66 protein-coding genes and 1 riboswitch (2 of these 67 only partly in view) are annotated in these 57,410 nt (G+C 38.4%); of the genes, 19 read left to right on the forward strand and 47 right to left on the reverse strand.

The features are described from left to right. The 16 genes from A3GM_RS0108515 to A3GM_RS0108590 all read left to right on the forward strand — a co-directional run. Positions 1-1,215, forward strand: the 3' portion of a protein-coding gene (locus A3GM_RS0108515; protein WP_018362962.1) for a 4-alpha-glucanotransferase. 1,491 nt of this gene lie to the left of the window's left edge; 1,215 of the gene's 2,706 nt are visible here — the last part of the coding sequence; the start codon falls outside the window, past its left edge; its stop codon occupies positions 1,213-1,215. A gap of 94 nt (positions 1,216-1,309) precedes the next feature. After that, on the forward strand, positions 1,310-2,638 hold the full coding sequence (locus A3GM_RS0108520; RefSeq protein WP_018362963.1) for a UDP-N-acetylmuramoyl-tripeptide--D-alanyl-D-alanine ligase: 1,329 nt from the start codon (positions 1,310-1,312) through the stop codon (positions 2,636-2,638). Positions 2,639-3,118: 480 nt separating this feature from the next. Continuing rightward, on the forward strand, positions 3,119-3,340 hold the full coding sequence (locus A3GM_RS0108525) for a hypothetical protein (protein ID WP_018362964.1): 222 nt from the start codon (positions 3,119-3,121) through the stop codon (positions 3,338-3,340). 65 nt (positions 3,341-3,405) lie between these two features. Next, on the forward strand, positions 3,406-5,016 hold the full coding sequence (locus tag A3GM_RS0108530) for a hypothetical protein (RefSeq protein WP_018362965.1): 1,611 nt from the start codon (positions 3,406-3,408) through the stop codon (positions 5,014-5,016). Positions 5,017-5,462: 446 nt separating this feature from the next. After that, positions 5,463-7,043, forward strand: a complete 1,581-nt coding sequence (locus A3GM_RS0108535) for an endonuclease (RefSeq protein ID WP_018362966.1) — start codon at positions 5,463-5,465, stop codon at positions 7,041-7,043. Between the two features lie 265 nt (positions 7,044-7,308). Then, the gene (gene murG, locus A3GM_RS0108540) at positions 7,309-8,418 is read left to right on the forward strand and encodes an undecaprenyldiphospho-muramoylpentapeptide beta-N-acetylglucosaminyltransferase (protein WP_018362967.1); all 1,110 of its coding nucleotides are present in this window, start codon (positions 7,309-7,311) and stop codon (positions 8,416-8,418) included. Next, on the forward strand, positions 8,418-9,797 hold the full coding sequence (gene murC / locus A3GM_RS0108545; protein ID WP_018362968.1) for a UDP-N-acetylmuramate--L-alanine ligase: 1,380 nt from the start codon (positions 8,418-8,420) through the stop codon (positions 9,795-9,797). The genes murG and murC overlap by 1 nt, the downstream gene beginning before the upstream one ends. A 42-nt stretch (positions 9,798-9,839) precedes the next feature. After that, the gene (locus tag A3GM_RS0108550) at positions 9,840-10,628 is read left to right on the forward strand and encodes a cell division protein FtsQ/DivIB (RefSeq protein ID WP_018362969.1); all 789 of its coding nucleotides are present in this window, start codon (positions 9,840-9,842) and stop codon (positions 10,626-10,628) included. A gap of 21 nt (positions 10,629-10,649) precedes the next feature. Further along, positions 10,650-12,104 (forward strand): cell division protein FtsA, encoded by a 1,455-nt coding sequence (gene ftsA, locus A3GM_RS0108555; protein ID WP_018362970.1) that lies wholly within the window; start codon positions 10,650-10,652, stop codon positions 12,102-12,104. 39 nt (positions 12,105-12,143) lie between these two features. Then, positions 12,144-13,478, forward strand: coding sequence for a cell division protein FtsZ (ftsZ, locus tag A3GM_RS0108560; protein ID WP_018362971.1), 1,335 nt, complete (start codon positions 12,144-12,146; stop codon positions 13,476-13,478). Between the two features lie 30 nt (positions 13,479-13,508). Continuing rightward, a complete protein-coding gene (locus A3GM_RS0108565) occupies positions 13,509-13,958 on the forward strand; it encodes a GatB/YqeY domain-containing protein (RefSeq protein WP_018362972.1) in 450 nt (149 codons plus the stop codon). 399 nt (positions 13,959-14,357) lie between these two features. Further along, on the forward strand, positions 14,358-15,017 hold the full coding sequence (locus A3GM_RS0108570) for a PASTA domain-containing protein (protein WP_018362973.1): 660 nt from the start codon (positions 14,358-14,360) through the stop codon (positions 15,015-15,017). 47 nt (positions 15,018-15,064) lie between these two features. After that, complete coding sequence (locus A3GM_RS0108575; protein WP_018362974.1) at positions 15,065-16,141, forward strand: RluA family pseudouridine synthase; 1,077 nt, start codon at positions 15,065-15,067, stop codon at positions 16,139-16,141. Between the two features lie 20 nt (positions 16,142-16,161). Further along, positions 16,162-17,160 carry a D-alanine--D-alanine ligase gene (locus A3GM_RS0108580; RefSeq protein ID WP_018362975.1) on the forward strand — a complete coding sequence of 333 codons (999 nt, stop codon included), beginning with the start codon at positions 16,162-16,164 and terminating at the stop codon, positions 17,158-17,160. 41 nt (positions 17,161-17,201) lie between these two features. After that, positions 17,202-18,350, forward strand: a complete 1,149-nt coding sequence (locus tag A3GM_RS0108585; RefSeq protein ID WP_025829960.1) for a 1-acyl-sn-glycerol-3-phosphate acyltransferase — start codon at positions 17,202-17,204, stop codon at positions 18,348-18,350. Further along, entirely contained in the window at positions 18,347-19,003 is a 657-nt protein-coding gene (locus A3GM_RS0108590; protein ID WP_018362977.1) for a hypothetical protein, read from the forward strand. Before A3GM_RS0108585 ends, A3GM_RS0108590 begins: the two co-directional genes overlap by 4 nt. A gap of 35 nt (positions 19,004-19,038) precedes the next feature. Here A3GM_RS0108590 and A3GM_RS0108595 read toward each other — a convergent pair whose 3' ends face one another. From A3GM_RS0108595 to A3GM_RS11900, 46 genes are all read right to left on the reverse strand, one after another. After that, the gene (locus A3GM_RS0108595; protein WP_018362978.1) at positions 19,039-20,283 is read right to left on the reverse strand and encodes a M16 family metallopeptidase; all 1,245 of its coding nucleotides are present in this window, start codon (positions 20,281-20,283) and stop codon (positions 19,039-19,041) included. 194 nt (positions 20,284-20,477) lie between these two features. After that, positions 20,478-23,099: a DNA mismatch repair protein MutS gene (gene mutS / locus A3GM_RS0108600; RefSeq protein WP_018362979.1), complete on the reverse strand. Its 2,622-nt coding sequence runs from the start codon at positions 23,097-23,099 to the stop codon at positions 20,478-20,480. 131 nt (positions 23,100-23,230) lie between these two features. Next, a complete protein-coding gene (locus A3GM_RS0108605; protein WP_018362980.1) occupies positions 23,231-23,647 on the reverse strand; it encodes a hypothetical protein in 417 nt (138 codons plus the stop codon). A gap of 267 nt (positions 23,648-23,914) precedes the next feature. Further along, positions 23,915-24,343: a hypothetical protein gene (locus tag A3GM_RS0108610; protein ID WP_018362981.1), complete on the reverse strand. Its 429-nt coding sequence runs from the start codon at positions 24,341-24,343 to the stop codon at positions 23,915-23,917. A gap of 435 nt (positions 24,344-24,778) precedes the next feature. Beyond that, entirely contained in the window at positions 24,779-25,261 is a 483-nt protein-coding gene (gene rplQ, locus A3GM_RS0108620) for a 50S ribosomal protein L17 (protein WP_018362983.1), read from the reverse strand. Between the two features lie 95 nt (positions 25,262-25,356). Beyond that, on the reverse strand, positions 25,357-26,349 hold the full coding sequence (locus A3GM_RS0108625) for a DNA-directed RNA polymerase subunit alpha (protein ID WP_009228693.1): 993 nt from the start codon (positions 26,347-26,349) through the stop codon (positions 25,357-25,359). Between the two features lie 12 nt (positions 26,350-26,361). Beyond that, a complete protein-coding gene (rpsD, locus tag A3GM_RS0108630) occupies positions 26,362-26,967 on the reverse strand; it encodes a 30S ribosomal protein S4 (RefSeq protein ID WP_009228692.1) in 606 nt (201 codons plus the stop codon). Between the two features lie 57 nt (positions 26,968-27,024). Beyond that, positions 27,025-27,414: a 30S ribosomal protein S11 gene (gene rpsK, locus A3GM_RS0108635; RefSeq protein WP_009228691.1), complete on the reverse strand. Its 390-nt coding sequence runs from the start codon at positions 27,412-27,414 to the stop codon at positions 27,025-27,027. A gap of 82 nt (positions 27,415-27,496) precedes the next feature. Next, entirely contained in the window at positions 27,497-27,877 is a 381-nt protein-coding gene (gene rpsM, locus A3GM_RS0108640; RefSeq protein ID WP_009228690.1) for a 30S ribosomal protein S13, read from the reverse strand. A gap of 114 nt (positions 27,878-27,991) precedes the next feature. Next, positions 27,992-28,108, reverse strand: a complete 117-nt coding sequence (gene ykgO, locus A3GM_RS0108645) for a type B 50S ribosomal protein L36 (RefSeq protein WP_009228689.1) — start codon at positions 28,106-28,108, stop codon at positions 27,992-27,994. A gap of 9 nt (positions 28,109-28,117) precedes the next feature. Further along, the gene (gene infA / locus A3GM_RS0108650) at positions 28,118-28,336 is read right to left on the reverse strand and encodes a translation initiation factor IF-1 (RefSeq protein WP_009160996.1); all 219 of its coding nucleotides are present in this window, start codon (positions 28,334-28,336) and stop codon (positions 28,118-28,120) included. Positions 28,337-28,338: 2 nt separating this feature from the next. Next, a complete protein-coding gene (gene map, locus A3GM_RS0108655) occupies positions 28,339-29,139 on the reverse strand; it encodes a type I methionyl aminopeptidase (protein ID WP_018362984.1) in 801 nt (266 codons plus the stop codon). A 14-nt stretch (positions 29,140-29,153) separates the two neighbouring features. Then, a complete protein-coding gene (gene secY / locus A3GM_RS0108660) occupies positions 29,154-30,491 on the reverse strand; it encodes a preprotein translocase subunit SecY (RefSeq protein WP_018362985.1) in 1,338 nt (445 codons plus the stop codon). Between the two features lie 3 nt (positions 30,492-30,494). Continuing rightward, entirely contained in the window at positions 30,495-30,941 is a 447-nt protein-coding gene (gene rplO, locus A3GM_RS0108665) for a 50S ribosomal protein L15 (RefSeq protein ID WP_018362986.1), read from the reverse strand. Between the two features lie 21 nt (positions 30,942-30,962). After that, entirely contained in the window at positions 30,963-31,139 is a 177-nt protein-coding gene (gene rpmD, locus A3GM_RS0108670; RefSeq protein WP_009228685.1) for a 50S ribosomal protein L30, read from the reverse strand. A gap of 11 nt (positions 31,140-31,150) precedes the next feature. After that, positions 31,151-31,663, reverse strand: a complete 513-nt coding sequence (rpsE, locus tag A3GM_RS0108675; protein ID WP_009228684.1) for a 30S ribosomal protein S5 — start codon at positions 31,661-31,663, stop codon at positions 31,151-31,153. A 6-nt stretch (positions 31,664-31,669) separates the two neighbouring features. Next, on the reverse strand, positions 31,670-32,014 hold the full coding sequence (rplR, locus tag A3GM_RS0108680; RefSeq protein WP_009228683.1) for a 50S ribosomal protein L18: 345 nt from the start codon (positions 32,012-32,014) through the stop codon (positions 31,670-31,672). A 17-nt stretch (positions 32,015-32,031) separates the two neighbouring features. After that, positions 32,032-32,598, reverse strand: a complete 567-nt coding sequence (rplF, locus tag A3GM_RS0108685; protein ID WP_025829965.1) for a 50S ribosomal protein L6 — start codon at positions 32,596-32,598, stop codon at positions 32,032-32,034. A 12-nt stretch (positions 32,599-32,610) separates the two neighbouring features. Then, positions 32,611-33,006: a 30S ribosomal protein S8 gene (rpsH, locus tag A3GM_RS0108690; RefSeq protein WP_009228681.1), complete on the reverse strand. Its 396-nt coding sequence runs from the start codon at positions 33,004-33,006 to the stop codon at positions 32,611-32,613. A gap of 60 nt (positions 33,007-33,066) precedes the next feature. Continuing rightward, positions 33,067-33,369: a 30S ribosomal protein S14 gene (rpsN, locus tag A3GM_RS0108695; protein WP_009228680.1), complete on the reverse strand. Its 303-nt coding sequence runs from the start codon at positions 33,367-33,369 to the stop codon at positions 33,067-33,069. Positions 33,370-33,374: 5 nt separating this feature from the next. Continuing rightward, positions 33,375-33,929 carry a 50S ribosomal protein L5 gene (gene rplE, locus A3GM_RS0108700; RefSeq protein WP_018362989.1) on the reverse strand — a complete coding sequence of 185 codons (555 nt, stop codon included), beginning with the start codon at positions 33,927-33,929 and terminating at the stop codon, positions 33,375-33,377. Beyond that, entirely contained in the window at positions 33,929-34,249 is a 321-nt protein-coding gene (gene rplX / locus A3GM_RS0108705) for a 50S ribosomal protein L24 (RefSeq protein WP_018362990.1), read from the reverse strand. Before rplX ends, rplE begins: the two co-directional genes overlap by 1 nt. 20 nt (positions 34,250-34,269) lie before the next feature. Further along, positions 34,270-34,635 (reverse strand): 50S ribosomal protein L14, encoded by a 366-nt coding sequence (gene rplN / locus A3GM_RS0108710; RefSeq protein ID WP_009228677.1) that lies wholly within the window; start codon positions 34,633-34,635, stop codon positions 34,270-34,272. A gap of 2 nt (positions 34,636-34,637) precedes the next feature. Beyond that, positions 34,638-34,895: a 30S ribosomal protein S17 gene (gene rpsQ / locus A3GM_RS0108715; RefSeq protein ID WP_018362991.1), complete on the reverse strand. Its 258-nt coding sequence runs from the start codon at positions 34,893-34,895 to the stop codon at positions 34,638-34,640. Between the two features lie 12 nt (positions 34,896-34,907). Continuing rightward, complete coding sequence (gene rpmC, locus A3GM_RS0108720) at positions 34,908-35,102, reverse strand: 50S ribosomal protein L29 (RefSeq protein WP_018362992.1); 195 nt, start codon at positions 35,100-35,102, stop codon at positions 34,908-34,910. 3 nt (positions 35,103-35,105) lie between these two features. Further along, a complete protein-coding gene (rplP, locus tag A3GM_RS0108725; RefSeq protein ID WP_009228674.1) occupies positions 35,106-35,534 on the reverse strand; it encodes a 50S ribosomal protein L16 in 429 nt (142 codons plus the stop codon). 14 nt (positions 35,535-35,548) lie between these two features. Further along, positions 35,549-36,280, reverse strand: coding sequence for a 30S ribosomal protein S3 (gene rpsC, locus A3GM_RS0108730; protein WP_018362993.1), 732 nt, complete (start codon positions 36,278-36,280; stop codon positions 35,549-35,551). Between the two features lie 9 nt (positions 36,281-36,289). Further along, positions 36,290-36,694, reverse strand: coding sequence for a 50S ribosomal protein L22 (gene rplV / locus A3GM_RS0108735; protein ID WP_009228672.1), 405 nt, complete (start codon positions 36,692-36,694; stop codon positions 36,290-36,292). A 35-nt stretch (positions 36,695-36,729) separates the two neighbouring features. After that, entirely contained in the window at positions 36,730-36,996 is a 267-nt protein-coding gene (gene rpsS / locus A3GM_RS0108740) for a 30S ribosomal protein S19 (RefSeq protein ID WP_009228671.1), read from the reverse strand. A 20-nt stretch (positions 36,997-37,016) separates the two neighbouring features. Beyond that, positions 37,017-37,841 carry a 50S ribosomal protein L2 gene (gene rplB / locus A3GM_RS0108745; protein WP_018362994.1) on the reverse strand — a complete coding sequence of 275 codons (825 nt, stop codon included), beginning with the start codon at positions 37,839-37,841 and terminating at the stop codon, positions 37,017-37,019. A gap of 8 nt (positions 37,842-37,849) precedes the next feature. After that, a complete protein-coding gene (gene rplW / locus A3GM_RS0108750; RefSeq protein ID WP_018362995.1) occupies positions 37,850-38,143 on the reverse strand; it encodes a 50S ribosomal protein L23 in 294 nt (97 codons plus the stop codon). Positions 38,144-38,163: 20 nt separating this feature from the next. Then, positions 38,164-38,793, reverse strand: coding sequence for a 50S ribosomal protein L4 (rplD, locus tag A3GM_RS0108755; RefSeq protein ID WP_018362996.1), 630 nt, complete (start codon positions 38,791-38,793; stop codon positions 38,164-38,166). Then, positions 38,793-39,407, reverse strand: coding sequence for a 50S ribosomal protein L3 (gene rplC, locus A3GM_RS0108760; RefSeq protein WP_009228667.1), 615 nt, complete (start codon positions 39,405-39,407; stop codon positions 38,793-38,795). Before rplC ends, rplD begins: the two co-directional genes overlap by 1 nt. Positions 39,408-39,437: 30 nt before the next feature. Beyond that, positions 39,438-39,743 carry a 30S ribosomal protein S10 gene (rpsJ, locus tag A3GM_RS0108765; protein ID WP_009228666.1) on the reverse strand — a complete coding sequence of 102 codons (306 nt, stop codon included), beginning with the start codon at positions 39,741-39,743 and terminating at the stop codon, positions 39,438-39,440. A gap of 92 nt (positions 39,744-39,835) precedes the next feature. Then, positions 39,836-41,950: an elongation factor G gene (fusA, locus tag A3GM_RS0108770; protein WP_018362997.1), complete on the reverse strand. Its 2,115-nt coding sequence runs from the start codon at positions 41,948-41,950 to the stop codon at positions 39,836-39,838. A gap of 23 nt (positions 41,951-41,973) precedes the next feature. Beyond that, entirely contained in the window at positions 41,974-42,450 is a 477-nt protein-coding gene (gene rpsG / locus A3GM_RS0108775) for a 30S ribosomal protein S7 (RefSeq protein ID WP_018362998.1), read from the reverse strand. A gap of 211 nt (positions 42,451-42,661) precedes the next feature. Next, a complete protein-coding gene (rpsL, locus tag A3GM_RS0108785) occupies positions 42,662-43,045 on the reverse strand; it encodes a 30S ribosomal protein S12 (RefSeq protein ID WP_009228663.1) in 384 nt (127 codons plus the stop codon). Positions 43,046-43,472: 427 nt separating this feature from the next. After that, a complete protein-coding gene (locus A3GM_RS0108790; RefSeq protein ID WP_018363000.1) occupies positions 43,473-43,796 on the reverse strand; it encodes a DUF3467 domain-containing protein in 324 nt (107 codons plus the stop codon). Between the two features lie 302 nt (positions 43,797-44,098). Then, positions 44,099-46,609, reverse strand: coding sequence for a zinc-dependent metalloprotease (locus tag A3GM_RS0108795; RefSeq protein WP_018363001.1), 2,511 nt, complete (start codon positions 46,607-46,609; stop codon positions 44,099-44,101). A gap of 389 nt (positions 46,610-46,998) precedes the next feature. Then, complete coding sequence (locus A3GM_RS0108800) at positions 46,999-47,583, reverse strand: hypothetical protein (protein WP_018363002.1); 585 nt, start codon at positions 47,581-47,583, stop codon at positions 46,999-47,001. A gap of 241 nt (positions 47,584-47,824) precedes the next feature. Continuing rightward, positions 47,825-48,397 (reverse strand): hypothetical protein, encoded by a 573-nt coding sequence (locus tag A3GM_RS0108805; protein ID WP_018363003.1) that lies wholly within the window; start codon positions 48,395-48,397, stop codon positions 47,825-47,827. A 222-nt stretch (positions 48,398-48,619) separates the two neighbouring features. Further along, positions 48,620-49,210 carry a hypothetical protein gene (locus tag A3GM_RS0108810; RefSeq protein ID WP_018363004.1) on the reverse strand — a complete coding sequence of 197 codons (591 nt, stop codon included), beginning with the start codon at positions 49,208-49,210 and terminating at the stop codon, positions 48,620-48,622. Positions 49,211-49,577: 367 nt separating this feature from the next. After that, positions 49,578-50,660: a hypothetical protein gene (locus A3GM_RS11170; RefSeq protein WP_018363005.1), complete on the reverse strand. Its 1,083-nt coding sequence runs from the start codon at positions 50,658-50,660 to the stop codon at positions 49,578-49,580. Between the two features lie 218 nt (positions 50,661-50,878). Further along, positions 50,879-51,127, reverse strand: a complete 249-nt coding sequence (locus tag A3GM_RS0108820) for a hypothetical protein (protein ID WP_018363006.1) — start codon at positions 51,125-51,127, stop codon at positions 50,879-50,881. 358 nt (positions 51,128-51,485) lie between these two features. Next, positions 51,486-52,193, reverse strand: coding sequence for an MIP/aquaporin family protein (locus A3GM_RS0108825; protein WP_018363007.1), 708 nt, complete (start codon positions 52,191-52,193; stop codon positions 51,486-51,488). A gap of 309 nt (positions 52,194-52,502) precedes the next feature. Beyond that, positions 52,503-52,775: a DUF2752 domain-containing protein gene (locus A3GM_RS11900; RefSeq protein ID WP_422723607.1), complete on the reverse strand. Its 273-nt coding sequence runs from the start codon at positions 52,773-52,775 to the stop codon at positions 52,503-52,505. On the opposite strand from A3GM_RS11900, the gene A3GM_RS11790 reads away from it, so the two are divergent. Next, on the forward strand, positions 52,687-52,968 hold the full coding sequence (locus tag A3GM_RS11790) for a hypothetical protein (protein ID WP_018363009.1): 282 nt from the start codon (positions 52,687-52,689) through the stop codon (positions 52,966-52,968). The genes A3GM_RS11900 and A3GM_RS11790 overlap by 89 nt on opposite strands. A 36-nt stretch (positions 52,969-53,004) precedes the next feature. Here A3GM_RS11790 and A3GM_RS0108835 read toward each other — a convergent pair whose 3' ends face one another. Further along, positions 53,005-53,337 carry a TM2 domain-containing protein gene (locus A3GM_RS0108835; RefSeq protein ID WP_018363010.1) on the reverse strand — a complete coding sequence of 111 codons (333 nt, stop codon included), beginning with the start codon at positions 53,335-53,337 and terminating at the stop codon, positions 53,005-53,007. 560 nt (positions 53,338-53,897) lie between these two features. On the opposite strand from A3GM_RS0108835, the gene A3GM_RS0108840 reads away from it, so the two are divergent. Next, on the forward strand, positions 53,898-54,722 hold the full coding sequence (locus A3GM_RS0108840) for a Cof-type HAD-IIB family hydrolase (RefSeq protein WP_025829972.1): 825 nt from the start codon (positions 53,898-53,900) through the stop codon (positions 54,720-54,722). Between the two features lie 474 nt (positions 54,723-55,196). Continuing rightward, a riboswitch (TPP riboswitch) is annotated at positions 55,197-55,291 on the forward strand. A 36-nt stretch (positions 55,292-55,327) separates the two neighbouring features. Further along, a protein-coding gene (locus A3GM_RS0108850) for a TonB-dependent receptor (protein ID WP_018363013.1) crosses the window boundary here: on the forward strand, positions 55,328-57,410 show its 5' portion. 206 nt of this gene lie beyond the right edge of the window; the window shows 2,083 of its 2,289 coding nt (coding positions 1-2,083); it begins with the start codon at positions 55,328-55,330; its stop codon lies off the right edge, out of view.

A 57,410-nucleotide genomic window follows, 5' to 3' on the forward strand; every position in this document is an offset into this window, starting at 1 on the left:
GCTTTCTCTGCAAATGGGCAGAATTGGGGCTTCCCTACCTATAATTGGAGCGAGATGTTGAAAGACAATTGTGCATGGTGGACGAAGCGATTCCAACACATGTCGCAGTTTTTTGATGCCTATCGCATCGACCATGTCTTAGGTTTCTTCAGAATATGGAGCATTCCTTATCATTCAATTCACGGTCTCTTGGGGCAGTTTGAGCCTGCTTTAGGCTTGTCAAAAGACGAGATTGAGGCTTATGGTTTGCGCTTTCAAGAGAAGCTATTCACCACTCCTTTCATTGCAGAATGGGTGATTGAGCGTGTATTTAAGGAACATTCTGAGGAAGTAAAAGAAAAGTATTTAGAATTAGATCACGACGATATCTACCGCATAAAGCCTGCTTTCAACACACAAAGGAAGATTGCTGAGGCCTTTATAGGAAAGCATTCGGACAAAGATAACTGGTTGCGTGAAGGGCTATTTACATTGGTTAGTAATGTACTCTTTATTCGAGACAACCACAATCCCAATCTTTTCCACCCACGAATAACGGCTCAACAGAACCACATGTATGAGGCTTTGTGGCAACACGACAAAGATTCTTTCAATCGTTTGTATGAAGATTATTATTATAAACGAAACAATCAATATTGGTATTGCGAAGCAATGAAGAAGCTTCCAACATTGGTTCAGGCTACAAAGATGTTGGTTTGTGCTGAAGATTTGGGCATGGTTCCCACCTGTGTGCAATGGGTTATGAAAGAGTTACGCATCTTTAGTCTTGAAATTCAATCGATGCCTAAAGACTTCAACGTGCGATTTGGACACCTCAACCGCAACCCTTATCGCAGTGTTGCAACCATAAGTACTCACGATATGCCTACTCTTCGCTTGTGGTGGGACGAAAATGAAGAGCAAACGCAAGACTATTACAACAACATGCTTTATCATTCGGGTAAAGCACCGCACCCTCTTACAGGTCAATTGGCGCAAGAAATTATCGAAAAGCATTTGCAATCGCCTTCTGCTCTGTGCGTTATCAGCTTGCAAGACTGGCTTTCTATGAACGAAAAGATACGTTTGTCTGATCCTCAAAGCGAAAGAATCAACATTCCATCTAACCCCAATCACTATTGGAAATACCGCATGCACATCACCATCGAAGACCTTATTGCGAACCACGAACTGGTGAATGGCATTGCAGAAATGATTCGTTTAAGTGGAAGATAGAATGCAATTGGTTTGCGAAACATTATCGATAAAATAATAAGTGTAATATAAGTTTTTAGTACTTTTGCAACTAAAACAAAGAAACAACAAAAGAATGACACTAATAGAAAAGCTTTATCAGCTATTTTTAGAATGCAAAGAAATAACCACCGACACACGAGATTGCCCCAAAGGCAGTATTTTCTTTGCTTTAAAGGGCGCAAACTTCAATGGCAATAGCTTTGCTCACAAAGCATTAGAGCAAGGTTGTGCTTATGCTGTTGTAGACGAATCTACTCCCGACATGATCGACAATGAGCAATATATCGTTGTAGATAATGTTCTAACCACATTGCAACAGCTTGCCAATCACCACCGAAGAGCACTCAACACCACTATTATCGGTATTACAGGAACGAACGGAAAGACCACAACAAAAGAGCTTTTGGCTACTGTTTTGGCACAAAAATACAACGTACTATACACTCTTGGCAACCTTAACAACGACATTGGCGTGCCTAAAACATTGTTACGCCTCAACAAAGAGCACAACATGGCGGTGATAGAGATGGGCGCAAGTCACCCAGGCGACATCAAAACGCTCGTGGATATCGTTGAACCTAACTACGCATTGATCACTAATGTGGGTAGAGCTCATCTGCAAGGATTCGGCAGTTTCGATGGAGTTAAACGCACAAAGGCTGAATTATACGACTTTATGGAGGCGCACAACCGTGCCAACAACATCTTTATTAATGCCGAATCTGCCGACCTTTTAGAGATGTTTAGCACGCATTGCAAGGGCGAAAGCTATATTGCTTATTCGCCTACTAACAGCGTTAAGGCTCCTTTCGTAGCTGAAATAACTGCCAATAATCCTTTTGTTAGTTTCAGATGGAAAGAAACTGATAACGAATCGAACGCTTGGCACAACGTAAGTACGCATCTCATCGGAGCTTATAACATTGCCAATATGCTGGCAGCAGTGAGCATTGGCAGAACAATGGGCGTGGAAAGCGAAGACATTTGCAAGGCTCTCGAGAACTACATACCCAGCAACAATCGCTCACAACTCATCAAAACGGCGCATAACACCATTATCATGGACGCCTATAATGCCAACCCCACGAGCATGAAAGCGGCACTTGAGAATTTTATGAAGATGGACGTTGAGCACAAAATGGTGATTCTTGGCGACATGAGAGAATTGGGTGAGGTGAGCAATAGCGAGCATCAAAAGATATGCGACCTATTGAAGTTGGCTCACTTCGACTGCGTTTGGCTTGTCGGTAAGGAGTTTATGGCTACTCAAAACGAATTTAAGTCGTTCGAGAATGTTGAGCAGGTCATTGCCGAACTACAACAAACAGCTGTACAAAATTTCTGCATCTTGGTAAAAGGTAGCAACGGAATTGGCTTGGCTTGCTTAAAAGATGTCTTATAATATCCCCCGTACGACGGGGAGCGAAGTTCTTTTTAGGGTCCAAAACCATTCAACTCAAAGCAAATAACTTCCTCCGTACGACGGAGAGCGGGGTTCTTTTAGGGTGCAAAGCCATTCTATTCAAAGTAAATATATTTATTCTTAGAAGAAAATAGCTTCTCGTATATCGGGAAGCTATTTTCTTTTGCATCACAACTTGACCTTAATCAGAAAAAGTATTTTTATTTTCACCAAATAAACTCAATGCAATTAGGGTGCAAAAGCAATGAGTTTAGAGGCTAAAAGCAATGCTTTTGAACTACAATAACACTGCTTTTAGAATATAAGAAATATAGGAAACTTTATAAATTTATTGCGTTTTATTTTGCTTATATTATTTCTTTTTATAACTTTGCACCAGATTTTTATAATCTTTGGGATAATTATTTATTAGAATTTTTCATTTTTCTATATAATAAATTCAATTAAAACTTAGTCAAAATGACAACTTTTAAAAACTGCAATTCATTGATAATCAATGAATTGAAGGCCACTACCCCCCCCCTATTTGGTAAGCGTCCTTACACAAGTCCTACTTCAAAAGTAATGCGTTTCGATGCCATAACAATGGCAAGTGCAACCGTTCAGGTTCAAACTAACACATCTTCGGAGGAAGATTGGAATACAGAAACTACCGTAACAGGTGGAGAGATGGAGCTATAATTAAGTTTAACTAATGGCTATCTCTCTACACCAAGCAGAAGAATAGCCTAAAAGAAAACAACAAAATGAAACATTTATTTTTTTACATTGCAGCCTTTTTAGGTATGCTTTCGTTGGGTTCATGTAGCAACAACAGCGATATTACCAACGACACAGCAACAACTGGTGTTGATGTTACATTGAATTTTGAAGATTATAACACCACCAACACAACAAGAAGTTTTATTAATAACGTTCAAAAAGAGGTGGTTGATCTTGGCGATGGTTTAACAGCTGAGGTGTCAATAAGCAACGATAACAAAGAAGTTAAGCCTGCAACACGTGCCACTTTACAAGGAGGAACCTACTATTTATATATCTTAGACAATGCAGGTGCATTGCTACACAAATACACTGGTACTCTTTCAGGAAACAAAATAACTTGGACCAGTCCTAAATCAAAGATATCTTTAACAAACGGAACTTATACTTTTGTTTGCACAAACGATGTTGTAACCAACGCAAACAATGCTCTTCAAGTTATTGCACGCACCAATAATCCATTGATAGGTGTAACAACTAAGACCATAAGTGATACAGATGCAAAGGTCACTTTATCTATGAAACACCAAAGTGCACGTGTTCGTTACAACATTGTTTCATACACAAACGAAGGCAGTGGCATAACAGCTGATATCGTTGCAGATGCTTCTCAGCCTCAAACCAATGGCTTTTCTATCAACGGAACAGCTAATACTGCACAAGACATCAATGCTTCAACAACTGCAAGCACAACCATTCCAACAAGTGGTACCGTTACATATTCACCTTACATAAAAGCATATAATAATGTAAGCGCATACGAATATTTCTTGCCAGGCACAACTGGTAGTGGCTTAAAATTCAATTTTACAGCTGGAACTATTTATGGAAAATCCCTTGCAGGCAAATCTATTACATTATCAGGATTAGGCTCTTTGGTTCGAAATGGATCATATACTGTAGATATTGTGCTAAATACTAAAGGTATGTATCTATTTGATAATGGTACTGTTGGAACGTTAGCAGACAAAGGAACTCGTATTCCTATTGGACTAGTTATTGAAGAAAAGACAACAACTAAGCAAGGACTTGCAGTAGCATTACATTATGCACAGAATGCAACCCGTTTTCCTTGGGGAGGAAACGAAGATGTTTCTAGCACACAGACATTTGAATGGGACGATGCATTAAATGACTTTGATGGCTACGGATGGACTTGGGATGGAAGTAAAACTGTTGGTGGTTACATTAAAGCTAACGAGCAAACAATGTTCCCTGCCTTTTATGCTGCAGGCCATTATGGTGATGAATTGACTGCAAAAGGAATTAATGTAACAGGAAGTAACGTATCTAAATGGTTCCTACCATCAGTTGGTGAGTACGTTTCTTTCTGCAAAAAGTACTTAAATCACACTCCAACTTTCTATGGAGACACTAGTCTTCCAAATGATGTTTTAAACAAAATATCAAAAATATTTACCGATGCTGGAGGAGATAACTTATCTAATTACTTCCCAACCTGTATTCTGAGCACACAGAAATCTACAACTTCTGGATATGGAAAGACCTACTATGGGCTTCCAATAGCTCAATCAATTCATCAAGCACACGCAATAACACCAAATGTACGCGTGCTTCCTTTCGTACATTTCTAATCATACTTCTACATAAAATTCCCACTCTCTTTTCCCCTGATGTTGTGAAACATTGGGGAAAGGAGAGTCTTTTTATTTATATCAAAGTCACTTTTGAAAGGAAACGAAACTACTTATACCATCTAATGATTGAACAACTCACAAACAACAATATTTTTAGAATGAAACAAACTCAATGCAATTAGGGCGCAAAAGCAGTGAGTTTACAGGCTAAAAGCAATGCTATTACGAGCAAAAAGCAGTGCTTTTATAAAGTGCTTAGTATGACATACTAATCGACAAGTAAAAAAATTATGCCATAAAAACATTAAAACAAACAATAGTTCGCTAAAAAGTATTAACTTTGTAGCATATAAATATCTTCCAAAATATATCGCCTTGTTCAACAAGTGCAACCAAAATCAACTCATTGATATTCAAAAAGTTTCACAAAACATAAAAACATCATGAAGAAAAATTTACTTTTTGCATCAATCATCGCATTGTTATCGATGTGGAGCATTAACACTTTTGCTGCAGACCGAGCAACAATTGCGAAGTATTATTCATCGCTACAAGGCTTGAAAAAAGAAGAATTAAAGAAGGCTTTAGGCTCTCTTCTTCGCAACCACAAGGTCTTAGGCTATGGAAAAGGAAAGGGACACACATGGGATGCCTTTTATTCTACCGACCGAATGGACAACAACGAGGTACTAAACAGATATAGTCCAGAGAAATTTACCTTCCCTTCACCTTACAACTATCACGCAATTGCAGGAATGAACATCGAACACTCGTTCCCAAAGAGCTGGTGGGGAGGTACACAAAACGATGCTTATAAAGACATTCACCACCTTTATCCAAGTTCTTCTAAAGACAATTCGCAAAAAGGAAACTTCCCTATGGCGACTGTAACTAACATGAAACACGATAGTGGTGCAGGCTATGACAAAGTGGGTTCTACCACTATTGAGGGACGAACACAAAACTGCTGGGAACCAGGAGATACATGGAAGGGCGATTTTTCACGTTCTTATATGTACATGGCAACCACCTATTCGAACTTAACTTGGGTGAATGTGGGACTTATTACCAACATCACAGGTGAATATCCAACATTGAAAAACTGGGCAAGCACATTGTATCGCCAATGGAGCAAGAACGACAAAGTGAGCGAGATTGAAACAAAACGCAACGATGCTGTATATCAAATACAAAAGAACCGCAACCCATTTATCGACTATCCATTTATCTCTGAATACATTTGGGGCGATAGTGTGAACGTTGCATTCAATCCTTTAACTGCTATAACCACTGCAAGTGACGACTCAAGATATGGTAGTTACACTGTAACTCCTGCTCCATCTGAAGACGAAAGCACTCCTACAACACCAGAGGCTACACAAGATGAGAATGTTATTTATAACTTAGACATCGACAATGGTTGGAATACTTTAGAGAAAAACAACATCACTCTCCCAACTGGTTCAACCTATGTGTGGACTCATGACAAAACTCATAAAGTGTTTAAAGCATCTGCTTTCGTGAAGAAACATAAGCTTGCGAGTGAAGCTTTGTTAATTACTCCAGAGATAGACTTAACAAATTACAAAGACATTACACTCGATTTAGAGCACGCTTTGAACTTTGGTAATCACGATGACCTAAGCGTTGAGGTGGTAGTTGACGGCACAACAGAAGTACTTAACATTCCTGTTTGGGGCGATGGAAAGAGTTATAAGACTGTGACAGCAACTGGTGTTTCACTTGAGAAATATGCAGGTAAGAAGGTTAAGTTGCAATTCCGCTACAAATCAACAACAACTAACTGCCCAACATGGCAAATAAAATCGATGAGTGTTAAAGGAACTAAAGTAACAACAGGTATCAACAGCACCACAAACGATGCTTTTGCACAACCTAACTTTGATGAGCCTTACGAACTATTCACTATCGATGGCATGAAATTAGATAGCAATAACAGCAACTACAGAGGTATTGTTATTCTAAAACAAGGCAACAAAACTTGGAAAATTTATAAGAGATAATCTCTTAATCAGTCCATAACCAGAGGGCGCATCTACACGATGCGCCCTTTTATTTTATCCCTTTTCAACAACTCTTTCTCTCCTATCAAAACACAGAAGCTTTGCTATTATTTCATAACTCATCATTAACCCGTTAGGAGTTGAAGCTACTTAAAAACATAAAAAACACCTACACAATACTTATTTTATCGCAAAATCTATCTAAAAAACACCCCTAAATACATTTTTTTTGATTATTTTTGCAAGGATATATCACATTATTAGAATGGAACGAAACTTGAGAATAATTATCAGTGGCGGTGGAACTGGTGGGCACATCTTCCCTGCTATCTCGATTGCTAACGCCATAAAGCAGTTAGAACCCACAGCAAATATATTGTTTGTAGGTGCTTTAGGGCGTATGGAAATGCAACGAGTGCCCGACGCTGGTTATGACATTAAAGGCCTACCTGTATGCGGTTTCGATAGAAAACACCTATGGAAAAACATTAAAGTGCTTTATAAGCTTTGGCAAAGTCGCCGTTTAGCAAAAGCAATTATCAAAGAGTTTAAGCCCAATGCGGCTGTTGGTGTTGGCGGTTATGCCAGCGGTCCAACGCTCAATCAATGCGCTTCACTTGGCGTTCCCTATCTTATTCAAGAGCAAAACTCTTACGCTGGCGTAACAAACAAGCTGTTAGCAAAGCGTGCAAGCAAAATATGTGTAGCGTATGAAGGTATGGATCGTTTCTTTCCAAGCGACAAAATAATACTTACAGGCAATCCTGTTCGCCAGAATATCTTGCAAAACAACATCTCAAAGGCAGACGCTCGCAAGGCATTTCAGTTAGATTCTGAAAAGAAAACCATTCTTATTATCGGCGGAAGTCTTGGTGCTCGCACCATTAACGAGAGTATTTTGCAACATCTTAGCGACATTAGAAACAGCGATGTGCAATTTATTTGGCAAACAGGAAAGGTGTATAAAGAAGCAATAGCAAAACGCTTGGAAGGCGAAGAGCCTCTTGCAAATCTTCATGTCACCGACTTTATTAGCGATATGGCCTCTGCTTATGCCGCAGCCGACATGGTTATTAGTCGTGCAGGCGCAAGTTCTATCAGCGAATTCTGCCTTTTAGGTATGCCAGTGATATTGGTTCCAAGTCCTAATGTGGCTGAAGACCATCAAACAAAGAATGCTCTTGCCCTTGTAAACAAGCAGGCTGCAGTGTATGTTAAGGATGCAGAAGCACCCGAAAAGCTTATCAAAACAGCATTATCAATCGTCAACGACGAGAGCAAACTAAACGAATTACATCAAAATATCTTAGGAATGGCACTCAAAAACTCGGCTGAACGCATTGCCGAAGAGGTGCTAAAAATAGCAAAACAATAATGGAATTAAACGAAATAAAAGCAGTATACTTCATCGGTGCGGGTGGAATTGGAATGAGTGCAATAGCTCGTTACTTCCTTGCAAAAGGACTTGTTGTTGCAGGTTACGATAAAACTCCAACCGACCTAACACGTAACTTAGAGAAAGAGGGCATGCTTCTTCACTACGAAGAGAATGTAGACGAAATACCACATGCCTGCAAAAATCCTCTAAACACATTGGTAGTATACACGCCAGCCATTCCTTCTACACATAAAGAACTTGTCTTCTTCCGTGAAAACAACTTCGATATTCAAAAGAGAGCACAAGTGTTAGGAACCCTAACTCGCACTCATAAGGGCATTTGCGTTGCGGGAACACATGGCAAAACATCTACTTCTACGATGTGTGCACACATCCTTCACCAGAGTAATGTAGACTGTAACGCCTTTCTTGGAGGCATTTCGAAAGATTATGGCACCAACTATATCTTATCAAAAGATAGCGAATACGTTGTAATCGAAGCCGATGAATTCGACAGAAGCTTTCATTGGTTGCATCCATATGCCACAGTTATCACCTCAACAGATCCCGATCACTTAGATATTTACGGAACTAAAGAGGCTTATTTGGAAAGCTTTCAACACTATACAACACTCATTCAACCAGGCGGTGCCTTAATTATTAAGAAGGGATTGGAGATGACTCCTGCTGTAGTTGAAGGCGTTAAGGTGTATGAATATAGCGAGAATGAGGGTGATTTCCATGCTGAAAACATCAAAATAGAGAATGGAGAGATCACATTCGACTTCATTTCGCCCATCGAAAACGTGCCTAATATAAGATTAGGACAACCTGTTCCTATCAATATTGAGAATGGTGTGGCTGCAATGGCATTGGCTCAAATATGCGGTTGCACTGCAGATGAATTGCGATATGGTATGAGTTCGTATCACGGAGTGGTGAGACGATTCGACTTTAAGATAAAGAACGATAAGCATGTGCTGCTCTCTGACTACGCACATCACCCCAAAGAGATATACCAAAGCGCAAAAAGCTTAAAACAACTTTATAGCAATCGCAAAATAACTGCTATCTTCCAACCTCACCTTTACAGCAGAACTAAGGACTTTTATAAGGACTTTGCAGATGCTCTTAGCTTGTTGGACGAAGTCATTTTATGCGATATCTACCCTGCAAGGGAGCTTCCTATCGAAGGAGTTACAAGTAAGTTGATTTACGACTGCTTGAAAGATGGAGTTCAAAAGCAAATGATTCACAAAGAAGAGCTGCTCGACTTGGCTCGTGAACGTGACTTCGATGTGCTCGTAATATTAGGTGCTGGCGACATAGAAAGCTACATGCCACAGCTCACTAAAATAATAGAATCAAAAGAATAAACCACATTATATAAATAAGGCATCAACCTCTTTTCGGTCAATATGCGAATAAATGTAAAGAAAATAGTAACCATTTTGCTCGATGTTGCATTGGCAGTGTATCTTGTTTTTGCGTTCACATCGTTCAATAAGCCCTACTCTACAACCACGACTTGCAATAAAGTGCAGATCAATGTTGCAGATGGTGCTACCAATGGGTTTATAGATGCCAAGGAAATAAAAGCGAGATTGCAAAAGAAAAAGCTTTTCCCGCTTGAACAACCAATGCGTTATATCGATACAAGACGCATTGAAGAGATGCTTACAAAGAGCCCTTTCGTGAGTACAGCAGAATGTTATAAGACTCAAGAGGGACACGTAAACATCACCATTACACAACGAATGCCAGTGGTAAGAATAAAGGCTCAGAACGGAGATGACTATTATGTGGACGACAAAGACTGCATAATGCCCAACTCACATTACACCTCTGACCTGATCATTGCAACGGGACCAATCACTCGTTCGTTTGCTCAAAGATACATTTCGCCTATGAGCCGCACTATCATTAGTAACGAACTATGGCAGAATCTCGTTGAGCAAATCAATGTATTACCCAACAATGGCATCGAAATCATACCAAGAATAGGCGACCACATCATCTATCTTGGTCAGATTCCAGAAAGTAGAAGTCGTGAAAAACGAGAACTATTGATAAAGAATTTTATTGATAAAAAGCTGTCAAGACTAGAGAAATTCTATAAATATGGATTGTCTCAAGCAGGCTGGAACAAATATTCTTATATCAATTTAGAGTTTGACAACCAAATTATTTGTAAGAAACGAATTTAGAAAATACAACGAAATACAGTTATGGCAAAGGAATTTATTGTAGCAATAGAATTAGGGTCAACCAATATTATTGGTGTTGCTGGCAAGAAAAACATAGATGGAAGCATCTCAATTCTTTCAGTAATCAAAGAAGACTCCACCTCATGTATCAACAAAGGAGTGGTGTATAACATTGACAAAACCGTGCAATGTTTAACCAATATTATCAAGCGTTTAGAGACATCTTTAAAGGCTAAGGTGGCTCAAGTGTATGTTGGTGTAGGCGGACAAAGCATTAGAAGTGTCAAGAACACATTGATTAAAGAACTTCCTTTAGATACTGTTGTAACCTTAGACATGGTAAATGAGCTAATGGATGAAAACAGAAACATGACTTATCCCGCACAAGAAGTCCTCGATGCGATAACTCAAGAATATAAAGTTGATGCACAATATCAGCTCGACCCCGTTGGTATTCAGTGCACAAGACTCGAAGCAAACCTATTAAATATATTGTGGAAGAAATCTTTTTACCGCAATCTTAATAAGTGTTTCGATAATGCAGGTATCGCAATTGCAGAGATGTACCTTGCTCCTTTGGCTCTTGCCGACAGCGTTTTAACCGACGTAGAGAAGCGAGTTGGCTGTGTTTTAGTTGACTTAGGTGCTGAAACTACAACCGTTTCAGTGTACTATCGCAACATACTTCGCCATTTAGCTGTTATCCCATTGGGTGGAAATAACATCACAATAGACATCGCATCACTTCAGATGGACGATGAAAATGCAGAGAAGATGAAGCGCAAATATGCTTCGGCTTACACTGATAGTAAAGACATAGACGAGAACTTAAAGTATTCAATTGATGAAGACAGACAAGTTGATAGCAAGACATTCATCGAGATTGTAGAAGCTCGTTTAGAAGAAATTATAAAGAATGTGTGGTACCAAGTGCCTAGCGAATACACCGATAAGCTATTAGGTGGATTCATAATTACAGGTGGAGTATCTAACATGAAGAACATAGAAAAGGCGTTTAAGCAACACACTGGAGTTGATAAGATAAGAATTGCCAACTTTGTTCAAGAGACAATTAACTCAAATATTCCTGAAATCACAGCACACGACGCAACAATGAACACCGTATTAGGATTGATTGCTAAAGGCGATATGAATTGTGCTGGCGACGAACTAACAAGCGATTTATTCGCAAAAGAAAATAACACAGAAACCACTTCTACTGTTGTTGAGGCACCAAAGGCACCTCGTTCAATAACTGAAACACAGGGAAGAGGTGTTGTTCCTACTGAAGCTGAGAAACAAAAGGCTGAAGAAGAGGCAAGAAGAAAGCGTGAAGAAGAAGAAGCTGAACAAAGAGCTAGAGAGGAAGAAGAACGCAGATTAGAAGAAGAAAAGCGTAAGAATAGTCCTTTAAACAAGCTATTCAGAAAGACAAAGAGTTTCTTCGATCAGATAATGAAAGAAGAAGGAGAGTAAGAGAACAAGCAGATTTAACGTTTTTAATGCACAAAGAATATGGCAGATAACGCATTTAACGACAGCGGAAGAGTAGAATTTATATCAGCTAAGAAGGCTAAAAGTATAATAAAAGTAATTGGTGTTGGAGGTGGAGGCGGTAACGCTGTAAACCACATGTATAGAGAAGGAATCCACGATGTAACCTTCTTGGTTTGCAACACCGACCGACAAGCACTCGAAGACTCACCCATTCCAGACAGACTTCAATTGGGAGACGAAGGTTTGGGAGCAGGAACTAATCCTATAAAGGGTCGTACCGAGGCTGAAAACAGCATCGAACAAATCCGTGCAAAGCTAAGCGATGGCACCAAGATGGTATTTATCACCGCCGGAATGGGTGGTGGAACTGGTACAGGTGCTGGTCCTATCGTAGCGAAAGTAAGTAAGGAAATGGACATTCTTACAGTGGGAATCGTCACCATTCCATTTATTTTCGAGGGTGCAAAGAAAATCGATCAAGCTTTAGATGGTGTGGAAGAGATGGCTAAAAACGTTGATGCTCTTTTGGTTATCAACAACGAACGCCTCAGAGAAATATACCCTTCGCTTGGTGTTTTAGATGCTTTTGGAAAGGCAGACGACACTCTTAGCATCGCAGCACGAAGCATTGCAGAGATAATCACAGAACATGGTATTATCAATGTCGACTTCCAAGACGTTAAAAACGTATTGAGAGAAGGCGGAGTAGCTATCATGAGTACTGGTTATGGCGAAGGTGAAGGCAGATTAAGAAAGGCTATTGAAGATGCACTTAACTCGCCTCTACTCAACGATAACGACATCTATAACTCAAAGAAAATCCTTTTAAGCATCAAGATTAGTGACGACAAGGACGAAAAGACCAAATTCACTATGGAAGAGATGAACGAGGTTCACGAGTTTATGGGTAAGATTACAGGCGACTATGAGTCGAAGTTTGGATTGTCTGTAGATCCTGAATTGGGCGAAAAAGTAAAGGTTACCATTCTTGCAACGGGCTTCGGTATGAAAGATATCGATGTTGTTGAGAACCATATGAACAAGAAAGAAGCTCAAGAAGAGGCTATCAACAACGCCAAAAAGCAACAAGAAGTGGCTCAAAAGATGATGCTCAGAGGTAAGTATTACGGCGGAGATGTGGCGCACAGAAATGCAAAACGCAATTTCAACGTGTTCCTATTCGATTCTGAAGACTTATCAAATGAAGAGATTATCCTTGAAGTAGAGAAGATACCAACCTACAAACGTAGTATCAAAGCACTCGAAGACATTCGTCGTAAGCTAAAAAAAGAGCCTACAAACGATAACAACGATGGCCAAGAACCTATACAAGGGCTCATCACATTTGCATAAATAAGAACGTAAAATATCAATTATAGAGATATGGAACTATTCGAACAAATCAGCAATGACATTAAAGACGCAATGAAAGCACGTGACAAAGTGCGCTTAGAAACATTGCGTAACATTAAGAAAGTGTTCCTTGAAGCAAAGACAGCACCTGGTGCAAACGATCAATTAAGCGATGCAGATGCTCTTAAAATACTTCAGAAACTTGCTAAACAAGGCAAAGAATCTGCCGCAACTTTCACTCAGTCGGGTCGTGAAGACTTAGCTGCTCACGAAATAGAACAGGTGAAAGTGATCGAAGCATACTTGCCTAAGCCTCTTTCTAACGAAGAGATTGAGAAGATAGTAGCTAACATTATCAGCGAAACAGGGGCACAAGGTATGAAAGATATGGGCAAAGTGATGGGACAAGCAAGCAAACAAATGGCTGGAAAAGCAGAGGGTGGAACCATCTCTACCATCGTTAAGAAGTTGCTTTCTTAATCGTTTCGAAGCACAATAACGCCTCAGCAACAATGTTTGCAGGCACATAATATCATTAAACTCCAATGCACTCCGTGTGTTGGAGTTTCTTTTTATCCCTCAAAAAGCAGTGCTTTTACGGTTCAATTGCATTGCTTTTTGCACCCAATATCAATGCTTTTCCAAGCCAATAACATCGCTTTTACTTTCAACCTGCATAAGTCTTTGACTTACATAACAAGAAAATGAATTGCAAAGCGATGAGTTATGTAATGTTTTTTTTGTACTTTTGCAAAGAAGAGGCGCCACCTATTTATATAATAGCACGCACCCTTGCAGTTCACTCGTTATGAGATACCTCACTATAAACAAAACCATCTGAAACGTGTGGACATCATTTTGCAAACGAAAAAGAAACAAATGAAATCGTCAGAATTTATAGGTAAGTTTAAAAGTAGATATCTTTGGCTCAACATTCTCGGTATGATAGCCGTGGTATTGATTTGCATTTTTGGCTTGAAATATGGCTTATCGATCTACACTCATCATGGAGAAGCCATCACAGTGCCTCATCTTAAGTTTAAATCTTATCAAGAAGCAGAAGCTCAACTCAAGCGTTTAGGACTTGAATTGCAGGTAGTAGACACTGGTTATATCAAAACCTTGCCTGCTGATTGTATCCTCGAACAAATCCCCAAGGGTGGCGAAAGGGTCAAATCAGGTCGCATCATCTACCTCACCATCAACTCTTCTAAATCACCAACAATCACTCTTCCCGACGTAATCGACAACAGTTCGCTCCGTGAAGCAATGGCCAAATTGCAGTCAATGGGCTTTAAGCTCACTGCACCTAAGCAGGTTCCCGGTGAGAAAGACTGGGTCTATGGCATCATGGTAGGCGACAAAAGCGTTGTAGCAGGCGAGAAAATTCCTGTAGATAAACCGCTAACTATTATGGTTGGGAATGGTATGCGCAGTGCAAGTGATAGTGTAAGCTATGTTGAACCCATATATCGTAACAACAATTCAGGCAGTAATGACGTCGATGATTTCGAAGAAGTGTCTGTCCCTGGCGAGTAATTTGCCAAAGAGAAGTTGCGATATCATCAAACAAAAACATTTTATTTGTGATTAAAGACGAAAATATTTCAATAGATAACGACGAGCTATTAGAAGACGAAGATCAACAACTTTACGAACATTTTCGCATCGTTGCCGACGAAGGTCAGAAGCCTTTGCGAGTGGATAAGTTTATGTTCGAAAAGCTTCAACATAGTAGTCGAAACAGAATTCAAAAGGCTGCAGAGGCTGGTTTCGTGCATGTGAACGACCAACCAGTGAAGAGTAACTATAAAATTCGTCCCAACGACGTGGTTACTTTGATGCTCGATCGCCCCCGACACGATAACACTATCGAGGCAGAGGACATTCCTTTGGATATTGTTTACGAAGATACTGAATTGCTTGTAGTGAACAAACCTGCTGGACTTGTGGTGCACCCAGGTGTGGGAAACTTTCATGGTACGCTGATAAATGCCGTTGCATGGCACATGAAAGACGATAAAAACTTCGACGCAAACAGTCCTGAAGTGGGCTTGGTGCATCGCATCGACAAGGATACAAGTGGTTTATTGGTGGTGGCAAAGACTCCTAATGCCAAAACAAAGTTAGGTGTTCAGTTCTTTAATAAAACCACTACACGAAGCTATAAGGCTCTTGTTTGGGGACATATCGCTGAAGATGAGGGCAGAATTGAAGGCAACATCGGTCGTGATCCCAAAGATCGTCAACGCATGACTGTATTCTCTCCCGACTCAGGAATAGGCAAACCGGCCGTTACTCACTATAAAGTTCTCGAGCGTTTTGGCTACACTACGCTCATTGAGTGTATCTTAGAGACTGGAAGAACGCACCAAATACGTGCTCATATGAAGCATATCGGTCACCCATTGTTTGGAGATGAACGCTATGGAGGTAAGGAAATACTTCGTGGTAACAGAAGTTCAAGCTACAAATCGTTTGTTCAAAACTGCTTTAATATATGCAATAGACAAGCACTTCACGCACAAACACTGGGTTTTGTGCACCCTTCTACTCAAAAAGAATGTTACTTTACATCGCCATTGCCTGAAGATTTAGACACAATGTTAAACAAATGGCGTGTGTATATAGAAGGAACTAATAACGATACTTTCAATAATTGAAAAACAAAGAATAAGCAAAAATGACTCAAAAAAGAAATATTGCCATTGTATGTGGTGGCTACTCATCAGAACACGAGGTATCTTTACGCTCGGCACAAGGTATTTATTCGTTCTTCGATAAAGAGCGTTACAACGTTTATATCGTTGAAATCAGTAAAGAAGCATGGTGGGTGAACGTTGAAGAAAACCAACAACTGCCAATTGATAAGAACGACTTCTCGTTTGAGTTAAATGGCAATAAGGTGGCATTCGATTATGCTTACATCACGATTCACGGCACTCCTGGTGAGAATGGACTACTTCAAGGCTACTTTGATATGATTCAATTGCCCTACTCTACCTCTGGTGTTTTGGTGGAAGCAATGACCTTTAACAAGTTTGTTTTGAACAATTACCTTCGTGGTTTTGGCTATAATGTGGCTAAAAGTATGGTAGTTTACAAAGACGAAGCACACAAAATAAACGCAGAAAAGATTGAGAGTGAACTCGGAATGCCTTGCTTTATTAAGCCAGCAGCCGACGGTTCGAGCTTTGGAGTATCGAAAGTGAAGACCAAAAGCGATATTCCTGCTGCCTTAGAGCTTGCCTTTAACGAAAGCAATGAGGTGATGATTGAAAGCTTTTTACAAGGAACTGAAATCTCAATAGGCTGCTATGCCACTAAAGAAGGATTGGTTTCGCTTCCTGCAACCGAAGTAGTTACAGAGAATGAGTTCTTCGATTACAACGCAAAATACAACGGACAGGTGCAAGAAATCACCCCTGCTCGCCTTCAACCAGACACTGCAGAGCGTGTAGCTAACCAAGTAAAGGAAATCTATTCGCTATTACGTTGCAACGGAATTATACGTATTGACTACATCATTAGCAAGGATTCAGAAGGCAATGACGTTCTCAATCTATTGGAAATCAACACCACTCCTGGTATGACTGCAACAAGTTTCATTCCTCAACAGGTGCGTGCTGCAGGCTTAAACATGACTGATGTGCTTACAAACATCGTAGAACGTCAATTCTAAAACATAACATTTTCATCTTAAACATCAAATACTTTAAAGATATGATGATACCTGAAGAGTTTAAAGACATACGCCCTTTCGAGCCAGAAGAATTGCCCGAGGCGATTGATAGGATATTTAGTAGCGAGCAATTCCGCTCTGTTTTGCCTTATTTCTTCCCTGAAATACCCGTTGAAACGCTTCATCAAAAGATGAAAGAGGCAAAGAACAGCATGGAATTTCAACGTGCTTTTAGTTATCATTTCGTGTATCGGGTGCTCAATAATACATCTAAATCGGTTTCATTTAACAGCGATGCGATAGACAAAAGCAAGCATTTCACGTTCTTAAGTAACCACCGTGACATTGTATTAGACTCAGCAATTCTCGACGTATTACTAATAGATGCAGGCTTTGACACCTCTTGTGAGATTGCAATTGGCGACAACTTGCTATCTCTTCCATGGGTAAAAGACCTTGTAAGAGTGAACAAATCGTTCATTGTTGAACGTGGTTTGTCCCCTCGTCAGATGCTCATTGCCAGCAAACGCCTATCTAACTACATGCATTTTGTGATGACCAACAAAAGCGAAAACATTTGGATTGCGCAACGAGAAGGCAGAGCAAAGGATTCAAACGACCGCACTCAAGAGGCTCTTTTGAAGATGCTTACCATCGGAGGAGAAGGCTCTTTGGCAGATAAACTAAAGGAAATGCACATCGTTCCCTTAGCTATTTCGTACGAATACGACCCTTGCGACTATCTAAAGGCAATGGAGTTCCAACTAAAGAGAGACAATCCTGAGTATAAAAAGAGTGCTCAAGACGATATATTAAGTATGCAAACAGGCATCATGGGCTATAAAGGTCGCATTCATTATCATTGTGCAGAGTGCATAGATCCATTCCTTGAATCGCTCGACAGCGAACTTTCTAAGAACAATTTTTATGCAACTGTGGCACAACACATCGACCAACAAATACATGCTAACTATCGTTTGTTTGCCAATAACTACATTGCTCTCGACCTATTAGAGAACAATAACCAATATAGTAACTATTACACACACGAAGAAAAGCAATCTTTCGAAGGCTATATCGCTGGTCAATTGAATAAAATTCAAATCGAAAACAAAGATGAAGCCTATCTTCGTGAGCGTATATTAACAATGTATGCCAACCCAGCAATTAATCATTTTAAAGCTATATGAAAATAAAATCTATTATTGGTGCAGCCCTAGTACTATTAACAGCCTGCACTTCTAACACCTTTGAAGGTGGAGATGGAAACAATTCTTACCTAAAACGAGATGCCGCAGAGGTAACTATTAACAAGCAAGACCAAACTGCAAACATCGTATTTGACGATGATCAGAAAGCAAGTGTCAAGCTTCCTACAACACATCCATGGTTAACTGGCACTGAAACTTTCTATCGTGCAATAGTTACTTATCGTGAAAAAGATCAGGTAAAGTCTATCTTAGGCTTCATTCCTATGATGCTTCTTCAACCTGTTACACAAACAACTGAAGACGTAAAGAGCGACCCTGTGTTGTATGTTGCATCGAGTTTTGCTAAGAATAAGAAGTATTTGAACGTTCAACTAACTGTTCCAATGCGCTTAGAGAATGTAAAAGACAAGCCCATTAACATCTCTATTGCTGAAAAAAAGCACGCAATGAGCACGGGAAACAACACACATTATATTTGGACGGTGGTGTTTAGCAACAAAGAAACCACCAACAATGTAACTGAACCAGCGTTGTTAAGCATTCCAACATCACAACTTGTTAAAGGCGATTCTTTAACGCTTAGAATACAAAACGGCATTAGATTAGAAGAACTAAAAGGCGTTATGCAATAAAAAGAAGCTACTGCTTAAAGGCAGTAGCTTTTATTTTATTCTAAAATGAGGGTGAATAAACGATTGGGATCGAATATTTCTCTCGATACATTCATAATCTCTTGAGGTGTAATAGCATCGATTTCGGCAAACAAATCATCGATAGACTTCATCTCATTAAAATACAAATAGGCTTTTGAAAAGTCGAGTGCAAAGCTCTCTCTACTATCACATGACACTGCAATTTGCCCCTTTAACTGTTGCTTTGCGCTTGCAATTTGCTTGGCTGTTAGCATGGTGTCGCATAGGCGTTGCATTTCTTTTTTCACCAAGGCGATGCACTTTTTAAGGTCGTGAGGGTCGCAACCAAAGTACACACTCCACACTCCTACGTCGCTATAACACACCATCGAGCTATCAACACTATACACTAAGCCTCGTTTTTCACGCAAAGCAATAGATAAACGAGCGTTCATTCCTGGTCCACCTAATATGTTATTCAACAAATAAAGCACCACACGCTGCTTGTTATACACGCTAAACGACTTGGCACCTATCATGACATGGCATTGGTGGGTGTTGCGTTTTATGACCTTTTGAGTGCCTTCTACGCCCGTTGTTTTCGATATATCGGTAGGCAAAAGCGCATCCTTTTGCAAATAAGGAGTAGCCTCTGGGAAAACACTTGTTAGCTTATCGAGTTGCTGAACCAATCGTTTAAAGTCGATATCTCCATACACAAAGAACACCATATTACTGGGTTGATACATTCGTTGTGTAAATCTTTGGGCATCGGCAGTGGTGAATTGTCGCACATTTTCGGCCTTTCCCAAAATGTTATGACCCAAGGCTGCACTGCCAAAAAGCTCTTGTTCGAAATAATCGTAAATGAGTTCTGAGGGTGAATCGTTATAACTCTCTATCTCATCGCAAATCACTTCTACCTCTTTTGCTATCTCTTTTTGTGGATAAACGCTGTTAAATACCATGTCGGTAAGCACTTCTACAGCCTTATAAACATGCTTCGACAATATCGCTGCATGATAAACGGTTGTTTCTTTGGTTGTAAAAGCATTTAAATCGCCACCATATTGCTCCAAACTGTTGATGATATTACGTGCCGAACGCTTTGCTGTGCCTTTGAAAGACATGTGCTCACAGAAATGCGCTAAGCCCTCTTCGTGGCTCAACTCATCTCTTGTTCCTGCCTTAATGTAATATCCACAATACACCACTTGTGATGAATGAGGAACGCAAACCAGGCGTAATCCGTTGGAAAATGTATGCGTTTGATGTGTCATAGATGGGCAAAGGTAGTATATTTTTGCGAGAATTGAATGTAAAAGCACCACTATTAAAGTTTAAAAGCAATGATATTGCACCCTAAAAGCATTGATATTACACTGCAAAAGCACTGCTATTACCGCACCAAAAGAACAATGCCACACTGCAAATGCAATGTGGCAATAGCTAAAAGACGATTATAAAGGACGCTTTATCCTTTGACAATCTTCTTAATATCGTTTAATTTATTGAGTGCTTCAACGGGAGTTAAGTTGTTAATATCGAGGTGTAAGAACTCATCTCGTATCTGAATGAGCACTGGATCGTCTAACTTAAAGAAGCTAAGTTGTACGTTTTCGTTAGGCTCATCGAGCTTATTTATAGCGTTCTTCGATACCTCTCCCACTTGATCGTTGTTCTTTTCGAGCTGTTTCAAAATAACATTTGCACGCTTAACAATGCTCTTTGGCATGCCAGCAATGTCGGCAACGTGAATACCAAACGAGTGTTCTGAACCGCCTTCTACCAGCTTTCGCATAAACATCACTTTGCCATTGGCTTCTTTCACACTTACATTGAAGTTCTTAATGCGCTCGAATCGCTTCTCCATCTCATTGAGTTCGTGGTAGTGAGTGGCAAAAAGTGTGCGTGCTCTTGCCTTTGGTTGCTCGTGAAGATACTCGACAATGGCCCACGCAATGCTTATTCCATCATAGGTAGATGTGCCTCTTCCCAACTCATCGAACAAGATAAGAGAACGTGAAGACACGTTATTGAGGATGTTTGCAGCCTCTGTCATCTCTACCATAAAGGTTGATTCGCCCACCGATATGTTATCGCTTGCCCCTACACGGGTGAAGATTTTGTCTACAACACCTATGCTTGCACTATGTGCAGGCACGAAACTTCCGACCTGAGCCAATAGCACTATGAGGGCAGTTTGGCGCAAAAGAGCTGATTTACCCGCCATATTAGGACCTGTAATCATCATAATTTGCTGCTTTTCGCTATCGAGCAGAATGTCATTGGGCACATAACGCTCTCCAATAGGTAGTTGCATTTCGATAACTGGGTGTCTTCCTGCCTTGATATCGAGCACTTCTGTGGTGTTAATCTCTGGTCGAACATAATGGTTCGACTGTGCTACTGAAGCGAAAGAGTGCAAACAATCGATGCGAGCAATGATGTTGGCATTGATTTGTATTTGTGGAATAAACTCTTGAAGAGCCACTATCAGGTCGTTAAAGATTTGCGCTTCGAGTGCCAAAATCTTATCTTCTGCACCTAAAATCTTCTCTTCATACTCTTTCAACTCTTGTGTAATATAGCGTTCTGCCTGCGCAAGAGTCTGCTTACGAACCCACTCTTGGGGCACTTTATCTTTGTGCATGTTGCGCACTTCGAGGTAATATCCAAACACATTGTTATAGCCTATCTTCAAAGAAGAAATGCCTGTTTGCTCTACTTCACGCTCTTGAATGTGCAAAAGATAGTCTTTTCCTGAGTGAGATATTGCTCTTAACTCGTCTAACTCGGCGTTCACCCCATCGGCAATAACGCCTCCTTTGTTCACAAGTTGTGGTGGGTCGGAGGTGATTTCTTTTGCTATTCGAGCACGAATAGACTCGCATAGGGTGATTTGTTCGCCCATTCGCACTAAAGATTCGTTCTTTGAAGCCACACAAGCCGCCTTAATTGGCTCGATAGCGTCGAGTGCATAGCGCAATTGAACAACCTCTCTAGGAGACACTCTGCCCACTGCTACACGAGAAATGATGCGCTCTAAGTCGCCAATACGATGAAGTTGGTCGGACAACACCTGCTCAAAGTCTTCACTATTATAGATGTGTTCTACCACATTAAGGCGTTGTTCTATTGCTTTTTGCTCTTTCAATGGGAATACTAACCAGCGTTTGAGCATGCGACTACCCATTGGTGTGATGGTGTTATCAATAACATTGAGCAATGAACTACCGCCTTCGTGCATCGAATTGATGAGCTCTAAGCTGCGAATAGTGAATTTATCGAGGCGCACATAACGGTCTTCTTCTATGCGAGAGATGGATGTTATGTGACTGATATTGGTGTGTTGGGTGATTTCAAGATACTGCATAATGGCCCCAGAAGCGATGATTCCATTGACAAGATGGTCGATTCCGAAACCTTTAAGTGTTTGTGTTCCGAAGTGCTTCAATAGCTTTTGACGGGCTGTTGATTCGGTAAAAACCCAATCATCAAGCTCGAATGTGCAATATTTATCGCCAAAATATTGGTTGAACTGTTGCTTATTATCTCTATCGAACAACACTTCTTTGGGCGAAAAGTTCACCAACAACTTCTCTATTGTATCGTATGAGCCTTCTCCTGTTAAGAATTCGCCTGTTGAGATGTCGAGAAATGCAACACCACAAGAGGCTTTTCCGAAATGAATGGCAGCTAAAAAGTTGTTTTCTTTATAGTTTAATACATTGTCTGCCAATGCAACTCCGGGCGTAACCAGTTCGGTTATACCACGTTTAACAAGCTTTTTTGTTAGTTTGGGGTCTTCTAATTGGTCGCAAATAGCCACTCGTCGTCCCGCACGAACAAGCTTTGGAAGATAAGTATCCAAAGCATGGTGAGGGAAACCAGCCATCTCTGTAACCGCAGATGAGCCGCCATTGTTTCGTTTGGTGAGCGTTATCCCTAATATCTTCGATGCTTCTACAGCGTCTTGTGAATATGTTTCGTAGAAATCTCCACAACGAAAAAGCAATATTGCATCTGGATGTTGATGCTTAAATGTGAAAAATTGCTTCATCATTGGGGTGAGTCCTTTATCTTTAACTGCCATAATAAATCGTTGTAAATTATGCCATCTGCCTACAAACAAGCAGGCATGGCGCTATTTATGCAAAGATAATAAATTTAATGCAGAATGAAGATGAAGACGAAACAAAAGAATAAAGCTCTAAATCTTATTCATTATTTTTTTGCTTCTTGCTCAAATCTAAGCCGAGTACGAACGTCTCCTGCTGTAAATTCAAATATTGTTATGCGCACCTTTGAGGTGGTATTTGGCTCAAATACAACAGTCATCACGTTCTTATTGACAGTTGTTTTAAGCCAAGGAGTTAATGAAACGGGGGAAATAGTTGTTGAATTGGGATCTTTAAATGGATGTCTATCAACTGTAAATGAATATTGATCGACCGAGAATGACTCGTAGTTGGTGCAGGTTACGTGAATTGTTCCACCCTCTGCAGGCACAGAAATGGTGTTTTGACCTTTAAGATTGGTGTCTGAAACAAGATGTATAGGTTCAGTCTTTTCGCAAGAAGTGGTGATTGCAAGGAGCGAAAATACTGCAAGAAGGGTTAAAAGTAGATTTTTCTTTAACATGATATTTTACGTTTAAGTTATGATTAGTTATTGTTTTTAGATAACGTAGAAAGTTATTGGTTCTCTTTCAACAAGATGATCCACTGAAGAAACATACCTCTCTACTCCACAAAGATACAAGTTTATCTCTAAAAGTCAAACTTTTGAAGAAAATAATCTGTGTTGAGAGGCTTTATTATCGCTTTTTTATTCCTATACCTCTCTCCTCTTTGCTCAAAAGATATAAGAGAATAGGACATAAAAGAATAAAGCTCTAAATCTTATTCATTATTTTTTTGCTTCTTGCTCAAATGTAAGCCAAGCAAAAATATCTCCTGCTGTAATTTCAAATCTTGTTGTGCGCACCTTTGAGGTGGTATTTGGCTCAACCACAACAGTCATCACGTTCTTTTTGACAGCTGCTTTAAGCCAAGGAGTTGATAAAACGGGGGAAATAGCTGTTGAATTGGGAGCTTTAAATGGTTGTCCATCAACTGTAACTGAATTTTCAGAGAACCAGAATGACTCGTAGTTGGTGCAGGTTACGTGAATTGTTCCACCCTCTGCAGGCACTAAAATGGTGTTTTGACCTTTAAGATTGGTGTCTGAAACAAGCTGCATTGGTTCCCATTCCCAGGTAGTCTTTTCGCAAGAAGTGGTGATTGCAAGGAGTGAAAATACTGCAAGAAGGGTTAAAAGTAGATTTTTCTTTAACATGATATTTTTACGTTTAAGTTATGATTAGTTATTGGTTTTAGATAACGTAGAAAGTTATTGGTTCTCTTTCAACAAGGTGAGCCACTGAAGAAACACATCTCTCTACTCAACAAAGATACAACTTTATCTCTAAAAGTCAAACTTTTGAAGAAAATGATCTGTGTTGAGAGGCTTTATTATCGCTTTTTTTATTCCTATACCTCTCTCCTCTTTGCTCAAAAGACATAAGAGAATAGGACATAAAAGAATAAAAGACAGCTCTAATCAAAGCCTGAAATAAAAGTAAGAGACTAGTATGTAATAGATTAAGAAATAAGAAAATGACAAAAGAACTATCTGTTTTGCCAACATTAAGCAACCTAACAATAGGACAAAAAGAAAGAGGGAAACAATATTTCATGTTTCCCTCTTATATCATATTTGCATAACAAGCAATTATTCTGCTGTTGCTTCTTCAACCTTTTCAGCTGTTGCTTCAGGAGCTGCAGCTTCTTTTGTTGCAGTAGTCTTACGGCTACGACGTGTTTTCTTAGCAGCTTTAGGAGCTTTTGCCATGTTTTCATTGTAGTCAACAAGCTCGATAAATGCCATTTCAGCAGCGTCACCTTGACGTGTACCCAACTTGATTACACGAGTGTAACCACCTGGACGGTCAGCAACTTTTGTTGAAATTTCTTTGAAAAGCTCTGTTACAGCATATTTATTTTGCAAGTAACGGAAAACAACACGACGTGAGTTTGTTGTATCTTCCTTTGAACGTGTGATCAAAGGCTCTACATATTTCTTAAGAGCTTTTGCTTTTGCAAGAGTCGTAGTGATTCTTTTGTGCATAATCAACGAGATAGCCATGTTTGCAAGCATAGCACTACGGTGAGATGCAGTACGACCCAAATGGTTGAATTTTTTATTGTGTCTCATTATTTGTTTTAATTTTTAAGATGAGAAAAGATCTATATAAATAGCTTGCAATTGCTAGTCGGTCATAAAAAACAACTGCATGCTATCATAATTTCTTATTCTCTGTCTAATTTATACTTTGAAATATCTGTTCCAAAAGATAGATTCAGACTCTCGAGCAAATCATCAAGCTCAGAAAGCGATTTCTTACCAAAGTTGCGGAACTTAAGAAGATCTGTCTTATTGAATTGTACAAGGTCGCCTAATGTTTCAACATCTGCTGCCTTTAAGCAATTCAACGCACGAACAGAAAGATTCATATCAACCAACTTAGTCTTTAACAATTGGCGCATATGTAATACTTCTTCATCGAATTCATCATTGCTGTCTTGCTCTGGATTTTCAAGAGTAATCTTTTCATCAGAGAACAACATGAAGTGATAAATAAGTATCTTAGCTGCTTCTTTAAGTGCATCTTTAGGACTTATGGAACCATCCGTTGTAACTTCTAATACGAGTTTATCGTAGTCGGTCTTTTGTTCAACACGATAAGGCTCTACTGAATATTTTACATTACGGATTGGGGTGTAGATAGAATCGATTGGGAGAACATTGACATCGGTGCTGTATTGACGATTCTCATCAGCAGGAACATAACCACGTCCCTTGTTAATTGTAATGTCTATCTGCATCGATGCTTTGGCATCTAAATGACAAATCACCAAATCAGGGTTTAACACTTCAAATCCAGTCAGATACTTACCCATATCGCCAGCCTTGAACTCTGTTGTGTTCTCGACTGTGATACTAACTTTCTCATTCTCGAATTCATCTACTACTTGCTTGAATCTTACTTGTTTTAAATTCAAGATAATGTTGGTAACATCTTCCTTTACACCAGGAACTGAAGAGAATTCGTGCTCAACACCACCAATTTTGATTGTGTTGATTGCGAAACCTTCAAGTGATGAAAGAAGGATGCGGCGCAAAGCGTTACCAATAGTAACACCAAAGCCAGGCTCTAAAGGACGGAACTCGAACTTTCCGAACTTGTCGTTTGCCTCCAGCATTACAACTTTATCAGGTTTTTGAAATGCTAATATCGCCATTAATTTAATGATTTATTTAGAGTACAACTCAACGATTAATTGTTCCTTAATGTTCTCAGGAATATCTGCTCTCTCAGGAGTATGCAAGAATTTACCGCTCTTTGTAGCGTTATCCCATTCAATCCAAGGATATTTGCTGTGGTTAAAACCTGCTAGAGCTGTTTCAATAACTTCTAGAGATTTAGCCTTTTCACGAACACCAATAACTTGACCTGGTTTTACTGAGTATGAAGGAATGTTTACAACACTACCATCTACGATGATATGTTTGTGTCCAACTAGCTGACGAGCAGCTGCACGTGTAGGTGCAAGACCCATACGGAACACAACATTATCAAGACGAGACTCTAGAAGTTGTAGCAAAACTTCACCGGTAATACCTGAAGCCTTAGCTGCTTTCTCGAACAAGTTACGGAACTGACGTTCTAGAACGCCGTAAGTATATTTAGCCTTTTGCTTCTCTGCCAACATGACACCGTACTCAGACATCTTCTTACGACGGTTGTTGCCATGCTGTCCAGGAGGGAAGTTTCTCTTGGACAAAACTTTGTCAGCACCGAAAATGGGTTCACCAAAACGGCGTGCAATCTTAGATTTCGGACCTATATATCTAGCCATAATTAATTATAATGTGCTTTTAAATAATTTCTTTTTATATAAACCTCAGAATAAGGATTATACTTTTCTTCTCTTTGGAGGACGGCAACCATTGTGTGGTAATGGTGTAACGTCGATAATTTCTGTAACTTCAATTCCAGAACCATGCACTGCACGGATTGCAGACTCACGTCCGTTACCTGGACCTTTAACGTAAGCTTTAACCTTTCTTAAACCAAGATCAAAAGCTACTTTAGCACAATCTTCACCAGCCATTTGAGCTGCGTATGGTGTATTCTTCTTAGAACCACGGAAGCCCATCTTACCTGCAGAAGACCAAGAGATAACTTGTCCTTCTCCGTTAGCTAAAGATACGATAATATTATTGAATGAACTATGAACATGAAGTTGACCAACTGCGTCAACTCTCACATTTCTTTTCTTAGATGTTGCTGCTTTCTTTGCCATAATTACTTTTAGTTTAAAAGTGGAAAGTATTAATAGGGTTGCTCAAAAATATAGAGCTACTATATTAACTTTTCAACTATTTTTACTTAGTAGCTTTCTTCTTATTAGCAACAGTCTTCTTCTTACCCTTACGAGTACGAGCATTATTCTTCGTACTTTGACCACGAACAGGAAGACCATTACGGTGACGAATACCACGATAACAACCAATATCCATCAAACGCTTGATGTTCATTTGGATCTCTGAACGGAGATCACCTTCTACTTTGAATTCAGCGCCGATAATTTCACGGATTTTAGCTGCTTGATCGTCAGTCCATTCACTAACCTTCAAGTCGCGGCTCACGCCGGCTTTATCCAATATCTTTGCTGAACTACTTCGACCAATGCCATAAACATAAGTCAATGCGATTTCGCCACGCTTATTTTGGGGCAAATCTACTCCAACAATTCTTATTGCCATTTGTAATTTTAATAATTAAAACTGATTAAACCTTAACTTTTTATTAGTTGATTTTTTAATTTTAAATCTAATCGCTCGCAAAGATACGATTTTTTATTAAAACTTCCAACTAAATTAACCCTGACGTGTTTTAAACTTAGGATTTTTCTTGTTAATTACGAATAAACGACCCTTACGACGTACAATTTTGCAGTCTGCTGAGCGTTTTTTTAACGATGCTCTTGTCTTCATATTTCTATTTTATTTATATCGGAAAACGATACGTCCCTTTGTCAAATCATAAGGACTCATCTCTACTTTAACTTTATCTCCTGGTAAAATCTTGATGTAGTGCATACGCATCTTACCTGAGATGTGAGCTGTAATAGGACATCCATTTTCTAATTCTACACGAAACATTGCATTAGATAATGCTTCAACAATTGTTCCGTCTTGTTCTATCGCAGATTGTTTTGCCATATTTAATGATTTTCTCTTTCTATCTTTTCTATTTCGTCAAATGAGGATAAAACCTCTGTTTGTCCTTCGTGAATTGCAATTGTATGCTCAAAATGTGCTGATGGTTGTCCATCAAGAGTTATTACTCCCCATTTATCTGGTAGCAATCCTATCTTTGCATTTCCCAAAGTAAGCATCGGTTCTATAGCAAGTGTTAGACCACTTTTTAATAAAGGCCCTTCTCCTCTATTACCATAATTAGTAATTTGTGGACCTTCATGCAATTCTTTTCCTAGTCCATGTCCTGTTAACTCTCGAACAATTCCTAATCCTTTTCTCTCTGAAAACTTTTGAATTGCATTTCCAATGTCTTGAAGATGTCCGCCCTCTACAACTGAGTGAATTGCTCTTTTCAAAGCTTCTTTAGTATTTTCAACTAAATACTGCATTCGTGGATGAACATCTCCGACTTGGAATGTATAGCAGCTGTCACCACAATAACCATCGAGTGAAAGAGCACAATCAACAGAAATGATATCACCATTCTGTATGATTTCGTTCTTACTTGGTATTCCATGTGCTACAATTGCATTTCGAGAAGTACAAATTGCTGCGGGGAAAGGTTTGCCAAATGGATTTGGAAAATCTTTTAGTATTGGAATACCTCCATGATCTCGGATGAAGGTTTCTGCTAAAGTATCTAATTGAAGCGTGCTAATCCCTGGACGAATTATCGTCGCTAATTCAGCAAGTGTTTTGCTTACTAGCTGACTAGCACGCTTCACTAGCAATATCTCATCTTCGGTTTTTAGAAATATCTCCATTATAGAGATGTATTCTAATATGCTGCAAGTCCTGCGTTACGAGTATGACCTGAATTTAATAGGCCATCATAATGACGCATCATAAGGTGACTTTCTATTTGTTGTAGAGTATCCATTACAACACCTACAAGAATTAAAAGAGAAGTACCTCCAAAGAATTGTGAGAACGCATTCTGCACATTTACTAATGATGCTAATGCAGGCATAACAGCAATGAAAGCTATAAAGAGTGAACCTGGCAAGGTTATTCGAGACATTATCTCCTCAATGTAGTCTGCAGTATCTTTACCGGGCTTGATTCCTGGAATGAAACCGTTGTTACGTTTCATATCTTCTGCCATCTGTGTTGGATTCAATGTTATTGCTGTATAGAAATATGTAAAAGCAATAATCAAGAATACATAAATACAGTTGTACAATAAGCTGTGGTTATCCATCAACGAATGTACGATGCTTGAAGAGTTATCTGATTGGAATCTAACCAACATTAAAGGTATAAACATTAGAGCTTGCGCAAAAATAATAGGCATTACATTTGCTGCAAATAACTTCAATGGGATGTATTGTCTAGCACCACCATATTGTTTATTTCCAACAACACGCTTAGCATATTGTACAGGCACCTTACGTGTTCCTTGTGTTAGTAGGATTGCAGCACATACTACTCCGTAAAGGATAAGTAGTTCTACAATAAACATAACTAGACCACCACCTGTGATTGCTTGGAAACGTGAACCAACTTCTTGTGCGAAAGCTTGGGGAAGACGAGCTATAATACCAATCATAATGATAATTGAAACTCCGTTTCCTATACCTTTATCGGTAATTCTTTCTCCTAGCCACAAGATAAACATACTTCCAGCTGCAAGAATGATTGTTGCTGGAATCATGAAAACCTCCCAAGAAATACCAGAAGCCAATGCTTGGCTTGCCTGGTATTTGAGGTTAATAAGGTATGACGGTGCTTGGAATAAAAGAATTCCAATAGTAAGCAAACGTGTATACCAATTTATCTTTTTGCGTCCGCTTTCGCCTTCACGCTGCATCTTTTGGAAATAAGGTACAGCTATGGCTAAGAGTTGCATTACAATAGAAGCTGAGATGTAAGGCATTATACCCAATGCAAAAATAGATGCATTAGAAAATGCTCCACCAGAGAACATGTCCAACAGTGACATCAAGCCACCGGCTGTCTGTGATTGAAGTTTCTCCAATTGGCCTGGATTTATTCCGGGAAGAACAACAAACGAGCCAAAGCGATAAATCGCAGTAAATAGAAGGGTGATAAGAATCCTTTGTCTAAGGTCTTCTACCTTCCAACAGTTCTTTAGTGTCTCAATAAACTTTTTCATTTCTTAGATTATAGTTGTGTTACCACCTACTGCTTTGATAGCTTCTTCTGCAGTTTTAGAAAAAGCATGAGCTTCTACTTCCAATTTTGCTTTTAATTCTCCGTTACCTAGGATCTTAACAAGTTTCTTACCATTTGTAAGACCTGCGTCAACTAGTTCTGCTAATCCTACTTTAGTTAGATTCTTGTTTTCTGCTAGTTCTTGAAGAACAGAAAGGTTTACTGCAAAATATTCTTTGTGATTAATGTTCTTAAATCCACCTTTAGGAATACGACGTTGCAATGGCATCTGACCACCTTCGAAACCGATTTTTCTTTTGTAACCAGAACGAGCCTTAGCACCTTTGTGTCCACGTGTAGAAGTACCACCCAAGCCAGATCCTGGTCCACGACCAAGACGACGACGTGAATGAGTTGACCCTGCAGCAGGTTTCAATGTATTTAATTTCATAATTAATCTAATTTAAATTTATTATTCAACTACACTTACAAGATGATGTACTTTACGAAGCATTCCGCGCATAGAAGGAGTATCTTCGATCTCAACAACTTGAGAGATCTTACGAAGTCCTAATGCAACAAGTGTAGCTTTTTGGTCTTTTGGATAACCAATTCCACTCTTTATTTGTTTGATTTTAATTGTTGCCATATATTTACTCCTTATCCGTTAAATACTTTTTCCATACTAATTCCACGAACACCTGCAATAGTGTAGGCATCACGAACATTGCTTAATGCTTCAATTGTAGCTTTTACAAGGTTGTGAGGATTTGAAGAACCCTTTGATTTTGCAAGGATATCCTTTACACCTACGCTATCAAGAACAGCACGCATCGCACCACCTGCAACTAGTCCTGTACCGGCAGCAGCTGGACGTAAGAATACCTTAGCACCACTATAACGTGCCTCTACTTCATGAGGAATAGTTCCTTTTAATACAGGGACCTTTACTAAGTTCTTCTTTGCAGCTTCTACTCCTTTAGCAATAGCAGCAGTTACTTCACCAGCTTTACCTAGTCCGTAACCAATAACTCCATTTCCGTCACCTACTACAACAATTGCTGCAAATGTAAATGTTCTACCACCTTTTGTAACTTTTGTTACACGGTTGATTGCAACCAAGCGGTCTTTTAACTCTACGTCGCTATTTATTTTTACTTTATTCATTGCCATAATCGTTTAGAAATTAAGACCGCCATTACGTGCAGCATCAGCTAGTTCTTTGATACGTCCATGGTATAAGTAACCATTACGATCAAATACAACAGAAGTGATACCTGCAGCTTGAGCATTCTTTGCTACTAATTCACCAACTTTTTGTGCTTGCTCTTTCTTTGGCATAGCTTCCATACCAAGAGAAGAGGCAGATGCCAATGTCTTTCCTGTTAAGTCATTCACAACTTGAGCATAGATTTGCTTGTTAGAACGAAATACGCTTAGACGTGGACGCTCTGCTGTTCCGTTTACATTCTTACGAATACGGAATTTTATTTTAATTCGTCTTTCAACTTTCTTTGTTGTCATAAATCCTATAATTTTAATTATTTAGCCGCAGCTGTTTTACCAGACTTTCTGCGAATAACTTCACCTTGGAATAAAACACCCTTACCTTTATAAGGTTCTGGTTTACGGAAAGAACGAATTTTAGCACAAACAAGTCCTAGTAATTGTTTATCACAAGATTCTAAGATGATCAATGGGTTTTGATTTCTCTCAGATTTTGTTTCTACCTTAATTTCACTAGGTAACTGAATAAATATAGGGTGGGTATAACCTAAAGAAAATTCGATCAAATTTCCTTGGTTTGACACACGATATCCAACACCAACAAGTTCCAATACTTTCTTGTATCCTTCGCTTACACCAACAACCATGTTGTTAACTAGTGAACGATATAAACCGTGGAAAGCTTGTTTTTGCTTATAGTTTACTGCGCTTTCTTCGTTGATATCCAAGACAACTTGAGCATCTTCTACCTTTACATTAATAGAAGAATCAACTTTCTGAGAAAGTTCTCCTTTAGGACCTTTTACAGTAACAACTCCGTTATTAAGAGTTACTGTAACTCCAGCAGGAATGTTAATTGGCAATTTTCCTATTCTTGACATATTCACCTCCAATTAATATACATAACAAAGAACTTCACCACCGATCTTAAGATCTGCAGCTTCTTTGTTTGTCATCACACCTTTAGATGTAGATATAATTGCTATACCTAATCCATTTATTACTCTCGGCATGTTCTTATAACCGGTATACTTACGAAGTCCCGGAGTTGAAACACGTTTCAAGCTAGTAATTGCACTCGCTTTGGTTGTAGGGTCGTACTTTAATGCAACCTTTATTAAACCTTGTGGTCCATCTTCTACAAACTTATAGTTCAAGATGTAACCTTTTTCAAAAAGAATCTTTGTGATTTCTTTTTTCAAATTAGACGCAGGAACTTCAACAACACGATGATGTGCCATGATTGCGTTTCTGAGTCTTGTCAGATAATCTGCTATTGGATCTGTCATATAAATAATTTTTAATTAATCGGGACTTTCCCGACAATATTAAATACTAAGTTTCGCTTATTACCAACTTGCTTTCTTTACTCCAGGAATTAGACCTGCTGAAGCCATTTCACGGAATTGAATACGTGAGATTCCGAATTGACGGATATAGCCTTTAGGACGTCCTGTGATTTTACAACGGTTGTGTAAACGAATTGGATTTGCATTCTTTGGTAATGATTGCAACTTACGTGCAGCTTCATAAGCTTCAGCAATATCAGTTGCAGTTGCAATTACTTTTTTTAGTGCAGCTCTCTTTTCAGCATAACGTGCAACTAATTTTGCGCGCTTAACTTCACGAGCTTTCATTGATTCTTTTGCCATATCACTTAATCGTTTTTAGCGTTTTTAAATGGAAGGCCAAAAGCTTTCAATAGTGCAAAGCCTTCTTCGTCAGTTGTTGCAGAAGTAACAAATGTTATATTCATACCTTGAATACGATCAATAGAATCAATATTAATTTCAGGGAAAATAATTTGTTCCGTGATACCCAAAGTATAATTACCTTTACCATCAAATCTTGTTTCGATACCTTTGAAGTCACGGATACGTGGAAGAGCTACACGTACAAGCTTCTCAAGGAACTCATACATACGCTCACGACGTAGAGTTACCATAACACCGATAGGCATCTTTTTACGCAATTTGAAGTTTGCAATATCTTTCTTTGAGAAAGTTGCAACAGCCTTTTGACCTGTAATGGCTGTTATTTCATTAATTGCAACATCAACAATTTTCTTATCTTGAGTAGCATCACCCAAACCTTGATTGATTACTATCTTTTTCAAGACTGGAATCTGCATTGCTGAAGAATAATTAAATTGCTTTTGCAATGCAGGAGCAATGCTTTCTTTATAGATTTTCTTTAATTGTGCTGTATCCATTATTTGATAACCTCCCCTGATTTTTTAGAAACACGTACTTTTGTTCCATCTTCGTTTTTCTTGATGCCTACACGAGTAGCTTTACCTGTTTTAGGATCAATCAAACTTAAATTTGAGATATGGATTGGTGCTTCTTGTTTTACAATTCCTCCTTGAGGATTTTTTGCAGAAGGCTTAGTGCTTTTAGAGACGATACGTATACCTTCAACAAGTGCACGATTTTCATCTACAAAGACTTTTAGCACTTTGCCAGTCTTGCCCTTATCTTCACCAGATAGGACAATAACTGTATCGTTTTTCTTAATATGTAACTTACTCATTACTGTATTATTTTATTTTGTTAAAGAACTTCAGGTGCTAAAGAAACAACTTTCATATTCACAGCACGTAACTCACGAGCTACAGGACCGAAAATACGGCTACCACGAAGTTCACCAGCATTATTAAGTAATACACAAGCATTATCGTCGAAACGAATATAAGAACCATCAGCACGACGGATTTCTTTCTTTGTTCTTACGATTAAAGCCTTTGATACCGCACCCTTTTTAACATCACTTGATGGGATAACGTTTTTGACAGCTACGACAATAACGTCTCCAACACTAGCATAACGGCGACGAGTTCCGCCTAAGACACGAATACAAAGTGCCTCGCGAGCTCCGCTATTATCACATACTGTAAGTCTTGATTCTGCCTGTATCATAATTACTTAGCTTTTTCTGTTATTTGAACTAGTCTCCATCTCTTTGTTTTACTCAAAGGACGGGTTTCCATGATGAGGACTGTATCACCTAGATGTGCCTCATTCTTTTCATCATGCACATGGTATTTCTTTGTTTTTTGAACAAACTTACCATATATAGGGTGCTTTTCTTTGAACTTAGAAGCGATTACAATGGTCTTTTCCATTTTATCACTTACTACTACACCCTGTCTTACTTTTCTTAAATTTCTTGTTTCCATCTGAACTGTTCGTTATTTATTAAGTTCTCTTTGATGAAGTTCTGTTTTCATACGTGCAATATCACGACGAGTAGCCTTAATCTGTGATGGATTAGCAAGTGGAGAAACAGCATGATTGAGTTTCAATTGATGCAATTGAGCTTCTGTTGATTCTATTTTCTCTACCAACGCATTGTTGTCGAGTTCTCTTACTTCTTTAATCTTCATAGTTTAAGCGTTTTTATCGAAATCACGTCTAACAATAAACTTTGTCTTTACAGGTAACTTTTGAGCTGCTAAGCGAAGTGCTTCCTTAGCAATATCAAAACTAACACCTTCTACTTCAAAGAGGATACGTCCTGGAGTTACAGGTGCTACCCATCCTGCGGGATCACCTTTACCTTTACCCATACGTACGTCTGCAGGCTTACGTGTTATTGGTTTATCTGGGAATATTCTAATCCAGACTTGTCCCTCACGCTGCATATAACGATTCACTGCTACACGAGCGGCCTCTATTTGTCGGCTATCAATCCATTTAGCTTCAAGTGTCTTGATTCCAAATGAGCCAAAAGCCAACTGTGTTCCTCGATGTGCGTTTCCTTTATTTCCACGTCCATCTTGAGGTCTTCTATATTTTACTCTTTTAGGCTGTAACATGTTTAAAATTACTTTTAACGATTATTGTTTCTCTTACGATTACCGCCACGACGATCTGAACGACCATTCGAACGAGAACCATTTTGTTTGTCTTGAGTAAAGTTAGGAGTCAAATCACGTTCTCCATAAACTTCTCCACGACAAATCCATACTTTAATTCCTAGAAGTCCAACTTTTGTTAGAGCTTCTGCTTGGCAATAATCTATATCAGCACGGAAAGTATGTAAAGGAGTACGACCTTCCTTGTACATTTCTTTTCTTGCCATTTCTGCTCCATTCAAACGTCCAGAGATCTGAACTTTAATACCTTCTGCACCAGCACGCATTGTACTTTGAATAGCCATCTTAATTGCACGACGATAAGAAATCTTACCTTCTACTTGTCTTGCGATATTGTTTGCTACAATATTTGCATCAAGCTCTGGCTTCTTTACTTCGAAGATATTAATTTGAATATCTTTTTTGTAGAGTTTCTTTAACTCTTCCTTCAATTTATCAACATCCTGTCCGCCTTTACCTATAACGATACCTGGGCGAGCTGTACAAATTGTGATGGTAACAAGTTTCAATGTTCTTTCAATAACAATCTTTGAAACGCTAGCTTTAGCCAAACGTTCGTTTAGATAGTTACGAATTTTTTGATCTTCAACTAGGTTTTCACCAAAGTTCTTACCACCAAACCAATTCGAATCCCAACCACGAATAATACCTAGTCGGTTACTTATCGGATTTACTTTCTGTCCCATTCTACCTAATTATATTTCGTTATTAGTTTTGGTATCAACAAACAAAGTAACGTGATTACTACGTTTACGTATACGATAACCGCGTCCTTGTGGAGCTGGTCTCATACGCTTCATTGTTACGCCTTCGTCTACAAACACTTTTGAGATATATAATTCTCCGTCTTCAGCCTTACGGTCATTTTTCACCTCCCAGTTTGCAATAGCTGAGCGCAGTAGTTTCTCAACATCTGCAGCGGCTTGTTTCTTAGAGAATCTCAAAACTCCCAAAGCTCTATTAACCTCCATTCCACGAACCATGTCTACTACATAGCGCATTTTACGTGGAGAAGAAGGAACGCCTTTGAGCTTCGCAAAGTACAAACTTTTTAGGGCCTCTTTTCTTTTCTCAGCCGCTATATGTTTTCTTTTTCCCATTATTATTCCTAAATTTAAAATGGTTTTAAACCTGATTACTTGCGATTACCAGAGTGACCACCAAAGCGACGAGTTGGAGAAAATTCTCCAAGCTTATGGCCTACCATGTTTTCGGTAATGTAAACAGGGATAAATTTGTTTCCGTTATGAACTGCAACTGTATGTCCCACGAAGTCTGGAGAGATCACAGATGCTCTAGCCCAAGTTTTTACTACATTTTTCTTACCACTCTCGTTCATTGCAAGAATTTTCTTCTCGAGTGATACGTTAATGTAAGGACCTTTTTTTAATGAACGACTCATAAATTTACTAGTTTACGTAATTACTTTTTAGCTCTTTCAATAATATACTTATTTGAAAGTTTCTTAGGTGCACGAGTCTTAAGACCCTTAGCATATAACCCCTTGCGTGAACGTGGGTGTCCTCCACTTTGGCGACCTTCACCACCACCCATTGGGTGATCAACAGGGTTCATAACTACACCACGGTTGTGTGGGCGTCTTCCCAACCAGCGAGAACGACCAGCTTTTCCTGATTGTTCCAAAGCGTGATCAGAGTTACCTACGCTACCAATAGTAGCCTTGCACACTGAAAGAATCTTACGAGTTTCACCTGAAGGAAGTTTGATAACACAATAGCTACCTTCACGAGAAGTTAACTGAGCAAAATTACCAGCCGAACGAACGAGTAAAGCACCTTGACCTGGACGCAATTCAATGTTATGAATCACAGTACCAACAGGAATATTTGCTAAAGGAAGTGTATTTCCGATTTCAGGAGCAGCATCAGCACCTGACATCAAAGTTGTTCCCACTTGCAAACCATTAGGAGCAATAATGTAACGTTTTTCACCATCAGCATAGTATAACAAAGCGATACGAGCCGAACGGTTTGGATCGTACTCGATTGTTTTTACTACAGCTGGAACACCATCTTTCTCACGCTTGAAGTCGATTAAACGGAACTTTCTCTTATGACCACCTCCAATATAACGGACTGTCATCTTACCAGTGTTATTTCTACCACCAGTTGCACGTTTACCGTAAACGAGAGACTTCTCTGGCACGGATGCAGTAATATCCTCGAACGTGCCAATAATCTTGTGTCTTTGTCCCGGAGTTACCGGTTTAAATTTACGTACTGCCATTTTCTATTTTAAATATTGCTATAAAAATCAATTGTTTCGCCTTCTTTTAAAGTCACAACAGCTTTCTTAAACGCGTTACGTTGTCCACGAATAAGACCAGCCTTTGTATAGCGACTTGAACGCTTACCTGCATAACGTGCAGTATTCACGTCTACCACAGTAACATTATAGAGACCCTCAACCTCTTTCTTAATTTGGAGTTTATTAGCCTCAGGACGAACAATAAAACCGTAACGATTTTCTTGTTTCTCTGTGATTTTGGTCATCTTTTCAGTAACCAAAGGTTTTATAATAAATGCCATATATCAATAATCTCCTATTATTATTTTGTTAAGAGTCCGTCTACAACTTGAAGCGACTTTTCAGTAAATACAAGAACATCTGCATTCAAAACTTTATAAGCATTGAGTGTAGATGCAAGCATAACTTCAGAACGCTGTAAGTTACGAGCAGACAAATATACGTTTTTATTCACTTCTGGCAAAAGAAGAAGTACCTTCTTAGAATCTATTTTAAGATTCTTAACTACATTTACAAATTCTTTTGTCTTAGGTGCTTCTAAATTAAAGTCTTCAAGAATAATGATAGCACTTTCTTGAGCCTTATAAGAAAGAGCAGATTTACGAGCTAAAGTCTTTACTTTCTTATTTAGTTTAAATCTATAATCACGTGGTTTAGGACCGAATACACGACCACCACCAACGAGTAGAGGAGAATTAATATCACCACGACGTGCTCCACCGCCACCTTTTTGACGACCTAGCTTACGAGTTGAACCACTAATTTCACTTCTTTCTTTAGACTTAGCAGTTCCTTGACGTTGGTTTGCCAAATACTGTTTTACGTCTAGATAAAGAACGTGATCGTTAGGTGTGATACCAAAGATAGATTCGTTTAACGTAACCTTTCTTCCAGTTTCCTGACCATTGATATTTAATACGCTAACTTCCATTATTTCTCAATTAAAAGGGTTGAACCATTACATCCAGCAACTGATCCCTTTACTAAGAGAATATTGTGTTCTGGAATTACCTTTAATACTTTAAGGTTTTGAGTTGTAACTCTATCACCTCCCATTTGGCCTGCCATACGCATTCCTTTAAATACCTTTGCAGGGTAAGAACAAGCACCGATAGAACCTGGCTTACGAGCGCGGTCATCTTGTCCGTGAGTACTTTGTCCAACACCACCAAATCCGTGACGTTTGATTACACCTTGAAAACCTTTTCCTTTAGATGTACCTACGACATCAACGAAGTTTGCATCGTTAAATAACTCAACAGTGATTGTATCACCTAGGTTATACTCTTCGTCAAATTTGAACTCGGCCAAGTGCTTTTTAGGTGTTGTGCCTGCTTTCTTAAATGTTCCCATCATAGGTTTGTTTGTGTTGCTTTCTTTAGCTTCACCGAAACCTAATTGAACAGCTTTGTAACCGTCTTTCTCGATTGTTTTTACTTGGGTTACAACACAAGGACCTGCTTCGATAACAGTGCATGGTATATTCTTACCATCAGCACTGAAAACGGATGTCATTCCGATTTTTCTTCCAATTAATCCTGGCATTTCAATTTAATTTAAATGTTTAAAATCTTACTATACCTTAATTTCTACTTCTACACCGCTTGGCAATTCTAACTTCATCAAAGCGTCTACAGTCTTTGCTGTTGAGCTATAGATGTCGATAAGACGTTTATAGTCTGACAATTGGAATTGCTCACGTGACTTCTTGTTAACGAAAGTACTACGATTCACAGTAAAAATACGTTTGTGAGTTGGCAAGGGGATTGGACCGCTAACGATTGCACCTGTTGCCTTAACTGCCTTAACAATTTTCTCAGCAGACTTATCAACCAACTTGTGGTCGTAAGATTTTAGCTTAATTCTAATTTTTTGACTCATTACTTTTTATTTATTAATTATTATATGAAAAGAAGGAGGACAGATTAAGAGTCATTAGCTAATCTGCTAACCTCCTTCTTCTTTATTTAATCTTAAACAAGATCTGTTCTTCCGTTAACCTCTTCAAGAACTACCTTAGCGATTGAAGAAGATAATGGAGAGTGGTGATCATACTCCATTGAGCTTGTTGCACGACCTGAAGTAATAGTACGAAGTGCTGTTACATAACCGAACATTTCTGAAAGTGGAACCATTGCCTTAACGATACGAGCACCGCTACGACCTTCTTCCATACCTTCTACTTGTCCACGACGTTTGTTCAAGTCACCAATCACGTCACCCATGTTTTCTTCTGGAGTAACAACTTCAACACGCATGATAGGCTCCATCAATACTGGTTTAGCCTTTGGATATGCGCTCTTGAATGCGTTACGTGCAGCAAGTTCGAATGATAATTGGTCAGAGTCAACTGGGTGGAATGAACCATCAGTTAGAGTAACCTTCAAACCAGTTACAGGATAGCCACCAAGTACACCAGCTTTCAAGCAATCTTGGAAACCTTTTTGTACTGAAGGAATGAATTCCTTAGGTACGTTACCACCCTTAACTTCGTTGATAAATTGTAAGTCTCCCTCTTTGTAGTCTTCGTCTTTAGGACCAACTGTAACGATAATATCAGCAAACTTACCACGTCCACCACTTTGTTTCTTATAAACTTCACGAAGTGTAACAGGTTCTGTGATTGCTTCTTTATAGTTAACCTGAGGTTTACCTTGGTTACATTCAACTTTAAACTCTCTCTTCAAACGGTCGATAATGATATCAAGGTGAAGCTCACCCATACCAGAAATAATTGTTTGACCACTTTGTTCGTCTGTACGAACTGTGAAAGTTGGGTCTTCTTCTGCCAATTTAGCCAAACCGTTATCAAGTTTTGCAACGTCAGCTTGACTCTTTGGTTCTACTGCAATAGAGATCACAGTATCAGGGAAGGTCATTGATTCAAGTACGATAGGCTTAGCTTCATCACAAAGAGTATCACCTGTACGGATATCTTTGAAACCTACACCTGCACCGATATCACCAGCATCGATTGATTCCATTGGAATTTCCTTGTTAGAGTTCATTTGGAACAAACGGCTGATACGTTCTTTTTTACCTGAACGTGGGTTGTAAACATAGCTACCTGCAGTTACCTTACCTGAGTAGACACGGAAGAATACCAAACGACCCATAAATGGATCAGTAGCAATCTTAAATGCAAGAGCTGATGTTGGAGCGTCTTCAGAAGGTTGACGACCTTCTTCTTCCTCTGTATCTGGGTTAGTACCAATTATCTCACCTGTATCAATTGGAGATGGCAAGAAAGCACAAACATAATCCAATAGAGGTTGAACACCCTTATTCTTGTATGAAGAACCTAATATCATTGGAGTTACCTCCATTGCAATTGTACCTTTACGGATTGCAGCGATAAGTTCTTCTTCTGTGATTTCAGCACCTTCAAGATACTTCTCCATAAGAGCATCATCAAAGTTTGCTGCACATTCAACTAGCTTTTCTCTCCATTCGTTAGCTTCATCAACAAGGTCAGCTGGAATTTCTTCCAAGTCGTAGTCTGCACCCATTGTCTCATCATGCCAAAGAATAGCCTTCATCTTAATAAGGTCAACTACACCTTTAAAGTTCTCTTCTGCACCAATAGGAATTTGAATTGGGCAAGGATTAGCACCTAAGATGTCTTTCATTTGTTGTACAGTCTCGAAGAAGTCTGCACCAGAACGGTCCATCTTATTTACATATCCCAAACGAGGAACGTTATATTTATCAGCTTGACGCCATACAGTTTCAGACTGAGGTTGAACACCATCAGCAGCAGAGTATGTAGCAACAGCACCGTCAAGTACACGCAAAGAACGTTCTACCTCAGCAGTAAAGTCAACGTGTCCTGGAGTGTCAATCAAGTTGATCTTGAAGTTTTGGTTATTCCAAGTCCAGTTACAAGTTGTAGCAGCAGATGTAATAGTAATACCACGTTCTTGCTCTTGTGCCATCCAGTCCATAGTAGCTGCACCATCGTGCACCTCACCAATCTTGTGAGTTTTACCAGTATAGAAAAGGATACGTTCAGAAGTTGTTGTCTTACCGGCATCGATGTGAGCCATAATACCGATATTACGTGTCAATTTTAAATCGCGACTTGCCATTTTCTTTTTACCTTATTATATAATTAGAATCTGAAATGAGCAAATGCACGGTTAGCTTCTGCCATACGATGCATATCCTCTTTACGTTTGTAAGCACCACCTTGATTATTATATGCATCAGCAATTTCTGCAGCCAACTTTTCAGCCATAGACTTGCCACCACGTTTACGTGCAAATAAAATCATATTTTTCATAGAGATACTCTCTTTACGTTCTGGACGTATTTCAGTTGGAACTTGGAAAGTAGCACCACCGATACGGCGACTTTTCACTTCCACTTGAGGAGTAATATTATCAAGAGCTTGTTTCCAGATTTCCAAAGAAGACTTTTCTTCCTTAGCCATCTTTTCCTCTACGATATTAAGAGCATTGTAGAAAATTTCATAAGATGTAGTCTTTTTACCATCATACATCAAATGATTTACGAATTTTGAGACCTTTTGGTCATTGTAAACGGGATCTGGAAGGATCACACGTTTCTTTGGTTTTGCTTTTCTCATTTTGTTTAAAATAAAAATTCTGCATGGGGCTGTTATTGTTCTTCAACGCTCTCACTCGAGCATTTACTCAACCTGTTTTTAACAATTCACCAGCAAAACGATAATAAAAAATTTGTCTTGTTTTGAGATTCACAGTCAAGAGTTTAACAATAATCATTACAATCATAATTCTAAACTCTGTCTTCATCTCTTGTCCTTCAATTACTTAGAATTACTTCTTAGCAGCTTTAGGACGTTTCGCTCCATATTTAGAACGACGTTGTGTACGGTTTGCTACTCCAGCGGTGTCAAGAGTACCACGAACGATGTGATAACGAACACCAGGAAGGTCTTTTACACGACCACCACGAACAAGAACGATACTGTGCTCTTGCAAGTTGTGTCCTTCTCCAGGAATGTAAGAGTTCACTTCTTTTTGATTAGTCAAACGAACACGGGCAACTTTACGCATTGCCGAATTAGGCTTTTTAGGTGTTGTTGTATAAACACGAACACACACACCACGACGCTGAGGACATGAGTCCAACGCAGGTGACTTGCTCTTGTCTACAAGAACCTTTCTGCCTTTTCTTACCAATTGTTGAATTGTAGGCATAATTGTACTTTTATTGAATTATATTTATTTATTATTTTTGTTCTACGTATACAATGACCCCATTCGGTCATTTGAGTTGCAAAGGTACAATGTTTTCTCCGTTTTTTAATACATTACTATATAGAAACCTTTCAAAGATAACATTATTTAATATTTGAAAGTATTTTTTATTTGAGGTTTTTGTAACAATAAAAGTCTTAGAAAATACTTCTCGAGGTTTTTGTTTTATGTAAAAAAGCTATTTTTCATCTATTCACTCCCTACCGAAAATAGCTCAAAATGGATAGGAATATCATTGTTTTTAGATATCTATTCTACTTGTTTCTCAACAAAAAAGACCTACTTTTTCTCAATTAGGTCATTAAAAAAAGAAGAGCAAAGGATAGAAACAACAATTATTTCTTTCCTTTGTTCTTCGTTAGAGTTCTTAAGCTTCGTTCTTTGCTACACCAAATGGAGCTACAGTTTTAGATTCTTCCTCTGCTGCAGGCATACCAATTGCGCCAAATTCTTGTTCATAGCGTTGAATATTCTCATTAAGAGCAAACAACAAACGCTTAGCATTTTCTGGTGCAAGAATCAAACGGCTGTTTACTAAAGCCTTTGGAATTCCTGGCAATACGCTTGCAAAATCTAATACGAATTCTGATCCAGAATGACCAATAAGAACAAGGTTTGCATATTTACCTTGTGCTACTTCAGGACTCAACTCTATTCCTAATTCTGGTTGTTGTGTGTTATTTTCTTCCATTTTTATTTATTGTTTAGTTAGAATTCAATTTCTTTTACGAGCTCCATTTCTTAAAGTCTCTATCACAAAGTTAAGTATTTTTTTTGTTTAAGCCAAATAAATAAGCGATAAAGCAACACTAAAAATAAAAAGAGACCAATCACCTTGGTCTCTTTTTATAGCTAAGCACTGGCGCAGTAATTTCCTTTTCAACTCACAATCAACTTATTATATAATTGCAAGAGTCAAAAGGGTGGTTTTTGATTCACACCTTATTATATTATATATAGGCGAAGCAATCACCACACAACTGATGCTTTATCTTATTGATTTTTGCCTTCTCGCTTATCTTTCAACACCTTAATAGTGTTCAACAACTCTTTATAGTGAAGTGCATTTACGCCCTTTGTGGTAGCAGCAGAAGCATTCTTCTTAACATAGTCTTCCACTTTGTTCAAATGATCCACTACATATAGCAACATATCAGTATTGTTCGCTTTAAGCGAAACTGCACCCTTCTCGTTTGAAGTAGAAGTAATCAAAGAAGATAAACGATCTACATACGAACGTTGAAGTGCTCTTCTATAGATATTCTTTCGCTCAACAGGGTTGTTAAGAGGTTTCCAAACAGCTTTAAAGAGGTCGTCTAAATAAGTTGCAGGATTATAGTTCTTCTCGCTACTTGCATAAGCGTTATAGATGTTTGTCAAGATACCTGGCGACATGATAGTTGTTAACACTTGATCTTGTCGACTGATAATATCTTTCGAAGCATCAATACCCACCTTGTTTACGATTTCTTCTGGATACAACCAAAGAGGCGCATCGAACACTTGTCGTGAGATATAGTCAACCGCTTCTTGCTGACGTGCAGCAGGAGTTGGTTGGAATGGAACCATACCAGGCATGTTGTTGGTATACTTTGTGCCGATGTTTTTAGTTACATGACCTAAGTATCTCTTGAATTGTCCTAACACAGCTTTATACATATCGGATAAGTCTGAATAGTCATCATTCTCTTGTTTTGTCCATTGAGGTAAGCCTGCAATCACACGTTTAAGGTTCTTTACACCATAATCGCTTGCTTTCATGTTGTTATCACTCAAGTCTTCGATCTGACTTCTTGGGTCTTCATTGCGACCTTCTCCACCAAACCACAACTTACGATTATCGGTTAACACCTTTGTAGTCTCTTTCTTTAGAGCGTCTCTTTCTTCATATTCATTCTTAAACTCAGGTCTATAGCTATATCCCCACTTAATAGCCCACAAGTCATAGTCGTTTATTCGAGGGAAAAGTCCTTTCCTACTGATGTTATCTTCGGGTTGAGCAACATAGTTAAAGCGAGCATAGTCCATAATAGAAACAGTGTGGCCGTGCTTCTCTACCCATTCTTTGTTGCGTAAGTTCTCTACTGGTGTAGCGAAACTTGCACCCATATTGTGACGAAGACCCAATGTGTGTCCCACCTCATGAGATGACACAAAGCGAATAAGTTCGCCCATCAACTCATCGTCAAACTTCATTGTTTGCGCACCTTTATCATTTGGTCCACATTGAATCATATACCATTCTTTCAACAGCTTCATCACATTGTGATACCAACAGATGTGTGTCTCGATAATTTCTCCACTTCGTGGGTCAACAATACGTGGTCCATAAGCATTCTCAATCTCTGCAGGTAGATAGCGTAATACATTATAACGAGCATCTTCCAAGCTCATTCTCGAGTCGTTAGGCCATTCTTTTGCCACAATTGCATTCTTAAAACCAGCCGCCTCAAAAGCCTTATTCCAGTCGTTTACACCAGCAATAAGATATGGAACCCATTTCTTTGGAGTACCTGGGTCGATGTAATACACAATCTGTTTGATTGGTTCTACCAACTGACCTTTCATATATGCCTTTAAGTTTTTAGGTTCTAAGCGGAAGCGAGAGATAAAGCTTTCGTTCTCTGTCTTTTGTTCTTTGTCTGAGAAGAGCGTAAATCTATTAACGAAGTAACCCACTCTATCATCCCAAATACGTTTTCTCATTGGTGTTTCGGGAAGGATAACGATAGATGTATTCAAGCCTAATGTAGCGGAACCACTGATAGAAGCAGTCATCACGCTATTACTTGCGCTATATGTTCGGGTTGTCTTTAGCTCGATATTCATAGGGAACGCTCTCACAGTATCCACAAAACTACGATCGTCGAGCATCGCACCTAACTTCGCCTTGGTCTTCATTTCAGAAGGAAGACCTGTAAAGTTATTATCTTTAGAGATAAAGTTGGTTACATCAACAAGCATAGAATCTCTTTTCTTGTCGCTATTGATAATTTTGAAAGAGGCGATAATTGGGTCTACGGTTGATGTCTTTAATGAGATAGAAATAGCATCTTTAGGATCTGCTATCTGTGTTTCTACATACGAACGAACCAGAATTTGATCGTTACGACGTTCGAAATATACTGTGTTGTGATTCACTTCTTCACCTCCAAACGCTCCAAAGCGTTGTGGAACAGAGGTAAATCGGGTTACCATAAGAAAATAACGACCTAACAAATTGTTTGGAATATCGAAATACCATTTATCGTCTATCTTTCTAACTCCAAACATTCCTTCTTGATAAGAGCCTCCCTTTTTAATCAATTCTTCATAAGGAGCAGGCTTTTTGGCAGCCTTATCTTTGTCTTTATCCTTTGCATCCTTGTCGGCTTTAGGCTTTTCAACCTTCACCGAGTCGGTCTTTACGCTTTGCCAAAGATTTGCTGTCGTCGCCTTTGGAGCAGCACAAACAAAAGCTGTTTGCGCCATTAAGCACGCCAAAATTGCGTTGATTTTCTTCATTGTGTTATGTGTTTTTTATTTTTATTGAATACGTTATTTTATCTTTGCGCAGTTGAGCAGTGCTCAAAGAGATCGTTTTTAAGTGTGTTTACTTGTTGCAAATATACTATAAATTAATGAATTAGAACACCTTTTATAGCTTTACATTCTCTCCTTGTAGACAATTCGAATGTAATAGCATTTCTTTTTCACTCTAAAAGCATCACTTTTGCGATGCAATAGCTATCCTTTTACAACACAATAACATAGCTTTTATTTTATCCCCACACATCTATTACACTATATAACAACAGAAATGCGGCATCAGTAGTTGTCTACTTTGCCGCATTTGTATCTGTTTCATCTCGATAACCAGTTGAGGTTATATCATAAAGAAAGAAAAATCGTTATTATTTGGATGAATAATCTTCTGACACTACATCATTCACTTTATCGTAAAACAATACTCTTACGCAGTTTTCATTTTCGTCTTCGATGTGCGACATCTCAAGATATATTTTGCCACCGTCTACCTCCCACGTTGAAGTATAGTTACATTTATCTGCACAAAGCAGTTTCCATTTATCCTCATTGCGTTCTACTTCCCTGGATACCTCAAAGTTCGAATGGAACTCATCGGGTGCTCCGAGCTTCTTAATATAATATCTTTGGAGGTATTGATAGTCTCTTTCTATCTGTTCCCAGTTATCTCTAAAAGGCATACAAACCACAACTCGATACACTATGTCACGTTTCACATTACGCAACACGAATACTTGGCAATTGCTTTTACCTGCAAATGTACCTTTAAGACACTGCATTTCTTCCCATTTTTCCACTGGTTTAAAGCCCTTTTCTTTTAGCTTTTGAACAAAAGGTTCTATCGGTCCGTCAATGGGAATGCCTTCAAATCTAAGATGACTGAAGTTGCATTGTGTAAAAACAAGCAACAAAGACAAGAGAAATAAAAAAGGTAGAATTCTTCTTTTTATCATAATTTGGGTTTTGCTTAATGATTGTTTGATATTCAGTCGCAAATATAATACTATTTAAAAAAGCACACAAATTTAGACTATTGTTTTTCATTTGCACTTCAATAAGAGAAGTAAAAAAACATAACCATAAAAGAAATGCGACATAAGCAGTTACCCACTTTGTCGCATTCGCATTTATTTCATCTCGATAACCAGTTGAGGTTATATCATAAAGAAAGAGAGGTCATGATTATTTCGAGGCCTAATTTTCTGCCACTACATCATTCACTTTGTCATAATACAACACTCTTACGCAGTTTCTTCCATTAGCTCTGATGTGCGAAATCTCAAGATATATCGTGCCACCGTCTACTTCCCATGTTGCAGTATAACGACATTTACCTTCATTGAGCAGTAGCATCTTCGTTTCATTCTTTGTTATATTCTCCAGTCCGTCATACTCTTCGGTTTCGTATTTAGGTGCTCCATAAGTCTTTACGAGTTGTGCTCTCATATATTTAAAGTCGCTTTCTAACTCTTCCCAAGTATCTTTTGGGGGAAGAGCAACCACTACTCTATAGATAAGATCACGTTCCACATTACGTAAAACGAATAAGTTACAACTGTCTTTACCTGCAAATGAGCCTTTAAGGTAGGCCATATCGTCTACTCCTTGTTGACGTTTAAAACCCTTTTTCTCTAACTGTTGTAGGAAAGGTTCCATCGGTCCATCGATCGTAAGACCCTCAAATTTAAGGTGATTGTAGTTGCATTGTGTAAAAACAAGCAACAAAGACAAGAGAAATAAAAAAGGTAGAATTCTTCTTTTTGTCATAGCTTTAGCTCTATTTAATGATTGTTTGATTTGTATTGGCAAATATAATACTATTAAAAAAAGCATGCAAATTTAAACAATAGTTTTTCATTTTATATTCAAAATGAGAAGTCTAAATTTATAAAAACAAAAGAAATGCGACACGAACTGTCACCAGCTATGTCGCATTCATCATTTTGTTATCTCAATAACCTATTGAAACTATATTATAAGAAAGAGTGTTTATAGGTCGTCTTGCTTGAAAGAGTCTGCTAATTTTCCGTTTATCAAATCAATATAGACCAGCCTAACGCAACTGTCTGAAGCACCATCGGCATTAAATACCTCAAGAACTATCATTCCTTCAGTAGATCCCCAAATTGAATAATATTCACATTTCCCCTCTTTTAAAGCTGAGATTTTTAAATAATCAGAACCTACATAAGTTCCTTCTTTAAAAGATTCAGAATATTTAAAAGGGTCTCCATATTTTGAAGTCAGCATCCTTTTAAATTCAGTATAATCGTCTTCCAACCACTCCCACGTATCTTTTGAAGGCAAACAAACTACAACTTTATACACAATATTACGTGAAGGGATCCTCATTACACATACGCCAGAACCGCTTTTCCCCGCAAATGTTCCCTTAAGAAGAACATTATCTTCCCATGCATGTTCACGTTTTAACCCCTTTGCCACAAGCTTTTGAGTGAAACTTTCTAAGGTTCCGTTAATGGGAATGCCCATAAATTTAAGATGTTCGTTGGCGTTTTGTGCCATAGCACCTATACAAGAGAAAACGAATAAAAGGGCTATAAGTATTCTTTTCATCATAGTTTTTGTTTGTTTAGCGTTAGTTTAAATGATATTTGCAAATATAACAACATTTTAATAAAACTACAAACTTAGACTATATTTTTTTCATTCTCATCCACCCGTTATGTAAATCTGACGTAATAGCATTTCTTTTACATTCTAAAAGCATCACTTTTGCGATGCAATAGCTATACTTTCACATCACAATAACACTGCTTTTGTTTTACACCCACATTTCCTTTACGCTACACAACAAAAAAAATGCGGCATCAGTAGTTGTCTACTGTGCCGCATTTGTATTTATTTCATCTCTATAACCTATTGTTGTAGCATCTCTTTTGCTCGAGTAGAGATGTGAAACACTGATGTTTTCGGCCACATTATCTCACTTTAACTCATAAAAATCGCCATCATCATTAATACGATAGACATAAATTCGTGTTTCCTTTTTAGTGGTTTCTTTTCTATAAATGGTTCCATCTGTAAATATAGCGAAGTCACCTAAGTAGTCATTATATGAGCCTGTGGCTGTTGATGACACTGAATTATTGACGTCAATTCCCCCGTGTTTATAGGTATAAATAAGGAAAATATCATCTTCATTATAGTTCAAACAAAGGTAAATAGGATACTTTTTGTAGTTAGGTAGCCTGAGATAATCAAATCCATCACCTGTTTGTACGCTATCACAACGCTGCCCATCCATCAGCTTTAAATAGCCATTGTATGGTTGAATTCCATACTTAAGAGCACGAGCACTACGACTTTTACCCTTAAAGTCTTTATAAGCATCGGCTTGGGTGTACATAATTGTGGCTTTAGCGTCAGGCAATCCTTGTCCATTTCGCTTGATATACTTGAACATCAAAACCACTCCTTTATGATATAAAACCAAATAATTACCTATATATATGTACTTTAAGTCACGGCTATAGATACCCTTTGTGACTGGAACAAGTCGTAAAACAGGTATTTGTGTGCCGATATTGATACCTTGATTACTAAAGAAACGCACTAAATAGCCGTATAACTCTTTATTTTTTTGATAGACTCTTGTATCTTGAAGTACACGTTTTACCTTTATTTTCCTATCATTCTGAAATAGAAGTGTATCGCCTTCAAGACGAATTTTCATGTCGTATATTTCTTTTCTGGTGCGTTCATCTTCTAAATTACCAAAATTAAAATAGTCGACAAGCTCCCAAGTATCTTTCAATTGGTATGTTTTATTAGCATATTTAGCATGTATCTCATTCCAATTTCTAAGCCTTTTTTCTGTGTTATTTTGGGCTAATCCAATCTGTTTACCTCCTCCATTTACGGGCGTTTGGGCATAGATCGCTCCACTTACAACCCAACATAAGGTTATACTTAGAACTATGCTTGACAGGATAAACGTTGGTCTTTTAATATATTGCTGCTGATTATTGAGCAGAATTGAGAACAATATCTTCAAAATTCGATTCATATCTATAACTTTTAAGACGACATCAATACCGCCATTGCTTTAATGCTACTAAATTACAAAACTATTTCTTATATTTAATATATGTATCTATACTTTTTCAATGATAGTAAAATGGGAGCTTATTATTTCTCGTTTTTAGGCAAACATTAGAACATAAAAAACTCTCTCGCATTGCCTTAGCGACAAGGGAGAGAGCCTATTTCGTTGTAATCTATGGATTAGCTCAATATTAATCGAAGGATGATACCAAACACAAAACCTGCAATTGCAACGTAAAGACAATTCTTTGACAAGTTAGGTTCTTTTGTTTTCTTTAAAAAGAACATTACCAATCCAAACAAAGGAACTAAGAATGAAGCAATATAGTAGAAATAAAGTACTGCACCTTTGGTTTCTTCACCTGTGTTTTCTAAGTTATTCTTAACTTCTTTCATCTTGTCTTTTAATTCATCGAATTCGTTTCCCATAATAATTTCTTTTATTTTAAGTTTGTGAATAGTGTTAACTTGTGCCACTCATCGGCGTTCAAGATATAATGTATGTATGCCGTTAAGCAATACTTATCGTTTCTTTGTAATGCATGCAGTGATTTATTGAGTTAACAAAGAGTTGAAACTATTTTTCTTCTGCATGGTTTTTATCCCATTGTTTGTGCCATTTATAAATCCAATACTATTCTTTTTGGCACATTCTCTGTTTGGTTTACAAAGATAATGGGAATGGAATAAAATAAGAGAAAGACCCTTTCTTTTTACAAGTATTTTAACAAAAGAAATGAGTTTTTTCGAGAATTGTTTGTGAAGACTCAAAAAAACTCATCTTAATTTATTTGTTGTTACCAATTACTTTCCATATACAACTTGCTAAAACAGCACCTGCAAATGGACCAACAATGAAGATCCAGAGGTTGCTTAACGCTGTTGCTGGACCGCCAGCAAGCTGTGCAAACAATGCAGGACCAAACGAACGAGCTGGGTTCACTGATGTTCCTGTGTAGCGAATACATACTAAATGTACTAAAATAAGTGACAAACCAATTGCAAGACCTGCGAATTTGCCTGTAGACTCATTATCACTTGCAGTAGTTCCAAGTACTACTAACACGAAAACACATGTGAATACGATTTCTGCAATCAAACCACCTGCAACGCTAACTCCGCTTTGTAGGTCGTTAGAACCTAAGCCTGCGCCAGCTAATGCAAAGTCTGTTCCTGCGCTAGTAACGAGTGCATATAAGATAGCTGCACCCAACAAACCACCAATTACTTGGAAAACAATGTACATAAGAGCATCTTTTGCGCTCATTCTTTTGCTTAAGAAAACTCCTAATGTGATTGCTGGATTGATGTGACAACCTGATATTCCGCCAATAGTATATGCCATTGCGATAACTGAAAGACCGAAAGCCATAGCTGTTCCAACTACTGTTGACAAATCTGCTCCAACGGGATTACATCCTAAAGACACTGCTGTTCCACAGCCCATAAGTACAAGTACCATTGTACCTATCATCTCTGCTAAATACTTTTTCATTTCTGTTCTACTTTAATTAATTATTGATTATTCTTTGATTGATATCCTTTTGCTGTTTTGTAATATATTGATTGAGCAAATATAAAACATTTATAGCTCCATAACAAGAACCGATTAATAAATTGAACAAATTTTAAACGTTATTATATTTTATGTCTATTTGCCTTTACTTATCTCATCTTTCATTAGTAAATAACCCCAAACGACACCCCAATATTATTGCGACTCAATTTATTTGAGCCTGCTTTGTATCTATATTACAACAAAAATAATGATTTGAAAAAGCACTTTTTAGATAGAAATACCTATCTATCGTAAGCTAATATGCAAGATCCAAGCAAGTATTTCGAAGAGAATAAAGGCGCAAAAGATCAGCTTTTTATTCAGCATTTCTTTTACTTTGTGATATACTTGCTCTAACTTTTGAGTGTGAAAAATAAGGTCGTAAACCCTCAATGTAACATAAGTGACAATCGAAGGCAATAAAATAAGAATGTTGATGTTATACTTCAACGCCTCAACCACATCGAAAGTGAAAAGGCTTTTAAATGCTCTTGTGGTGCCACAAGATGGACATGGCACACCTATCAACCTCTTAATGGGACATATTTCGATATGCACATTCCATAAAAGGTGGATCAACAGCCACGCAACACCAACACAAAAGAAGATGGATATAATGCGAAGATCTCGTTTATCGCTATTCATCTACAATCTAAACTACAAAGAAAGCGAACCCACTTGTCTAGACCTTAATAGTCTAAAGCGCAGTTAGTGTTCGCCTCTTTTATTTCTTTTGATTGGCTATAGCTTAGAGAGCGACTAACAATTTCTCTAAGTTCTTTTGACGAGTAGCACCCATAATCAAGAAAAGATCAATGATTGCCCATATCGAAAAGCCTCCACATGTTATCAATTTCAATACTCCTAAAGTGGTATCACCAATGTAGAAGCGATCAATTCCCAATCCTCCTCCAAGCAAAGAGATGATTAATGCCATCAAAGGATCTTTGAATTGAAGCATCGATAAGGTAGATACTTGGTTAGGATCCATATTCTCAAAGATTTGTCTTACTTGATACATGCTCTCTTCTGGGAAGTATTTTCCATAAGTAGCGAGCAGTAAATTAACGTCTTTTTCCATGTTTCTTATTTCTAAAAGATAATTATTGTATTCGTTTTGATCGACCTCTTGCCATGTGAAAGCACTTTCATTCGTTCCTTTTCAATATGCAATCACGTTGCAGGCTCTTTACTTTTATAGACGCACAGCAGGTCTAATTAGTTGCAATAGCAAACAAAAATCTTTGCAATTTTATTCAAATATATTTGCAAACAGCAAGAAATCTTTATCAATGCAAAGGTAAACAACTCCACTAAAACACCATTATTTAATAACAACTATTTTCATTTATAACCACCTATTTATATATATTACGATTAAATTATTAATCTTCTCATTTTTATAAATAGGTATTCTTTAGTAAAAGAATAAAAACAAAACGAATTTTATTTGTGTAAATTGGATAAAAAGTGTACATTTGCAGCCCGACAAAAAGAGGAGATTTAGAAAAACCATACATTATAATTGTAGCGCAATTTCAATCGGAGATAGAATTTAAAGAATACTTTATCATTGTAGACTATACGAAAAAAGCGCTTTAGAGCTTACAAATTTATTTATTAATTAAAGCCAATATTGTCATGAAATACAAAATGCTAGTGCTCGATTTAGATGGCACTCTTACCAATAATTATAAGGAGATTACCCCAAGAACCAAAGAAGCTTTGATGCAAGCGCAAGCAAAAGGCGTTAGAGTTGTTTTAGCTTCAGGACGTCCTACCTATGGAATTACCCCCATTGCAAATGAACTTATGCTTACAAATCACGGTGGATTTATTCTCGCTTTCAATGGAGGTAAGATAATAGATTACACCTCTCGTGAAACAGTTTTTGAGCAAACGATAGGCAAACCCGAAGTAGAAGCTTTGTATAATGCGGCTGATAAGGCTGGATTAGCTATCCTCACCTATCAAGATTATGGTATTGTTACAACGCAAAAGGATAACAACTACGTTGAACACGAAGCCTTTATCAATAAGTTACCCGTTACACAATGCGACAATTTTGTTGAAGATTTGCAATATCCTATCAACAAATGTCTTATCGTTGGCGACCCAACTCCATTGCATGAGTTAGAACTTCAATTGTCAAAAGATTTGTTCGGACAAGTTGAAGTGTATCGTTCTGCAGGCTTTTTCCTTGAATGTGTGCCCCCAGGAGTAGACAAAGCGAAGTCGCTTGAGCGTCTTCTTGCCATGGTAAACATCGACAAAGACGATGTAATTGCAGTGGGTGACGGATTCAATGACTTATCAATGATTGAGTATGCAGGGCTCGGAATAGCAATGGATAACGCCCCCGGAGAGGTTAAAAGTCGTGCAAACTTCGTTACATCATCAAACGATGAGGACGGAGTTGCAAAGGTAATCGAGAAGTTTATACTTGAAATGGATGTTGAAGAATAATTTCATTCCATAATAAAAAGAAAGAGGCTGCGCTATAATGGTGCAGTCTTTTTTATTGTTCCCCACTCATATCACTGGCTTTGCGCATCGAGTTTCACTTCCAAAAGCAGTGCTTTTAGTGCGTAAAAGCATTGACATTGGTAGCTAAAAGCATTGAGTTTACAAGGCAATAACATAGCTTTTACCTTGCAAGTGCGCAACCTCTTCTTTCACAACGCATTGCATTCACAGCGCAACAGCACATCACCTCGTTTCCATTCTCTTTTTCTTTCGTTTACAAATAGGCTATAGAGCCTCATCTACTACCATGTTTTTTCGCTTAAAACTTGCTTTTTCTCTCTTCCATTTAAATAGCCATTGTTTATCATTTAGATTTGTTTTAGGTGAATGATGAAAAAGAGTTCGAAACGTTTTTCTTATCTTTTTCTGTTGGATTTATTACATTTTTTATTAATTTTGCCGCCGACTTGCAGACTGTAAGTTAAGGGGTGCCCGACATTTCGAGCTGAGATCATACCCAAAAACCTGATCTGGATAATGCCAGCGGAGGGAAAAAGGATACCAAGAAACGCCCCTTTTGTTTATTTTCACACATTCAAAAGGAAATGAAAAAACCACAAAGTCTAGCATTTTTGTTAGCATGTTGCCCTGCACTTTATGCGGCAACGCCCGAAGAAACCAAATTAGACACACTTAAAACCTACGAGCTTCAAAGCGTACAAGTGACGTCTACACGTGCCAATAGAACCACTCCTATGGCATTTCAAAACATCAACAAGCAACAACTTAAAGCTATTAACCACGGACAAGACATTCCTTTCTTGCTCTCATTAACCCCTTCTGTCATCACAACGAGTGATGCTGGAAACGGCATTGGCTACACTTCTTTGCGTGTAAGAGGTACTGATCCAAGTAGAATTAACATCACTTCGAATGGCATTCCCATGAATGATGCAGAGAGTTCTCAAGTGTTTTGGGTGAATATGGGTGACTTTGCATCGAGCATTTCGTCAATGCAAATACAACGAGGTGTGGGTACTTCTACCAATGGTAGCAGTGCTTTTGGTGCTACTGTCAATATGGAAACCGAACAAATTGGTATGAATCCTTTCTTATCGGTGGATCTTTCGGCTGGTTCTTATGCTTCTCATAAAGAGACTTTACGCTTTGGAACAGGCCTACTTGGAGGTCATTGGGGCATTCAAGGACGCCTTTCTAACATCGGAAGTGATGGTTATATCGACCGAGCATCTGCCAAACTCAACTCTTATTTTGTTCAAGCTGGATACTTTGCAGATAACACTATCGTTAAATTTATTACCTTTAACGGAACTGAACGCACTTATCATGCATGGGACCTTGCTTCTAAATACGACCAAAGTGTTTATGGAAGAACCTACAATCCCAGTGGTAAAATGGAGAAAGATGCTAACGGAAACCTTCAATTTTATCGTGATCAAACCGATAATTATCACCAACAACACTACCAATTGTTTTGGAATCAATACTTAAACAAAGATTGGACGTTGAACGTTGCCTTGCATTATACCAACGGAAAGGGCTACTATGAGCAATATAAAAAGGATAAAAATCTATTAGATTACGGATTAGATGCTAACAAAACCCAAGCAACAAGCTCATTAGTACGTCAAAAATGGCTCGCAAATGACTTCTTCGGAACTATTGCTTCGCTTCACTTTAACAACAAAAAGAATGTTGAAGCTACCATAGGAGGAGGCTGGAACAAATACGATGGCGACCATTATGGCTTCGTAACATGGATTGCTAAGCCTGTAGATGCATACTTCCCCTATCATCGTTATTATGACAATAACACCAAGAAGACCGACTTTAATGTTTATTCTAAAGTGAATTACACTTTTGTTGAGGGCTTAAATGGATTCGTAGATCTACAATATCGCCATGTAGGAATAAAGATGAACGGTCCTTCTGACGTGATTAACGAAAGCACAGGAGCACTTGTTTATGACCTAAAGAATAACTTTAACTTCTTTAATCCTAAGTTCGGAGTGAACTATCAGATTAATCCTAACCACAGATTCTATGCAAGTTATGCTATATCTCATCGTGAACCTGTGCGCAACAACTATGAGAACAATCTCAATGCACAACTCGCTTTGCCAACAGCAGAACGCTTAAACGACCTTGAAGTGGGCTATCAATTAAGATTAAAGAACTTCAATGCGGGTGTAAACTTCTACCATATGAACTACAAAGACCAATTCGTTTTAACTGGCGAACTTGACAATTTGGGTGAAGCTATTACACGAAACTTTGAAAAGAGCTATCGTATGGGTGTTGAATTGGAAATGAACTACAAGCCAACAACATGGTTTGAATGGAGCGCAAACGCTACCTTCTCTAAGAATAGAGTAAGCAATGTGAGTGTAACCTACGACAAAAAAGCAACTCAAGTCATTGAAGGTGAATCGCCATTATCATTCTCTCCAAGCGCAATGTTTAACAATATACTTACCTTTAACTATAAAGGTTTCAAAGCAATGTTAATCAATCGCTATGTAGGTGAGCAATACTTAACCAACACTGGTATAAGAAATATGGTATCAAAGGATAAGGATAACAACCCAGTTCTTTCTACAATGATGTTGAAGAGCTATTGTGTTACCGACTTAGACCTTTCTTATAACTTCTCATTAAAGCGTTTAG

The organism is Hoylesella nanceiensis DSM 19126 = JCM 15639 (assembly GCF_000379965.1).
In the GTDB taxonomy this organism is placed as follows: domain Bacteria; phylum Bacteroidota; class Bacteroidia; order Bacteroidales; family Bacteroidaceae; genus Prevotella; species Prevotella nanceiensis.

Excerpts from the sequence above, each read along its gene's own strand:
- A3GM_RS0108520 (WP_018362963.1), top strand. The coding sequence starts at position 1,310 with ATGACACTAATAGAAAAGCTTTATCAGCTATTTTTAGAATGCAAAGAA.
- A3GM_RS0108525 (WP_018362964.1), top strand. The coding sequence starts at position 3,119 with ATGACAACTTTTAAAAACTGCAATTCATTGATAATCAATGAATTGAAG.
- A3GM_RS0108530 (WP_018362965.1), top strand. The coding sequence starts at position 3,406 with ATGAAACATTTATTTTTTTACATTGCAGCCTTTTTAGGTATGCTTTCG.
- A3GM_RS0108535 (WP_018362966.1), top strand. The coding sequence starts at position 5,463 with ATGAAGAAAAATTTACTTTTTGCATCAATCATCGCATTGTTATCGATG.
- murG (WP_018362967.1), top strand. The coding sequence starts at position 7,309 with ATGGAACGAAACTTGAGAATAATTATCAGTGGCGGTGGAACTGGTGGG.
- murC (WP_018362968.1), top strand. The coding sequence starts at position 8,418 with ATGGAATTAAACGAAATAAAAGCAGTATACTTCATCGGTGCGGGTGGA.
- A3GM_RS0108550 (WP_018362969.1), top strand. The coding sequence starts at position 9,840 with ATGCGAATAAATGTAAAGAAAATAGTAACCATTTTGCTCGATGTTGCA.
- ftsA (WP_018362970.1), top strand. The coding sequence starts at position 10,650 with ATGGCAAAGGAATTTATTGTAGCAATAGAATTAGGGTCAACCAATATT.
- ftsZ (WP_018362971.1), top strand. The coding sequence starts at position 12,144 with ATGGCAGATAACGCATTTAACGACAGCGGAAGAGTAGAATTTATATCA.
- A3GM_RS0108565 (WP_018362972.1), top strand. The coding sequence starts at position 13,509 with ATGGAACTATTCGAACAAATCAGCAATGACATTAAAGACGCAATGAAA.
- A3GM_RS0108570 (WP_018362973.1), top strand. The coding sequence starts at position 14,358 with ATGAAATCGTCAGAATTTATAGGTAAGTTTAAAAGTAGATATCTTTGG.
- A3GM_RS0108580 (WP_018362975.1), top strand. The coding sequence starts at position 16,162 with ATGACTCAAAAAAGAAATATTGCCATTGTATGTGGTGGCTACTCATCA.
- A3GM_RS0108585 (WP_025829960.1), top strand. The coding sequence starts at position 17,202 with ATGATGATACCTGAAGAGTTTAAAGACATACGCCCTTTCGAGCCAGAA.
- A3GM_RS0108590 (WP_018362977.1), top strand. The coding sequence starts at position 18,347 with ATGAAAATAAAATCTATTATTGGTGCAGCCCTAGTACTATTAACAGCC.
- A3GM_RS0108595 (WP_018362978.1), bottom strand. The coding sequence starts at position 20,283 with ATGACACATCAAACGCATACATTTTCCAACGGATTACGCCTGGTTTGC.
- mutS (WP_018362979.1), bottom strand. The coding sequence starts at position 23,099 with ATGGCAGTTAAAGATAAAGGACTCACCCCAATGATGAAGCAATTTTTC.
- A3GM_RS0108605 (WP_018362980.1), bottom strand. The coding sequence starts at position 23,647 with ATGTTAAAGAAAAATCTACTTTTAACCCTTCTTGCAGTATTTTCGCTC.
- A3GM_RS0108610 (WP_018362981.1), bottom strand. The coding sequence starts at position 24,343 with ATGTTAAAGAAAAATCTACTTTTAACCCTTCTTGCAGTATTTTCACTC.
- rplQ (WP_018362983.1), bottom strand. The coding sequence starts at position 25,261 with ATGAGACACAATAAAAAATTCAACCATTTGGGTCGTACTGCATCTCAC.
- A3GM_RS0108625 (WP_009228693.1), bottom strand. The coding sequence starts at position 26,349 with ATGGCGATATTAGCATTTCAAAAACCTGATAAAGTTGTAATGCTGGAG.
- rpsD (WP_009228692.1), bottom strand. The coding sequence starts at position 26,967 with ATGGCTAGATATATAGGTCCGAAATCTAAGATTGCACGCCGTTTTGGT.
- rpsK (WP_009228691.1), bottom strand. The coding sequence starts at position 27,414 with ATGGCAAAGAAAGCAGCAACATCTAAGAAAAGAAATGTGAGAGTTGAC.
- rpsM (WP_009228690.1), bottom strand. The coding sequence starts at position 27,877 with ATGGCAATAAGAATTGTTGGAGTAGATTTGCCCCAAAATAAGCGTGGC.
- ykgO (WP_009228689.1), bottom strand. The coding sequence starts at position 28,108 with ATGAAGACAAGAGCATCGTTAAAAAAACGCTCAGCAGACTGCAAAATT.
- infA (WP_009160996.1), bottom strand. The coding sequence starts at position 28,336 with ATGGCAAAACAATCTGCGATAGAACAAGACGGAACAATTGTTGAAGCA.
- map (WP_018362984.1), bottom strand. The coding sequence starts at position 29,139 with ATGGAGATATTTCTAAAAACCGAAGATGAGATATTGCTAGTGAAGCGT.
- secY (WP_018362985.1), bottom strand. The coding sequence starts at position 30,491 with ATGAAAAAGTTTATTGAGACACTAAAGAACTGTTGGAAGGTAGAAGAC.
- rplO (WP_018362986.1), bottom strand. The coding sequence starts at position 30,941 with ATGAAATTAAATACATTGAAACCTGCTGCAGGGTCAACTCATTCACGT.
- rpmD (WP_009228685.1), bottom strand. The coding sequence starts at position 31,139 with ATGGCAACAATTAAAATCAAACAAATAAAGAGTGGAATTGGTTATCCA.
- rpsE (WP_009228684.1), bottom strand. The coding sequence starts at position 31,663 with ATGGCAATGAATAAAGTAAAAATAAATAGCGACGTAGAGTTAAAAGAC.
- rplR (WP_009228683.1), bottom strand. The coding sequence starts at position 32,014 with ATGACAACAAAGAAAGTTGAAAGACGAATTAAAATAAAATTCCGTATT.
- rplF (WP_025829965.1), bottom strand. The coding sequence starts at position 32,598 with ATGTCAAGAATAGGAAAATTGCCAATTAACATTCCTGCTGGAGTTACA.
- rpsH (WP_009228681.1), bottom strand. The coding sequence starts at position 33,006 with ATGACAGATCCAATAGCAGATTATCTGACAAGACTCAGAAACGCAATC.
- rpsN (WP_009228680.1), bottom strand. The coding sequence starts at position 33,369 with ATGGCAAAAGAATCAATGAAAGCTCGTGAAGTTAAGCGCGCAAAATTA.
- rplE (WP_018362989.1), bottom strand. The coding sequence starts at position 33,929 with ATGGATACAGCACAATTAAAGAAAATCTATAAAGAAAGCATTGCTCCT.
- rplX (WP_018362990.1), bottom strand. The coding sequence starts at position 34,249 with ATGAGTAAGTTACATATTAAGAAAAACGATACAGTTATTGTCCTATCT.
- rplN (WP_009228677.1), bottom strand. The coding sequence starts at position 34,635 with ATGATACAGGCAGAATCAAGACTTACAGTATGTGATAATAGCGGAGCT.
- rpsQ (WP_018362991.1), bottom strand. The coding sequence starts at position 34,895 with ATGGAAACAAGAAATTTAAGAAAAGTAAGACAGGGTGTAGTAGTAAGT.
- rpmC (WP_018362992.1), bottom strand. The coding sequence starts at position 35,102 with ATGAAGATTAAAGAAGTAAGAGAACTCGACAACAATGCGTTGGTAGAG.
- rplP (WP_009228674.1), bottom strand. The coding sequence starts at position 35,534 with ATGTTACAGCCTAAAAGAGTAAAATATAGAAGACCTCAAGATGGACGT.
- rpsC (WP_018362993.1), bottom strand. The coding sequence starts at position 36,280 with ATGGGACAGAAAGTAAATCCGATAAGTAACCGACTAGGTATTATTCGT.
- rplV (WP_009228672.1), bottom strand. The coding sequence starts at position 36,694 with ATGGGAAAAAGAAAACATATAGCGGCTGAGAAAAGAAAAGAGGCCCTA.
- rpsS (WP_009228671.1), bottom strand. The coding sequence starts at position 36,996 with ATGAGTCGTTCATTAAAAAAAGGTCCTTACATTAACGTATCACTCGAG.
- rplB (WP_018362994.1), bottom strand. The coding sequence starts at position 37,841 with ATGGCAGTACGTAAATTTAAACCGGTAACTCCGGGACAAAGACACAAG.
- rplW (WP_018362995.1), bottom strand. The coding sequence starts at position 38,143 with ATGGCATTTATTATAAAACCTTTGGTTACTGAAAAGATGACCAAAATC.
- rplD (WP_018362996.1), bottom strand. The coding sequence starts at position 38,793 with ATGGAAGTTAGCGTATTAAATATCAATGGTCAGGAAACTGGAAGAAAG.
- rplC (WP_009228667.1), bottom strand. The coding sequence starts at position 39,407 with ATGCCAGGATTAATTGGAAGAAAAATCGGAATGACATCCGTTTTCAGT.
- rpsJ (WP_009228666.1), bottom strand. The coding sequence starts at position 39,743 with ATGAGTCAAAAAATTAGAATTAAGCTAAAATCTTACGACCACAAGTTG.
- fusA (WP_018362997.1), bottom strand. The coding sequence starts at position 41,950 with ATGGCAAGTCGCGATTTAAAATTGACACGTAATATCGGTATTATGGCT.
- rpsG (WP_018362998.1), bottom strand. The coding sequence starts at position 42,450 with ATGAGAAAAGCAAAACCAAAGAAACGTGTGATCCTTCCAGATCCCGTT.
- rpsL (WP_009228663.1), bottom strand. The coding sequence starts at position 43,045 with ATGCCTACAATTCAACAATTGGTAAGAAAAGGCAGAAAGGTTCTTGTA.
- A3GM_RS0108790 (WP_018363000.1), bottom strand. The coding sequence starts at position 43,796 with ATGGAAGAAAATAACACACAACAACCAGAATTAGGAATAGAGTTGAGT.
- A3GM_RS0108795 (WP_018363001.1), bottom strand. The coding sequence starts at position 46,609 with ATGAAGAAAATCAACGCAATTTTGGCGTGCTTAATGGCGCAAACAGCT.
- A3GM_RS0108800 (WP_018363002.1), bottom strand. The coding sequence starts at position 47,583 with ATGATAAAAAGAAGAATTCTACCTTTTTTATTTCTCTTGTCTTTGTTG.
- A3GM_RS0108805 (WP_018363003.1), bottom strand. The coding sequence starts at position 48,397 with ATGACAAAAAGAAGAATTCTACCTTTTTTATTTCTCTTGTCTTTGTTG.
- A3GM_RS0108810 (WP_018363004.1), bottom strand. The coding sequence starts at position 49,210 with ATGATGAAAAGAATACTTATAGCCCTTTTATTCGTTTTCTCTTGTATA.
- A3GM_RS11170 (WP_018363005.1), bottom strand. The coding sequence starts at position 50,660 with ATGAATCGAATTTTGAAGATATTGTTCTCAATTCTGCTCAATAATCAG.
- A3GM_RS0108820 (WP_018363006.1), bottom strand. The coding sequence starts at position 51,127 with ATGGGAAACGAATTCGATGAATTAAAAGACAAGATGAAAGAAGTTAAG.
- A3GM_RS0108825 (WP_018363007.1), bottom strand. The coding sequence starts at position 52,193 with ATGAAAAAGTATTTAGCAGAGATGATAGGTACAATGGTACTTGTACTT.
- A3GM_RS11790 (WP_018363009.1), top strand. The coding sequence starts at position 52,687 with ATGTTGATGTTATACTTCAACGCCTCAACCACATCGAAAGTGAAAAGG.
- A3GM_RS0108835 (WP_018363010.1), bottom strand. The coding sequence starts at position 53,337 with ATGGAAAAAGACGTTAATTTACTGCTCGCTACTTATGGAAAATACTTC.
- A3GM_RS0108840 (WP_025829972.1), top strand. The coding sequence starts at position 53,898 with ATGAAATACAAAATGCTAGTGCTCGATTTAGATGGCACTCTTACCAAT.